A 53,352-nucleotide genomic window follows, 5' to 3' on the forward strand; every position below is an offset into this window, starting at 1 on the left:
AGGAACACCACTGGCCACACACCTGGGTTTCTGATGGCCACCAGCCTGGACACCCAACGGCCACCCGCCTGGGCATCTCAATGACCGTTGACATGCACAGATCCACCTTTCGGGGAGGGCGGCGTCAACCGCCCTCCCCGAGGGATGTGACCGCAGCGTCAACCTGACGTCACCCGGCGGTCCGAGGCCGCGCCGCTGCAGACGGGCGAGGCCGTGCAACAGGCTGCCCCCTCCCCATGCAGCCGGCACACCGGATGCAGCCGGCACACCGGCCTGAGGAGTGGACCAGCACGCCGATGTCGAAGTCGGTCAGCAACAGTGCGGGATCGGTCCGCCGAGGGGACGGCCGCTCACTGGGCACCGTACGTGCCGAAGACCTCACTGACCTGCTCGACCTTCACCTGTGGATCGGCCTGCCAACAGACCACCAGGACAAGGCCGGCCGGATCGTCCTTGTCGAACCCCTGCAGGCGAGGGCCGGGGCGCCGCGCCCGCGCCCTCACCCTCGCCCGAGCATCGCTGCGGCATAATGCCGACTCTGCCTCTCTCATCCGCCGCGCCTTCGGCGCCGTTTTGCCCTCCCCTGACGAGAACGACCCGGCCTGGCGGGCCGCCGAACTGCCCGCCTCCAACGGCATTGCCACCGCACGTGGCCTCGCCGGGTTCTACGCCGCACTGAACGAGGGACGGATCCTGACCCGGCGCATTCGCCCAGGCCCGCACAGACGACCGGACCGGACCGGGTGCTGTGCACCAGGACTCGCTTCGGCCTGGGATTCATGCTCCACGGCCCCGCCTCCCCCACGACTTCACCTGCGGCCTTCGGGCACCCAGGACGCGGCGGCTCGCAACCGTAGAAGTCGGCAAGCCATGGGTGCGGCGGTAGGTCGTCGGCAGCCGGTCGGGATGTTTCTGCTTCGCCCGGCACGATGCGGCGGTCGGGCGGATGCCGAGGGGACCGAGCTCGTCGAAAGCGAAGCTGCGGTCCGGGCGCTCGTTGATGGCGTACTCGATCCGCTCCGTTTCGGCCTCGGAGTCCGATTCCGAGTCCGTGGGACTCTTCCGGACATCCGGTGGGGAAGAACCGTCGAGCGGCTTCAGCGGGTTGATCGTCTGGTGGGAGGAGGGGGCGGCGACGGTTCCGCGTGCACCAGAGGAGCGATCACCAGAGCCGTGCTGTCGTCGGCCGGGGCCAGCTGCATCATCGCGCGGCGGAACCGCACGGAATCGGTGCCACTCGACGCACGATCCGCTGCAGCTTCCGCCCTCCCGCCCGGGCGCGAACCCGGACTGGTTGAGCTCGCCTCCCTGCAGACGCCAGACACGAACACCAACCGGCGAACGTTCCCGGTCACAGCACCGGCTGGTCCGATGCTCCATGGTCGTGCGCGCACACCAACGCGCGGCGGGGCCCCCCAAAGAGGGGCCCCGGCCAACGCCTGCAGACCATGCCCTGCGCCGGTCCCGCGGCGAACCGATCACACCGGCCGAAAGGCAGCGGCCCGACGAGAACTACCGCTTCTCGCGGCACGGCTCGCACCCTCACCCACGACGTCGAGCGCGAGCGGCTCCGGCCACTGGCGGCGATCTGCCCGTCTTCCGCCAGGCGTCGTCCGACCCCTGAGATGGACCGCAAGCAACTGGCGCGACATCTGATCGAGAAGGTCCACGTGACGGTCATCGGCGACAGCGAACGCCACAGCCCGGATCATCAGGGGCCGGTGAACACCGCACGAGAGGCGAACTCGTCCGCCCCGTCACCTCTTTGGTCAACTGCCCAGCCGGGCCTGGATGCGCTCACGGCTGCGTTCATGCTCCTTCCGAGCCGACACAGGCGGCCAGGTACCTCGTCGGACACTCGGCTCAGGACGCCGAGTCGAAGACGACCCGACCGGTGACCATCTCGTGAACGCGAGGCCCGGAGCCGGACGGCGAGCAGCGCTCAGCCCTGGTCGTACAGCCTCGGCAGTTCGGCATCGACGTTGATCCACACCGCTTTGGCCTCGGTGTACTCGTGCATGGCCTCGAAACCCATCTCGCGGCCGTACCCGGACCGGCCGACGCCGCCGAACGGCGAGCCGGGGTTCACCCGCTTGTAGGAGTTGACCCACACCATGCCGGAACGCAGCTCACGGGCGACCTTGTGGGCGCGGGAGAGGTCACGGGTCCACAGCCCGCCGCCGAGGCCGTACTCGATCGCGTTGGCCAGGTGCAGTGCCTCCTCGTCGGTGCGGAACCGGTGCACTGCCACGACGGGTCCGAAGACCTCTTCCCGGGCCACGCGGTGCGCCGGATCGGCCGCGATCACCGTGGGCTCCAGGTAGCAGCCGTCGGCGAACTCCGGGCCTTCGGGCGCCTTGCCGCCGGTGAGGATCTCGTCACCGTCGGCGCGCGCCGCGTCCATGTACGTAAGGACGCGGTCGCGGTGCATGGCAGAGGTGAGCGGACCCATCTGCGTCGTCGGCTCCTTGGGGTCGCCGAGGCGCACGGAGCGGGCCAGCCTGGTGAACCGGTCCAGGAATTCGTCGGCGATCGACTCGTGCAGGATCAGCCTGCTGCCGGCGATGCACGCCTGACCCTGGTTGTGGAAGATGGCGAACGCCGAGCCCTGCACCGCGGCGTCGAGGTCCGCGTCGCTGTACACGATGTTGGCGCCCTTGCCGCCCAGCTCCAGGTGCACCCGCTTGAGCGTGTCAGCCGCCCCCCGGGCAATGCCCTGGCCGACGGCCGTGGACCCGGTGAAGGAGACCTTCCCGATCCCGGGATGTTCGACGATGCGCGCGCCGGAGGTCGCCCCGTACCCGGTGACGATGTTCACCACACCCGGGGGGAAACCGACCTCGGCCATCAGCTCGGCCACCCGCAGGGTGGACAGCGGAGTGAGTTCGGACGGCTTGAGCACCACCGTGTTGCCGGCGGCCAGCGCCGGGCCCATCTTCCAACTGGTGAACATGAGCGGGAAGTTCCACGGCACGATCTGCCCGACCACGCCGATGGGTTCGCGAACGACGTAGTCGAGGAAGCCGCGCTCGACCGGGATCACCGAGCCCTGCATCTTGTCCGCCATGCCGCCGAAATAGCGGAACGTGGCCGCCGTGCGCGGAACGTCCAGGACCCGGGTGTCGCGGATCGGGTGCCCGGTGTCACGGGTCTCCAGCAGCGCCAACTCCTCGGCGTGTTCCTCGATCGCGTCGGCGAGCTTGAGCAGCAGCCGCCCGCGCTGCTCGCCCGACCAGTGCCGCCAGGTCTCGAACGCCTTGGTGGCGGCGTCCACCGCCCGGTCCACGTCGACGGCACGGGCCTCGGCCACCTGAGCCAGCAGGCTGCCGTCATGCGGGTCATACACATCGATGGTGGTGCCGTCGGCGCCGTCGACGAACTCGCCGCCGATGAAGAGCTTGGTCTGCACAGTGTTCTCTCTCCGCTGTGGATCGGGGCGCGCCACGCGTCGCCGTGGGCGCGTGGCGCGGCCCGGGAACGGGGGGTCAGAAGTCGATCGGGTACGTCGGCGTCTTGCCGCTGGCGATCAGGTCGGGCAGGTCGGGGCTGGCGTTCTCCCAGACCAGCAGCATCGACCTCTTGGGCGAGTAGCCCTGGTGGCGGATGTCGGCCGGCATCGCGGACACGTCGCCGGCCTTCATCACCACGCGCGACCGCACCGCACCGGTGTCCCGGTCCTCGACCTCCCAGGTGATCTCGTCGGACAGCTGGACGAACCACTCGACCCGATCGTTGCCGTGGATGATCGGCAGGATGTACTCCTCGGTGGTCGGGCAGAACAGCGAGTCCTTGCACGCGCTGGCCACCGACGGGTTCCACGTGACGTCCGACCGGGAGAGGTAGGCGAAGAGGTTGAAGGAGGACACCTCGCCCTCGAAGCCCTCTTCCGCCTCCACCAGCGGCTCGTCCTGCACCACGTCGGCGAGCATCCGGTTCACCGGGTAGCCGTTGTCGTCGCTGCGCAGCGGTGCGTCACCGGGCAGGCCGACCATGCGCTGCGCGGTGACCCGCTCCCGGCGGACCGCCTTAGTGTTGTCGCCGTTCTTGATCCCGAACGCAGAGCCGGTCTCGTGGGGGGAGGCGAACGGGTCGAACGTCTCGTTGGTCCAGTCGTCCAGGACGGACGTGAACGTCTCCCGGATCAGCGGGGTCTCGACGGTCTCGCTGTAGTCCAGCTCGGCCTTGCGGTAGGCGTCGTTGTAGCGGCCCGCGAAGATGTCGACCTTGCCGTAGTGGTTGACGGTGCCGAAGACTCCGTCGAAGTTGACGGTGCCGTAGAAGAAGTCCCACGCGATGTCACGCTGCATCGCGCGCAGAAAGGAGTCCACGCTCATCATGTGGCTGCCGGTGGGCCAGGTGATGTAGGCGAAGTACTCGTCCCGGCGGAAGTGGAACTGACCGAGGGTGTACTCGCGGTAGCCCACCTCGTTGGGCTGGGACGCGATGACGGCGGGTTCAGCGGTCGTGGTCATGGTCGGTCTCTCCCTGCGTGTGGAAAGGCTGTTGGCTCAGAGTGACTGGGCGATCTCGGCCCAGCGGTACTGGGTGTCCGGACTTGCGATGGTCTGCTGAAGGATCACGCTCGCCCGCTCGGCCGAGAAGCGGTACGCCGCGCCGGCCGGCAGCAGCGTCATGTGGCCGCGGCGCGCCACGATGCGTCCCATGCGGCGGCCGACCGGCTCCCCGGCCAGCGCCACCGAGCCCCCGGCGTCGGCCGGCAGGGGACTCTGGTCCAGCTTGACCAGAGTGATCTCCACTTCGCCGTCCATCACCAGGGCGAACTCGTCATGGGCTGCCGTGCGCCACTCGCTGGTGCCCTCGGCGCGGATCGCCTCCAGGACGTACTGCATGTTCTTGCCGACAGCGACCTTCTCGTACGGCTTCGCATTGCTCGCCACCTCGAACACGTTCGAGAAGGCGTAGTGCCGCGGGTCGTCGTTGACGATTTCGACGCCGCCCTTCTCGTAATGGTCGAGCGAGCCGAACCGCGTGACGTATGACGACTTTTCCTTGCCTTTGAGGGCTGACAAAGCCATGCCTCACTCCACTTCTTTCAGCGATTCTTTCGTCAACGAATGACCATTAAAGAGAGCAGTAACTTTGCTACTGCACATAACATTTCTCGCCGTTCCCAATGCGCCGAGAGCGCATCGCGGCGGCAGGCAAGTCGGAGACATGCCGCACCGAATCCGCCGGATCGGCCGGCTCAGGGGCGTTCTCGAACGGCGTGCGACTGCGGCTCAGGCACACGACCTGTGGGGTGATTGCGGGGTCCCGCACCGAACGCGGTCCTCGCCCGTGGGGCGGAGAAGACGGGTTCCTGCATTTGGCTCTCCGTGATGCGCGGCTCTGGGGTGCGTGTCGTGCACCACTCCGACGAGTATGCGCAGCGCCGTATGCGGGGTCCTGCACGTTCCTGCCGCCCCGTCTGCACGAAAAACGCGTGTGCTGGTGCCGGAACGCGGCGGCAACGGGACGCCGGTCCAGGGGGCTAGCGCACGCGGGCGTGGAGCAGGGGCGTCGGCCCGACCGCGACCGCGCGCAGCTGGGCGAGCAGGTCTGCGGCGTCCTGCTCGTCGGCAAGTGTCGCCCGCAGGGTGTCGGCGCCCGCGCGGGCCAGCTCGAGCGCCTGCTCCTGGGCGTGCTCGAGAGTGCCGAAAAGACCGGTGGTCTTCGGGTGGCGCGTTCCGGAGAGCGCAGGGTCGCGCTGCGCGCGCGCCTCAGCCTCGCTCATGGTGCGGCCGATGGACACCGTCAGGGCGACGGAGAGTACCGGGGAGCGCCTTTGGCCGCCGCGCCGCTCAGACGCGGCGGCCAGCGCCTTCAGCATCGCACCCCGGTCCGCCGCCTGGTCGGCGACGACCACGTGGCCGGCGGCCTCCTCGTCGTACCAGGGCACGAAGACCCTCTGACTCCACTGTTCGGGCCCGCCGACAGCAACGACCAGCCGGTCCCGGAGCCCTGCCGGTGCATGGATCTCCAGCAGCAGGTCGTGGGGCAGCTCGCCGTCGCACAGTGCCGTGACGCGCTGTACCAGGGACTCCGCCCTGCCGCCGACGACGAGTCCCACCCGACCTGGTCGCGCGCTCTCCACCAGGGCGGCCACATCCGGCACCGCAGTGCCCTCTGGGGCGGGCAGCCACACGTACCGGAAGCCGAGGCGGGCCGCGAGCAGCGCGGCGTGCCGCAACCGCTCGCTGTCGTGCTCTGCCCGGAGTGTGAGCCCGAGATCCAGGAGGGTGTTCGGCACTATCATAAATAACTCCCATCAATTACCATTTCTGGCATGTCCCTTAACGATCGTAAATCGTACAGCCACCCGGTGTCACCGTCCACGGCTGCGGGAATTGTGGTCGCTTTCTGTGGGGGCCTGCGCGCTGCAGGTGTTTCCGTGTCAACGGGAGAGACGATCGATGCCCTTGCCGCGCTGGCGGCGGTGGATTCCTCACGGCGCGACCTTGTGCGGGCTGCGCTGCGGGCGGCACTGCTCAAGGGGGACGCGCAGGGCCATGTCTTCGACCGACTCTTCGACCTGTTTTTCCCCGCGTCGCGCGCCGAGCGGCGAGGACCCGAGCCGGACACAGCCGGTGGCAGCCGTCCATCCGGCGTGGGGGACCTGCGGGACCAACTGGCCGAGGCATTGCGCCGGGGCGACGACGACTCCGTCGCCGTCGCGCTCGATGACGCGGTGGAGCGCTGGGCGGGCATCGACGACCAGACAGCGGGCAGCGAGCGGCACCACCTGCAGCGCGTGCTGCGTCGCCTGGATCTCGGCCGTGTCCTCCACCAGCTCATGCGCGGTGCGCCGGACCGGACGGAGCTGGAGCGGCAACTCGACAATGCGCAGGCGCAGGCGCAGCTGGAAGAAGTGCTGCGCATTCTGGAGCAGCTCGTCCGTGAACGGCTGCATGACGCGGGAGGCCACGACGCGGTGCACCGGCCTCCCCCGGAGGAGTTGCAGGATGTGCCCGTCATGTACGCGTCTGCGGATGAGTTGGCCGCGCTGCGCGCCGTCGTACGGCCGCTCGCCCGGCGTATCGCCACGCGGCTGGGACGCCGGCGGAGCCGTGGCCGCGGGCATCTCGACATGCGGCGCACCATCCGTGACAGCATGAGTTATGGCGGTGTTCTGCTGACGCCGCGGATGCAGCGGCGCCATCCGTCCAAGCCTGATCTAGTGGTGCTGTGCGACGTGTCCGGATCTGTCGCGCGGTTCGCACCCTTCACGCTGTCGCTCCTGCACGCGCTGCACGAGGAGTTCCGCCGGGTACGGTCGTGGGTCTTCATCGACGGAATCGTCGAGGTCACCGACTTCCTTCAGGCATCGCCCGGCGTTGTCGACGTTCATCACCTGCTGGGGCGCCGCGGCCTGGTCGCCGCCGACGGCCGCAGCGACTACGAACGCGCGTTCGGCGAGTATCTGCGGCGCTGGCCGGAGGCCGTCACGGGGAAGACCACCGTGCTGGTGATCGGGGATGCCCGTACCCACGACCGCGTGCCCGCGCTCGCGGAGGCCAAGGAGTTGCACCGGCTCAGTCGGCGACTGTACTGGTTCAATCCCGAACCGCGCCTCGAATGGGACACCGGCGACTCCGCGCTGTCCCTGTACGCCGCGCACACCACCCGGGTCTTCGAGGTGTCGACGCTGCGCCAACTCGGCGACGCCGTCACCCACATCGCCGTCTGACACGTGATGCCGGATCCTGCCGTCACCGCTGCGGCGCCCTCGCACCCGTCCGGTTGTCCAGGCCCTGCTACGCCCCCGACCGCCGGGTTTGCCGGCCCGCGAACGCCGTTCCCCACGACCCCTTCCTGGATTTCCCGGCACCTACGGCCGTCGATCAGGAAGTGCTGTGATCACGCCAACGCACACCGCACGAACAGGACATCATTCATGACAGGGTTCTTGACCATAGGCGACGTACACAAGGAGCTCGCGGCGACGGGCTATCTCGCAGACGACTCCATCGCGACCACCGCTTTCCTCGCCGACCGGCTGGGAAAGCCGCTGCTGGTCGAGGGGCCGGCCGGCGTCGGGAAGACCGAGCTGGCCAAGGCAGTGGCGCAGGCCACCGGCGCCGAACTGGTGCGGTTGCAGTGCTACGAAGGCCTGGACGAGGCGCGGGCACTGTACGAGTGGAACTACAAGAAGCAGTTGCTGCGTATCCAGGCATCACGCGACGGCTCCGCCTGGGAACAGGTCCACGACGACGTGTTCGGCGAGGAGTTCCTGCTCGACCGTCCCTTGTTGACGGCCATCCGCCGCCCTGAGCCCACCGTGCTGCTCATCGACGAGGTGGACAAGGCGGACCTCGAGATGGAGGGCCTGCTTCTCGAGTTGTTGTCGGATTTCCAGGTGACCATCCCGGAATTGGGGACGATCGCCGCCGTACGGCGTCCGTTCGTCGTGCTCACCTCCAACGCCAGTCGTGAGCTTTCCGAGGCGCTCAAGCGCCGATGCCTGTACCTGCACATGGACTATCCGACGCCGCAGCGGGAGCGGGAAATCGTGCTCGCCCGCGTGCCGGAGGCCGCCGAGCAACTGGTGGAGCAGATCGTCAGGACCGTGGCCGCGCTGCGCGCTCTCGACCTACGCAAGGCACCATCGATCGCAGAAACCATCGACTGGGCGCGGACCCTGCTCGCCCTCGACCGTGAAGAGCTGGACAGTGAAACGGCCCGCGGGACGCTGGGCGTCGTACTCAAGAACGTCGCCGACCAGGAGCGGGCCGTCGAGGCGTTGTCCTTGGGCTGATGGTTGCCGAAGCTCGGCCTGTTGGGCAGCCGCATGCTGCCCAACAGGCCCGCGGCTGCTGTGGCGACATGCGCAAAGCCCGGTGGCGGCAAGGATTTCCTTGCCGCCACCGGGCTTCTGCGAAGAGGTCTACGAAGCGGAGGCGAGCCGGAACGTGTAGTCCAACCGCTGCCAGGGGCCGTCGAGGAGGCGGCCGTCGGGGGTGGGGCCCTTGTGTTCGTGGAAGTCGGCGATCAGGGTGTCCTTGACGCCGAAGACCGTGTCGCCGTCGATGTAGTCACCGCCCGCGACGAAGAGCTGGGTGATGAGGGCCTTGTGGCCGGGAGCGCTGATCATGAAGTGGATGTGCGGGGCGCGGTAGGGGTGGCGGCCGCTGTTCCTGAGCATCTGCCCCACCGGACCGTCGTCGGGGATGGGGTATGCCACCGGCACGATCGACCAGAAGGTGAGCCGGCCGTCGTTGTCGGTGTGGAAGCGGGCGCGCAGCACGGGGCCGTCCAGGTCGGGCAGTTGCACGTCGTAGAAGCCGTCTTCGTTGGTCTGCCAGACGTCGACGACCGCGTCGGCCAGTGGTGTGCCCTCCGTGTCGGTGACCCGCACATCTGCGTACAGGGGCGTTCCCGGCAGGCCGTCGGCGATGTCGTCGCCGTGCTCACGCGGCGGCGGGCCCTCGACGTAGAACGGGCCGAGGACCGCGGAGGCTGTGGCCTGCGCGGTACGGGAGTTGGTAAGGGCGTCCACCGCGCTGGAGATGCCGAGGGTGTCGGAGAGCAGGATGAACTCCTGCCGGGTGGGGCTGCACATCTGGCCGGTGCTGGTGAGGAAGTCGATGGCATGGTGCCATTCGGCCTGGGTCAGGTCGTTGTCCGCGGCAAAGCTGTGCAGGCGGCGTACCAGGTCGGTGAGCAGCTGCCGGGTTCGGAGCCCGGGAGAGCGGTCGAAGCTCGCCGTGACCTGGCCGAGCAGCGTGTGCAGCTGCGCGGCGAGCGGGTCGGCCGGCGGCGGGCGGTCGCCGGACCAGGCGTTGTCCAGCAGGGCGGTGATGCCCTCGCGGGTCACGGGACGGGGGTTGGGATAGGGCTTGGCAGTGGCCAGTTCCACAGCGCGGGGAAGGTCGTCGGCGGCCAGGCCCAGCTCGCGCAGGGACAGCGGGCCGCCGAGCCGGGCGATCAGGTCGTACACGGCGGTGGGCGCGTCCGGGAGGACTCCGGCAGCCGGCCCGGCCAGCGCACCGGCGATCCGGCGCATCGCCTCCACGGCGCCGGGTGCGTTGTACGCCATGGCATGGGGCAGTACGGCCGTGTGCGTGGGCGCGTGCGGCAGGTTGAAGGAACCGCCGAGGGTGTGACACAGCTTGTGGTGCAGTCCCATGCCGACCGTGCCGAGGCAGGTACCCGCCAGCCAGGCGGCCTGCAGCGCGTCGGCGCGGGCGTCGCGGTCGGCGGGATCGGCGACGATCCGCGGCAGGGCGCCGCCCAGCAGCGAGATCGCCCGGAGTGCCAGCTCGTCGGTGACGGGGTTGGCCTGTGGCGCGTACAGCGCCTCGACGGCATGTGCCATGGCGTTGATGCCACTGGTCACCGACAGGGGTACCGGCAGTCCGAGCGTGAGCTCAACGTCGTAAATAACCGTCTTGGGCAGAATCTCCGGGGAGGAGCGGGTGGTCTTGACGCCGTTTTCGGTCTCGCCCAGGACAGGAGTGACCTCGGAGCCGGCGTAGGTGGTGGGGACGATGATCTGGGGCAGCCCGGTGCGCACGGCCAAGGCCTTGGACAAGCCGGTGGTCGAGCCTCCGCCGACCGCGACCAGACAGTCCGCGTCCAGGTCGTCGGCGATCTGGCGGGCGTGTTCGGTGACGTCGACCGGGGTGTGCATCGTGGCACCGGTGAACGTACCGGCTGCCAGGGGTCCCAGCGTCTCGCGCGCCCGCTCGGCCAGGTCGGCCTGGCCAGGAGTGGCCAGGACCAGTGCCCGGGCCCGGCCCAGATGCTGGACCTCCTGGCGAAGACGGTCCAGGGTCCCCTCGCCGAACACAATTCGTGCGGTGGTACTGGAGTAGAGGAATTCCCGCATGCGGCTCTCCGTACTGCGTGGCATGGCGATGCCCGGCTTGTTCGGGATCGCTGCTGAGGAAGTATGGAGGCGATCGCCGCCGGATTTCCTGCACAATCCTGCCGCCGCCGCTGCACGAAATGCGCGACGGTGTTATCCGCGCCGGCGCAGCTCGGCCGGGGTGCTGCCCAGCTGGGCACGCAGCACACGCGTGAGGTGCTCCTGGTGGGAAAAACCGCAACAGGCGGCGACGTCGGCAATGGGCAGCACGCTCGTGCGCAGCAGCCGCGCGGCCTGCTCCACCCGCAGCCGCATCAGGTAACGGTGAGGGGGCTGCCCGGTACGGGCCTTGAAGGCATGGGCGAACCGGCTGACGCTCAGCCCCGCCGCAGCCGCCAGCTCCTCCAGCGGAAGCGGATCCGACAGCCGCGCGTCCATCAGCTCCCGCGCCACGGTGAATTGCCGGTCGGTGAGGCCGACAGGCTGGGCAGGGGCGGCGGGAGCGCGACGGCGGTCGCTGTGGCACCAGGCCAGCTGGATGGCGATAGTGAGGCCGAGCTGGTCGGCGTACGTGCGGCTGGCCGGCTCCCGGTCGCGCACCACACCGTCCAGGGCCAGGACCAACTGCTCCAGCAGAGGATCGGTGACGCCGAACTCCTCGGTCAGCCGCACCGTCCCGTCCGACTCGCCGGCGGCCTGCTGCAGTGTCTCTTCCGAGAGGTAGACGTGGACGGTCCGCAGCTGGTCGCCCAGCTCCACATCCAGCGCGGTCCCCGCCGGGTGCAGGAACAGCCCGCCCGGCGGTACCCGACGGGTGTCGGTCAGTCCCCGCCGTCCGCGGCGTACCGTGACCGGGCCGTCCAGGTGCAGGATCAGCAGGTGGCTCGGCGCACCGTCGAATGCGTTCCGGTACGGCTGCTCGGCCTGAGTGGACAGGTAAAGCCCATTCCAGCCAAGGCCGGCACTCGTACGCGACGGACGTACCCACGGTTGTCTGAGGATGCCAAGGGTGTCGTGGACGCTCAGCTCTTGCATCGGATCCGGCTCCCTGCCCGACAACACTGGCGGACTCTCCCACTGCGGGTAGGCTAGTCAGCCCAGAATACGGGACAAACCACCTGCGGTGAAGCCCCTGGGGCGCAGGAGGCTCCCCTGCCGGTCACCCGCCGGTCGTGTGATACAGGCCGACGGCTCGAGGCCCGGTGGCGACACGCCCCCTCCCGCCGCGCAGCAGCAGGGCCACGCCGCCGGTTGGCGTTGCGGAAGATGAGCGCGAGGCGGGAGAGGCCTCACGCGGCAGCACCGCAGGAGCGCCGGCCACGTCGGGACTGCAGCCCGGGACAACCCCGTCGGCAGCGTCGCCATGTGCGCGTCTTCAGCGAGGAGAAGCTGTGTACGCGCGGGTGTCGTGCTTGGCAGGAAGCCGCCGACGGGGTTTAGAGGCACTATGGCGATAGACGAAGCACGACATCGTCAAGGGCGAGATGAGCGGTGATCATGCGATATCGGACCACGCCTGGCGATCGGCCGGACGACATCCTGGGCGCCGCGTTCGCAGCCACGGCCACCACCGATGAGTGGGGCATCGTGACGGGGTGGAGCGAGGGCGCCCGGCAGATGCTTGGCTACAGCTCTGAGGACATCGTGGGCAAGCCGGCGGCCGACATACTCGCCGAGTACGTGACGGAGCTGGCCCGGCAGCCCCGGGACGGACAGATGGAGAGATGGAGCGGAAGGGCAACGCTCCGGCACCGGGACGGCCATCGCGTGGAGGCACTGCTGCTCGCGAACCGCCGGGTGGCACCGGACGGAACCGCCGAATGGTTCGTGGTGTCGGCCGTGCCGCGTCCGCCCGCTGCCCGCCACAGCCAAAGGCTGGTGGAGTGGGCATTCGCCCAGTCGCCGTACGCCCTGGCCATCTACGACACGGATCTGCGGCTGGAGCGGGCGAACACCGACATGGAACGCATACTCGCCCTTCCCGAAGACCAGATGCGCGGGCTGCGCATATCCGAGATGGCAACGGGCCCCGAGGCCGACAGGACCGAGGCGGCCATGCGGCTGGCACTGACCAGCGGCGAACCGCAGCAGCTGGAGAGCTACTTCCGCGCACCCGGCGAAAGCCGTAAGCACGCCTGGTCGGTCTCGGTCGCACCGCTGAACGACCGCGACGGCCGGCTGCGCGGTGTGTGCCACGTGGCGCGGGACATCACCGCGCAGTATGAGGCCCGGCAGCGACTGATGCTGCTCAACGAGTCCGGTACCCGCATCGGCACCACCCTGGACATCACACAAACAGCACAGGAACTGGCAGAAGTGGCCGTCCCCCGGCTCGCGGACTACACATCCGTCGACCTGCTCACGTTCCTGCATCGTGGCGACGAGCCGCCCGCCGGACTGCCGACCGGCCTGCTCACCCTGCGCCGCACCGCCCAGCAGTCCGTCCTCGAGGACTGCCCCGAGGCCCTGGTCAAGGCGGGAGCCGTCATCACCTATCCGGCGTTCTCCGCGCCGGTCGAGTGCCTGGCCACAGGCCGCCCTGCAACGTACGACATGACCGACTCCGCCATCACCCGCTGGGCGGCCCACGACCCTGCCGTGGCCGCCTGGATCAGCGAGTACCGGATGCACTCGGTGATGACAGTGCCGCTGCGTGCCCGCGGCGTCACTCTCGGCATAGCATTCTTCGCCCGCCACCGGCGCTCGGCGCCCTTCGAAGAAGACGACCTGCTGCTGGCCGAGGAGCTCACCGCCAGAGCGGCCGTCTGCATCGACAACGCCCGCCGCTACACCCGTGAGCGCACCACTGCCGAAACCCTGCAGCGCAGCCTGCTTCCCCGGACACTCCCGCAGCAAGCGGCGGTTGAGACCGCTCACCGCTACCTGCCCGCCGGTGCCCGGGCCGGCGTAGGCGGTGACTGGTTCGACGTGATCCCGCTCTCCGGTGAGCGGATCGGCTTGGTCGTCGGCGACGTGGTCGGCTATGGCCTGCAGGCCTCCGCCACGATGGGCCGGTTGCGCACCGCTGTACGCACCCTGGCCGACATCGACCTCCCGCCCGACGAGCTCCTCACCCACCTCGACGACGTCGTCGTTCGCCTGTCCGCCGAAACGTGCACCACCGAGGACGCCGAGATCGCCGGAGAGGTCGGCGCCAGCTGCCTGTACGCCGTCTACGACCCGGTCTCCCGCCGCTGCACCCTGGCCCGGGCAGGCCATCCACCGCCGATTGTGGTCGCCTCGGACGGGACTGCCCACACCCTCGACCTGCCTGCCGGCCCGCCACTCGGCCTAGGGGGCCTGCCCTTCGAAGCGAGCGAGATCGAACTGCCCGAGGGCAGCCTCCTTGCCCTGTACACCGACGGCCTGATCAAGAGCCGCGGCCGCGACGTCGATGAAGCGCTCGACACCCTGCGCAGCTCCCTGGCCAGGCCTGCCCCCTCCCTGGACGCCCTCTGCGACGCCGTGCTCGAAGCCCTGCTCCCTGCACGCCCTGAAGACGACATCGCGCTGCTCCTCGCCCGTACCCGCGCACTCCACGCCGACCAGGTCGCCACCTGGGACGTCGCCTGCGATCCCGCCGTCGTTGCCCAAGCTCGCCGAAATGCCTCCAGCCAGCTGACCGCGTGGGGGCTGGACGAGGCCATCTTCATCACCGAACTGGTGGTCAGCGAACTGGTCACCAACGCCATCCGCTACGGCCAACCCCCCATCCAATTGCGGCTCATCCGCGGCGGCAGCTTGATCTGCGAAGTCTCCGACGCCAGCAACACCGCACCGCACATGCGCCGGGCCCGCGTCTTCGACGAGGGCGGCCGCGGCCTGCTCCTGGTCGCCCAACTCACCACACACTGGGGAACCCGCCACACCCGCACCGGCAAGACCATCTGGGCCGAGCAAGTCCTCCCAGCTCACTGACACAGCGGCGACGGGCGTCTCGCTGTGCGATCGCCCGCCGCCGCCCAGCCACATGCCTGCGCCGTCATCTACTCGTCGACCGGCTTCTCCGCCGCGATCGCGCAGGAGATCACCGAAGCCGCCGACAGGGCCGACGCCGAGGTACGCCTGCTGAAGGCGGCCGAACCGGCCCCCGAGGCGGCCATCGCCTCCAATGAGACCTGGGCCGCGCACGCCGCCGCCGACGCCGGTATCCCCGTGGCCACCTCGGCTGACGTCGAGTGGGCCAATGTGGTGATCTTCGGCACCCCCACCCGCTTCGGCAACATCTCTTCCCAGCTCAAACAGTTCATGGACACGCTCGGCGGCCTGTGTGCCCAGGGCAAACTCGCCGACAAGGTCTACAGCGGCTTCGTCACCACCGCCACCAAGCACGGCGGCCCTGTTCAGCTGGGTGGACGCGTTCGCCCAGCTGAGCCTCGTCAGCCGTATGCAGGCATTGCGCATCGCGGCCTTCGTCCGTCCTGACGCCGTCAACCCTCGGCCCGGCATACGCTTCGGTGCCCATGTGACGGCGGAGGTGACGACCCGTGTCCAGATCACCACCGGGGCTGTCCGCCGAGCGGCTGCGCCGGATGACGCTCACGCACTACGTCGATGGCGTTCTGCCCCAGCCGCCCTCTCTTCCGCGCAGGCGGAACGCCGCCCCCTGGCTGGCCCCCCACGGTCTATGGCCCGCACTGCCTTCCCGGTCACGCGCGTGCCCGGCCTGTCTGCGTGAGAACGGCGGACGCTGGCCGCTGCGATGGCGTCTGGTCTGGTCCTTCGCCTGCGCGCGCCACAGGGTGTACTTGCTCGGCGCCTGCCGAGGCTGCGGCAAGGGCCTGCACCAGTTCGTTCCCGGGCCGACGGATGCCGTGGTGTGCGGGCAGTACCTCACGCACCAGGTGGGGCATCCCTGTCCGCGCGTCGTTGCCCACATGCGTCCTGCTCGGTTGTCTGACGAGCATCTGCTGGGGTGTCAGCGCCGCCTCAACAGAATCGTCGAGCAGCCGCACCACCCAGGCGCTCAGGACATCCTGCAGTCCCTACACCTGGCGCTGGAGGACATCCGCGTCGGCTGACGATGCCCCGTCGCTGCCGAACACCGATCCCGTGCTCCACCGGCGGTGGCACGGCCATGGTGGTGCTCTGTGGTACCCGGGCGATCCGCTGCTGACTGCGGCCCTCGTCAAGATCGCGACGATGGGGGGTCTTGCCGCTTCCCAAGATGCCCGTATCCAGGCGGATAGGGCCTCGTGGTCGGCCGAGTGCTTCCCGCCGCTGCTGGCCGACGCACCGCCGGTCAACCGCTTCGGCGGCAAGTGCTGCGCCATCGCCTGCGCGGCCTGGGTGCCACCCGGACGGGGCGGCGGCATCGTGAACGCGAAGGACGGACCGCGTGCTCTGTGCCGGGGGCACGTCGGCCAAGCCTACCAAGCTGGGCGCCGCCAGGTTCTGAGGCAAGACCAATGACACGCTGAACGTCGTCGCTCTCGCGGGTGCTCCGTCGCTCAAGGGGGCCAGAGCGTGGGTTGTCCGACAGTACGGTCCGGGCAGCGATCCGTACCAGTGCGGAGACCGCGGCGGGCGAACCGCGTTCCAGCGTCCACCCCAGCATTGGCTGCCAGGGCAACTCTTGGGTCTCGTAGACAGAGCGGACGACCGTGTTCTCCATACGGCCGAGCAAGCCGACCGCACTCTTCCGGGTCGCGGCGTCGTGGACGACCCGAGACATGTGCTGCAGCAGGCGGCGCGAGGTGTCATTGTGCGGCGCGTCGGCCGGCGTCAAGAGCGTCGAGACGCGCCGTTGGAGATGGATGGCCTCCTCGGCCTCCACGGGGATCACCGGGATCTCGGCCACCGGGAACCCGCACACTCCGGCGCCCAAGCGTCTCCGACCGGGAACCGTCGGCCTGATGCAGTGCAGGCGCTGCCCGGTGCCGGTCGCCTCGATTCGCCAGTAGAGCCGCAAATCGCAGCGCGGGCAGCGGTCCACCAAGTAGACCAGATGATCCGCGCACAGGAAGGTCCACTTCAGCCGCCAGCTGAGCAGCCACCGGCCGCCCGACACCTGGACGCACAGCGGGCACGCGGCCGAATGATCGCGCCGCAGCCACGGATTGTTCACGCGGAGCCGCCCCGCCCCGTTCTCCGGGGCGAGCTGCGGCAGAGCCGTGGGGGCGTAATGGCTGAACAGCATCCGCTCAACCTGTGCAGGACGCAGCCCGGTCCGCAGTCGTACGCCTTCCAACTCCTCTACGGTCGGGTGGAATTGATAGGTGCTGAAGCTAGCTCCGTACTTCGCGGGTGGCTGGGTCGGGTGGAGTTGCTGCCTGGCCGTGTCCGGTCCGGGGGTGGTCGTGTTGACTGGGTGTGACGAAGTCGTGCCGGTCCTCGCGGCTGCGGACGGTGCGTCCGCGCATGGAATGCGTGGTCACCTCCGTGGTGGAGAGGCGTCTGGGCGCTCTGCCTGTCGCTGCCGAGTTTCTGCGCCGGCTTGATGTGGCCGGGACCGTCGACCGTCTGTGTCCGGGCCGCGACATTGCCCACCTCACGCATGGCCAGGTCATCGAGGCGCTGGTGGCCAACAGGCTGACCGCGCCAGCGCCGTTGTGGCGGGTTGATCGCTGGGCCGGGGAGTGGGCGGTGGAGGAAGTCTTCGGGATCGAGCCGGAGCTGCTCAACGACGGCCGTCTGGGACGGGCCCTGGACGCCATCGCCCCGCACCTGACGGAGATCACCGACAGCATCGGTGCCCGGGCGATCGGCGAATTCGGCATTGACGTGTCCACGTTCCACTGGGACATGACATCCATGTCGCTGTATGGCGCCTACCCGGCAGATGACCAGGACGAGGAGTATCCCCGCATCAATCACGGCCATCCCAAGGACCGCCGCTACGACCTCAAGCAGATCCAGACCGGCCTGGCAGTAACCGGCGACGGCGGTATCCCGTTGCTGTCTCGCGTCATCGACGGCGGAGCCGCGGAGATCTCCCAGATCACCGGCACGATGAACAGTCTGCGGGCGATGGCCGGGCCGAAGGAGTTCTTGCTGATCGCGGACTCCAAGCTGATCTCGTACGGCAACGTCACTGCCCTGATCAAGGCGGGGACCGATTTCATCGCCCCGGTCCCCGCTTCCAAGGTCGACGACGCCGTTTACGCAGCCCTCGATGTCGAGGCGGCCACCGTAGTGGACTACACCCCGGCCCGCGACGAGGAGACCCCCGCCGGCCAGTGTGAGACCTACCGGGTCCTGGAAGACACCCACCGGTTGGCCGGGCCCCGCAAGAGCGATCCCCCGCTTGAGGTGCGCCGGATCCTGGTGCACTCCACCGGCAACGCCAAAGGCCAGCGGCGGGCCCGCGACAAACGCCTGGCCAAAGCCCGCGAGGAGCTCAACAAGCTTCAGCACGCGGCCGGCGGCCGCTACTACAACACTCCTGAGAAAATCGCCGCACGCATCGGTGTGATTACCAAGACCCGCCGGGTCTCCGGCTGCCTGCACACCGACATCACCACAGACGAAGCCGGACGCCCCGCCCTGTCCTGGCACTTCGATCAGGACGCGCTCCAGGCCGAGGCTGCCGTCGACGGCTGGTACGCGCTGTTGACCACTCTCACCCCTGAGCAGGCCGATCCCAGCGAAGTGCTACGCCGCCACAAAGGCCAGGGTGCGGTCGAGCGCAGATACGGCGACTTCAAAGGCCCCCTGGCCGTCACCCCCATCTTTGTGCAGGACAACAGGCGCGTCGCCGCACTGATCGCGGTGATCTGCCTGTCCCTGCTGCTGTTCTGCCTGATCGAACGCCAGGTCCGGCAAGCCCTCGGAGGTGACCAGAAGATGCCGGGCCTCTACCCCGGCAACCAGAAGGTGCGACCCACCGGCAGAATGATCCTCTACCACCTCTCCGACCTGCGACTACGGGTCGGCAGCGCCACCGACCCACCCGTCATCGCCATCACCCGCGGCATTCAACTCCACCTGCTCGACCTCCTCGGCTTGGAACCCACACACCCCCGCTGGCCAGAGACCTGAGCTGCTTTCACCCTCCGTCACCGGTGAAAGACGGGGTGACTGAGACGATGCCCCGGTGAACTACTCCTCGCATTTCAGCATCGGTCCTGGTCATGACCGGCAGCATCTCCCGGAGCCCAGGCCGGCCGAGCCTGGTCAGTGGCCGAAGCTGGAGGCCGCACTCGCTGTGGTCAATCGCGACCTGATGGCGACCCTGCCGGATCAAGAAGCACTGATACTGATGGTTGACCCGCCTCGGCAGCCTTTGCCCCCGAGCGGAATCGACAGGGGTCAGGTCTACGTGGCGATGCCCGACGGCCGTTGGCACGGCAATTCGGTGAATGCGTGCGACCTGGAGGAGGGCGACCCGCCAGAGCCGGACGATGCGACGACGGTCCTGACTGTGGTCGCAGATGCGGCGCAGTCGACCATCATGGAGTTGCTCTGGCGGGTCTGGCCGATCTGCTCGGAACACAAGATTGGAATGCACCCTCGTCCCGCAGGGACCACTGACGACTGGGACCAGGGCGAAACGGACGCGGCCGGCCCACCGGTGTGGTGGTGCCGGGGCAGCCAAGACGGCGATTGCCACGACGTCTCCCTGGTGGGCGAGTTGGCCGCCACCCTGCCAGGAAAGCAACGTCGCGCACTGCGGCGCAGCGAGCGTAAACGAGATGGCCGCCGATAGCCGCGAGGCCAGACAACTGCGCATTGCCGCCGGAATTCACCTTTCGCTGCCACCCGCGAAGTACGGAGCTAGCCTTCCCCGACAGCCCCAGTGCTCGCAGAGCTGCCGCCCGCGGCAGCCGCAGGGCGACCGCGACCGTGTCGACCCAACTGACGAACGACTCTCCGGGAAACGGAACCGGGGCGACTCCGATCTGCCGGACCCGTTCCTCCTCAGCCACGGCCCACCGCGCCGCGGTTCGTCTCCTCAGTCGTGCTCTGCATGATGGACCGTACCGGGTCCTCGCCCTCGCGGGGCAGCCACGCCATACGGAAGTCATACCGGCCCGGACGCCCCCTGTCAGCCGCGTCCGGCAGCCACAGCAGGACCGACGTCGACGAGTCCCTCCCGAATTTCGTCGAGCAAGTCCCGCAGAAGGACGTAAGGACATACGGTGTGTGCGCAGTCGGCAGGGCGGCCTCCCGGAACATGACCGCCCGCTACCTATAAAACTATGCACTTAGGGTGAAAGTGCCCACCGGAGGGTTTACGGAGGCCCAGCGCCGACACCGTCCCGCCGCTCCGCCCGTAGCAACGGCCACCGAGAGAACCCGAAGGCGCCCGCGGCCTGCTCGCCCGTCAGCCCCGCCCAGTGCCGGAGATCCGCCAGTCGCACCACCTCAGGCCCGGCGATCTGGGCCGGCTCCACACCCAGAGCCCTGACCATCCTGACGAAGGACGCCGGATCCGGGCTGCGCCGACCGTGCTCATACTCCCGCACCTGCTGCCGTGTCACCGCACCTCCGACTTCGCGCGCCAGCCGCCCGGCGCTCGAGCAGCGCCCCAGGTGGGCCTGCCGCAGCAACCGAATCAGCTCGACCAGTGACTACACCACTCGGCGGGACACGATCTCACCGGCCGCGGGCAGCATTGTGCCTCCGGATGAGAGAGAGTTCTGATCTCGCTCTCATCCGGACTTCGCGGGGTTGCCGGAAGGAGAGCCGCCGGACTCGATGTGTTCCCGCAACCACCGTTCCGTGCTGCTGACGTGCAGCAGTGCGGCCGCCTGGCTGAGTGGGGCGTCGCGGCCGGCCAGCGCCTCGAAGATCGCCTCGTGCTCCGTGACGGTCCTGGCCGCGACACGGGCGTCGCCCCGACCGCGCAGGATCCGGGCAGGGAGCGTGCGACCCGAGACGCCTTCGAGCAGTGCCAGCAGGGACTCGTTCCCCGTGGCCGCGACAACGGCGCGATGGAACGCCGCGTCGTGCGCGTTGAACAGCTCGACGTCGTCGCGGGCCTGCCGCATCGCGTCGAGGTGGTGCTTGACCTCGGCCAGCTGCTCATCGGTGATACGGGTGGCGGCGAGCCCGGTAGCGACCGGTTCGAGCAGCCGCCGCACCTCGATCAGGTCCAGCAGCGCGCCCGCGTCGGCCTGGAGCAGTTCCACGGCACCGCCGAGGCCCTCCAGCAATACGCTCGCCTGCAGGCTGGTGACATACGTGCCGTCGCCCCGCTTGACCTCCAGCACGCGCGCGACCGCCAGCGCCTTGACCGCCTCGCGCGCCAGATTGCGGGACAGTCCCAGCTGAGCCGCCAGCTCCGATTCCGGAGGCAGCTTCGAACCGGGAGGCAGCGCGCCGGTCCGGATCAGCTCACGAATCCGCTCGATGGCCTTGTCCGTCAGGGACACCGTGCTCCCTCTTCGTGCGTGTGCGTTTCGGGCACGTCCGGTCTGATGAGCCCCCGGGCACGCAGATCGGCCCAGAGACCACCGGGGACGGGGCGGCTGTGAAGTCCGGCGTTCCGCGTGACCTGGTCCCGGTCGCGCATGCCGAGGGTGACGTTGATGATACTGGGATGCGTGAAGGGGAACGCGATCGCTGCCGCGGGCAGGGTCGTACCGTGTTCCTCGCACACGTCCGCGATGGACCGTGCCCGCGCGACAAGCTCGACCGGAGCGTCCTGGTAGTCGTATTTCATGCCCTCCGCCGGTCGGTCGCGGGAGAGCAGGCCCGAGTTGAACACGCCGACCGCCACGATGCTCTTGCCATGCTCCGCCGCCGCGGGCAGGACGTCGTCCAGTGACGACTGGTCGAGAAGGCTGTACCTCCCCGCCAGCATGACCACGTCGGCGGCGGTCTCGCGCAGGAACCGGGCCGACATGGCCGACTGGTTCATGCCGGCCCCGATGGCCCCGACGACACCCTGGTCACGCAGGTCCGCCAGGGCGGGCATGGCCTCCTCGGCCGCCTGCTTCCAGTGGTCGTCGGGATCGTGCACGTACACGACGTCCAGCCGGTCCAGCCCCGTGCGTTCGAGAGTGTCCTCGATGGACCGGAGTACTCCGTCTCGGCTGAAGTCCCACTCCCGCCGCAGATCGTCCCGTACGACGAAGCCCTCGCTGTCGACGCCCCGGGGCCGCTCGTTGGGGACCAGCAGCCGCCCCACCTTCGAGGAGATGACGTACTCGTCGCGCGGACGGTCCCGCAGGGCCGCCCCCAGCCGGCGCTCGGAGAGACCGAGGCCGTAGTGGGGGGCGGTGTCGAAGTACCGGATGCCAGAGTCCCAGGCGGCTTCGACGGCGGCCGCCGCGTCGTGGGCCGGGGTGACCCGGTAGAGGTTGCCCACGACGGCAGCCCCGAAGCCGAGCTCGGTGAGCTCGACGGGCGTGTTGGTGATCTTTCCGCGGCGCAAGGCGCCCTCCTCGGGACGTTGGTGGTGTGTTGCCGGTCGCGGACAGGCCCTCAGCGCCGGACGTGGGCGGAGCCGCCGCCCACAAGTGCCTCGACCTCGGCGAGGGACGCCATGGAGACGTCGCCGGGGGTGGTCATGGTGAGCGCGCCATGGGCGGTGCCGTACGCGAGGGCACGCTCGAGGCCGGTCCCGGTGTGCAGGCCGTAGATCAGGCCGGCGGCGAACCCGTCACCGGATCCGATGCGGTCCAGCACGTGCAGGCCGGGCATCTCGGGGCCCGCGACGAACCCTGTCTGCGCCGACCAGGCGGCCGAGGTCCAGTCGTTGACCCCGGCCGAGGGCACGCCCCGCAGGGTCGTCGCCAGCACCCTCACTCCGGGCAGCCGGTCCGCCACCTCGGACAGTGCCTGTGACACCTCGTCGGCACCGACGCGTACCGCTCCGGGATGTACGCCCGCCAGGCCCAGGGCACCCACCACGACGTCGGCGTGCCGGGCCAGCCGGAGGTCGACCTCGCGTGCCCGTTCCGGGCCGCCCCGGCCGGCCCAGAGGCTCGGGCGGTAGTTGGGGTCGTAGGAGACGGTCGCACCGTGCCGGCGGGCGGCGGTCATCGCCTCCTCGGCGACCTGGACCGTGGTGTCCGACAACCCCGCGAAGATACCGCCGGTGTGGAACCAGCGAGCGCCCGTGGAGAAGACGAAGTCCCAGTCGATGTCGCCCGGCCGCAGCTGGGACACCGCGGTGTTCGCGCGGTCGCTGACCCCGAGGGCTCCCCGGATGCCGAAGCCGCGTTCCACGAAGTTGAGGCCGTTGCGAGCGGTGCGGCCGATGCCGTCGGCGGGAACCCAGCGGATGAGTGAGTTGTCGACCCCGCCCTGCAGGATGAGGTCCTCGGTGAGGCGGCCCACCTCGTTGTCCACGAGAGCCGTGGCGACGGCCGTCCGCAGACCGAAGCAGCGGCGCAGGCCGCGGACGACGTTGTACTCGCCGCCGCCCTCCCAGACCTGGAAGGTGCGGGCGGTGCGGATCCGGCCCTCGCCCGGGTCGAAGCGCAGCATCACCTCGCCGAGGGCGACCACCTCGGGGCCCCGCCCGGTCACGCCGCGCTCCTCTCCACTGCCTCGGCCGTCAGCCTCTGGATCTCCGCGTAGTCCCCGCGCTCCAGGTGACCGGCGGCGGCCATCCAGCTGCCGCCGACCGCGAGGACCGCCGGATGAGAGAGGTACGCGGACAGGTGCGCGGGCCCGATGCCACCCGTCGGCACGAACCGGGCCTGGGGGAACGGCGCCGCGAGAGCCTGGAGCAGCCAGGTGCCTCCCAGAGGTTCGGCCGGGAACAGCTTCACGGTGGTGAGTCCGGCTCGCAGAGCCTGCATCAGTTCCGTGGCGGTGGCGATGCCCGGCACGACCGGGACACCCAGCTCCCGGCATGTCTCCACGACCTCCGCGTCGAAGCCGGGCGAGAGCACGAAGCGGGCACCGGCCTCGACCGCCCGCTTCGCCTGCTCGGGGGTGAGGACCGTGCCGGCGCCCACGGTGAGGCCACCGTGGGCTGCCATCGCCCGCAGCGCCTGTTCGGCGTCCGGGGTGCGAAAGGTGACCTCGGCGCACCGGGCACCGCCCGCGGCGAGCGCCTCGGCCAGTGGCGCCGCCGTGGCGACGTCCGGCAGGGTCAGCACGGGCAGGATCCGGGCCCCGGACAGGGCGGCGGTCAGGTCGGTGCTCATCTGCCGAGCCATCCGCCGTCGACGGGCAGGACGGTGCCGTGGATGTAGGCGGCGGCGTCCGAGGCGAGGAAGACGGTGGCGCCCGCCAGGTCGTCCGCGTCGCCCCAGCGGCCGGCCGGGATGCGGTCCAGGATCGCCTTGCCGCGTACCGGATCCTCCCGCAGGGCCTGGGTGTTGTCGGTGGCGATGTAGCCCGGCGCGATGGCGTTGACGTTGACCCCGTGCGGGGCCCACTCGTTGGCCAGCGCCTTGGCCAGCCCGGCGATCCCGTGCTTGGCGGCGGTGTAGCCGGGCACGGTGATCCCGCCCTGGAAGCTGAGCAGCGACGCCGTGAAGATGACCTTGCCCTGGCCGCGGGCCACCATCGCCGCGCCCACCGCCCGGGTCAGCGCGAACTGCGCGTTCAGGTTGACCTGGAGAACCAACTCCCAGTCGGCATCGGAGTGTTGGGCAGCCGGGGCCCGGCGGATCGTGCCGGCGTTGTTGACGAGGATGTCCACCGGGCGTTCCCGTCCGGCCAGGTCCGCGCCCAGGGCGCGGACGGCGTCGGGGTCGGCGAAGTCGGTGCGGATCGCCTCGAAGCCGCGGCCCGTGGCGACGACGTCCTTCTCGACGTCGCTGCCGGACTCCTCCAGTGAGGCGCTGACGCCGATGACGTCCGCGCCGGCCTCGGCGAGCGCGCGGGCCATGGCCCGGCCGATGCCACGCCGGGCACCGGTGACGACGGCGAGCCTGCCGGTGAGGTCGAAGGCGGTCATACGAGGTTCTCCTCGGCCTTGTCGGTGCAGTCCACGAGGATCTTCATCACGTCGCCGCCCGCTTCCAGGGCCTCGAACGCCGAGGGCGCCTCGGCGAGCGGCACCACCTTGCTGATGAGCTGGTCGGCGGGGATCGTGCCGTCCGCGACCAGGGTCACGGCTCGCTCGAAGTCGGACCGGTCGTACAACCGGGCGCCGACCAGGGTGAGTTCGCGCCAGAAGAAGCGGTGCAGGTTCACCTCGCGGGGCTGGGGGTGAATGGCGACCAGGCACAGCCGGCCCCGGACGCCGAGGACGTCGACGGCCGTGTCCATCCCGGCGGCGGCACCCGACACCTCGAAGGCGACGTCCGCCCCCGCGTCGCCGGTCCATTCGCGCACCAGCTCGGGCACGTTCGCGGCGGCGGGGTTCCAGGTCGCCAGGCCCAGCTTCTCGGCGAGCAGGCGGCGGTGGGCGCTGAGCTCCACGACCCGGACCTCGGCACCCGCGGCGCGCGCGACCAGCGCGATGAGGACACCCACCGGTCCGCCGCCGACGACGACGACCCGTTCGCCGTCGCGCACTTCGGCCCGGCCCACGTCGTGCACGGCGACCGCCGTCGGCTCGACGAGTGCGGCGCGGTCGAGGGACAGGGAGTCCGGTAGCCGCAGGAGGGTGACGGCGGGTACGGTCCAGCGCTGTTGCATCGCTCCTGGGGAGTCGATGCCGATGAAGTCGAGGTGCTGGCAGATGTGCTGATGACCGGCCCGGCAGGCGGGGCAGGTGTCGTCCCAGCGCAGCGGCATCACGGTCACCGCGTCGCCGGGCTGCCAGCCCTCCACCTCGGGTCCCACCCGTACGATCCGGCCGGACATCTCGTGTCCGAGGACGGCCGGCGCGTGGACCCGTGTGTCCATGTCGCCGTGGAAGATGTGCAGGTCGGTGCCGCAGATGCCGACGTAGGCGGGGGCCACTTCGACCTCGCCGGGGCCGGGCGGGGAACTTTCCGCGGGGGCGGTGTCCAGGGTGCGGGCCGCGATGTAGCGGACTGCGCGTGTCATCGTCGTGGAGTCCTTTCGGTGCGGGTGCGGGTGCGGGTGCGGGTGGTGGAAGGGGTACGGCTGCGAGGCGGGCGCTTCCGGTTCGTTCCCGGACGGCGTGCTCAGCCGGGCCGCAGCCGGTAGAAGTCGGTCGCGGTGCCGGCGAGGATCGCCTGGGTCTCGCTCGCGGAACAGCCGGCGAGAAGTTCCTCCACGGTGGCGGCCCAGAGGTTCCAGCCGCCGGCGAGTACGCAGACCGGCCAGTCGGAGCCGAACATGAGCCGGTACGGGCCGAAGGCCGAGAGCAGCACGTCCCACACCGGCCGGATGTCGGCGACGGTCCACTTCTCGTGGTCGGCCTCGGTGACGAGGCCTGACGTCTTGCAGCGCACCTGTGGGTGTCTGGCCAGAAGACGGATCTGTCGTTCCCAGTCGGCCAGGTCGCCGCCGGCGATGGGCGGCTTCCCGGCGTGGTCGAGGACGATCGGCAGGTCGGGGATGCTTTCGGCGAGCCGGATCGCCTGGGGCAGCTGGTGGCTTCGGATCAGGACGTCGTAGCCGAGCCCGTGGTCGCGCACCGCGCGCAGCCCGGATTCCACGACGGGGCGATGCAGCCAGTCGGGGTCCGGCTCCGCCTGCACGATGTGCCGGACGGCGCGAAGGTGGGTGCCGCCGGGACTGGTGCGCAGCCCGTCCAGGATGTCGTTGATGGCGAGGGAGGTCAGATCCACCCACCCGACGACCGCGCCGATGAGCGGATCGGCGTCGGCCAGGGCCAGCAGCTCACGGGTCTCGGGCAGGGAGGCCAGGCACTGGACCACCACGGTCCGCTCCAGACGGCGTCCCGTGATCGTCCGGGTGGCGGTCGTGCGCAGGTGTCCGGTGCCGAAGGAGCAGCGGATCGGTTCGTGACCCGGGGCGTCCAGCCAGGGCTGGCGGCGTCGATCGAGGTTCCACACGTGGTGGTGGGCGTCGACGAGACCGGGGCGCGCGGTGTCAGACACGAGCCGCCCAGACGGGGCCGTCGGGGTAGGTGTACTCCTTGAGTGACTCGGGGTGCATCTGCGCGCCCAGCCCCGGCAGGGTCGGCGCGAGGTAGTGGCCGTCGGCGATGCGCACCGGGTCGACGAAGTGCTCGTGCAGGTGGTCGACGTACTCGATGACCCGGTCCTCGGTGGTGCCGGAGACGGCGACGTAGTCGAACATCGACAGGTGCTGCACCATTTCGCACAGGCCGACACCGCCGGCGTGCGGGCAGACCGGCACCCCGAACTTCGCGGCGAGCAGCAGGATCGCGAGGTTCTCGTTGACGCCGCCGACCCGGGCGGAGTCGATCTGCACGATGTCCACCGCGCCCGCCTGCAACAGCTGCTTGAAGACGACCCGGTTGGCCACGTGCTCACCCGTGGCGACCTTGATCGGGGCCACGGCCCTGCGGACGGCCGCGTGGCCGAGGATGTCGTCGGGGGAGGTGGGCTCCTCGATCCAGTACGGATCGTAGGGCGCCAGGGCCGTCATCCAGTCGATCGCGGGCTGGACGTCCCATCGCTGGTTGGCGTCCACGGCCACCCGGATGTCCGGGCCGACCGCCGCACGGGCGGCGCGCATCCGCCGTACGTCGTCCTCCAGCGAGGCGCCCACCTTCAGCTTGATCTGGGTGAAGCCGTCCGCGACTGCCTCCCGGGCGAGGCGGGCCAGCTTCTCGTCCGAGTAGCCGAGCCAGCCGGGAGTGGTGGTGTAGGCGGGGTAACCGCGCTCCAGCAGCCGGGCGATGCGCTCCCCGCGGCCCGGCTCGGCGCGCTTGAGGATCTCCAGAGCCTCGTCCGGGGTCAGGGCATCGCTCAGCCAACGGAAGTCGACCTGGGCCACGAGCTCCTCGGGCGACATGTCGGCCAGGAAGTGCCAGACGGGCTTGCCCGCCCGCTTCGCGGCGAGGTCCCAGGCGGCGTTGACGACCGCGCCGGTCGCCATGTGGATGGCGCCCTTCTCCGGGCCGAGCCAGCGCAGCTGGGGGTCATGGACCAGGGTGCGTGCGAACGTTCCGAGGTCCGCGCAGATCTCGTCGACGGACAGGCCGACCACATGCGGGGCGAGCGTCGAGATGGCGGCGGCCTGCGCGTCGTTGCCCCGCCCGGTGGTGAAGGCCAGGGCGTGGCCCTCCAGCCCGTCTCCGGCGTTGGTGCGCAGGACGACATAGGCCGCCGAGTAGTCGGGCTCGGGGTTCATGGCATCCGAGCCGTCCAGGTGCTCGGACGTCGGGAAACGGACGTCCAGGACGTCCAGGGCCGTGATGCGGGGGGATGAGGATGCGGCGGACGACATGACATAACTCCTGTGAAGAGGCCGGCGGGAACGAAGGCCGCCTGCGGGACGAGCGGCGGCGTCGGGGACACCGCGTCAACCAGTCGATGCGACCTTAGATCGACATACATCCCATGTCTAGATACATCAGAGAGGAACTTTGGCGAAAAAGGTCGAAATTCTCACGCCATAGATGGGATGTATATGAGAGCGCTGCGAGCTGGTCATCGATCACGACGACGTCGAGGACGCGTGGTCCGTGTACTCCCTCCACACGGTCAGGGAAGCGCCTGGCGGCCCACCTCGTCGGCGAGGGGTCCCCGGGCTCACAGCTGCCAGACCACGGGGAGCGAGGCGTCGGTGCCGTCCGCCGAGTAGTCGTGCGCGACGGCCAGCAACTGGCCCATCCGTGCCTGCCAGGCGATGTTGACCGGCAGCTTCTCCAGCTCGGCGATCATCGCCCCGTAGTCGGGAACCTCCAGCAGGTGGAAGAGGTCGGTACCGCTGCGCCAGATCGTCCACTCGCTCACCCCTGCGGCCCGGATGGCGTCGGTCAGTTCCTCGGGGACCTCGCGGTGCGCGGCCTCGTACTCCTCGATGCGGTCGGCGCGCACCTTGGTGTGCAGGGCGATTCTCATGACGGCCCTACCTTTCGAGAGAGGGTTTGAACTGGTCATTTGCAGGATCGGTGGCCCCAGGGGGCGCCGGCTGCGCCGCATGACGGGCGCCGTGCACCCGCGAGAGGCACGGACGTCACGGCCCGGCCGCCGGACGCACCCGAAGCCCCTGCATGCCGCCGTCGACGGCGAGTGAGGTGCCGGTCACGGAGGCGGCGGCCGGGCTCGCCAGGTACACGATGGCCGCCGCGACCTCGTCCGGTGTCACCAGCCGGCCCATGGGCTGACGGGAGTTGAGCGCGGCACGCTCGGCGGCCGGGTCGTCGGACGCGTCCAGCAGACGGCCGACCCAGGGCGTGTCCGCCGTACCCGGGTTGACGCAGTTCACCCGGACGCCTTCCCGGACATGGTCGGCTGCCATGGCCAGCGTCAGGGAGAGCACGGCCCCTTTGCTGGCGCAGTACGCGGCGCGCTGCGGCAGACCGGCCGTTGCGCCGATCGAGCAGGTGTTCACCACGGCCGCGTGCGACGAGCGACGCAGATGCGGGAGCGCGGCTCGCGTGGTGCGGACGATCCCGAGGACGTTGACGTCCAGGACGCGATGCCACGCGTCGTCGGAGGTGTCCTCGATCGTGCCGATGGCTCCGACGCCCGCGTTGTTGACCAGGATGTCGATGCCGCCGAGATCCCGGGCGGCCGCCGCGACGGCCGCCCGCACCGAGGTGTCGTCGGCGACGTCGGCGGTGACACCGAGCAGCGGCCGCGTCACACCGGACGGGTCGAGGTCGAGGACGGCGACGTCCGCGCCCTGGGCGCTCAGCATCCGGGCCGTTGCCAGCCCGATGCCGGACGCGCCGCCCGTGACCAAGGCTTTCAGACCTGTCAGCGCACTCATGCCGAGTCCTTGCGTCCGTCACCCGCGTCGGTGCGCGGCACCACGTAGGCGGCCGAGTGGTCGGGGTCCGGGTTCATCGCGTCCGAGCCGTCCAGGTCACGGGAGGTGGGGAACCGGATGTCGTAGGTGTCGACCGCGGTGATCCGGTGTGCGTTCGCTGTCACGGGGCTGCCTTTCAGGCTTGCGCGAAGGTCTGGCGCTGTCCGCCCAGTCCGTCGATGGAGAGTTCGGCCGTGTCGCCGGGCCGCAGGAACGGCGTGCCCGGAAGGCCCAGGGCGACGCCCGCGGGGGTTCCGGTGTTGATCACGTCACCCGGCTCCAGGACCATGTACTGGCTCAGGTAGGCGACGATCCGCGCCACCGGGAAGATCATGTCCGTCGTGTTGCCCTGCTGACGCTTCACACCGTTGACGCTCAGATGCAGTCCGAGGCTCTGCGGGTCCGCGACCTCGTCGGCGGTGACCAGCCACGGGCCGAGCGGGTTGAAGGTCTCGCAGGACTTGCCGAGGTCCCACTGGGACGAGAATTCGAGCTGGAACTCGCGTTCGGAGACGTCGTGGCTGATCGCATAGCCGGCGATGACGTCCGCGGCCTCCTCAGGACCGGTCAGGTAGCGTGCCCGTCGGCCGATGACGACGGCGAGTTCCACCTCCCAGTCGGTCCTGGTCGAGCCACGGGGGATCAGGACGTCGTCGTACGGGCCGACGACCGTGCCGGGGTCCTTCATGAAGACCACCGGACGGGACGGAATAGCCGCCCCGGTCTCGGCGGCGTGGTCGAGGTAGTTCAGGCCGATGCAGACGACCTTGCCAGGACGGGCCACGGGGGCGCCCACCCTGAGGCCCTCGGCGTCGAACTCCGCGAGCGCGCCGGCCACGAGCCCCGCCCGGAGCCGGTCGAGGCCACCGGAGGCGAGGAAGACACCATCGAAGTCCGTGGTGATCGCGGACGCGTCGAGGAACCGGCCGTCATCGGTACGGACAACCGGTACCTCTTCGCCACGGGCGCCGAGGCGGAGGAGTTTCAACGGGAGCAGCTCCCTCATGAGGTGGTGCGGATGCGGTGCAGTCGCCAGTGATCGACATACATGGGATGACTGACGCCAGGCACGACTGTAGGCAGCCGGCAGGCCACCTGGCAATGCAGTGATGGGATGTATGAACTCTCACTTCTCGTCCAGATGCCAGACTTTGGGTGAATACAGTCGATATAGCGAGACGTCTTGGTGGCCAGAGCATCTACTTTCTCGATCAATTCCTGGGATGGATCTGGTGTTTCCCGTCCGAGGCGTTGCCAAATCGTAAGGTGCTCCCGCTGGCGCCCTCTCGGCTGAAGATCCAGGTAAATGGCCAGCTCAGAAGTGTGCCGTGGCGCCCCCCGACAGCCCCTGCGGGCGTTCACGCGGCATTCCGTGGCCCGATATCGCGTGAATCATTGTGAACCGGCTCTTGTCATCGTCGGCAACGTCGCCGTAACGTCCTCACCGCTCAGGAGACATGGGAGCAATCCACCGAGACCTCGTCTCTTTCATGACGCCGTCGTGGCACCTGCACGGCGTTCCGTCCGGAAGGCGAGGGCCGTCTCCCGTCACCCTCCCCGCCCCTCCCCTCCCCACGGCTCGCACTCCGGCCAAGAAGAGAGATCCAGGCCATGAAGCTTCCCCGCACCCGTTCCACCGCCACCGCCGCCACCGCCGTTCTCGCGGTGCTGGCCCTCACCACCGCCTGCAACCGGGAGAGCGGCGACTCCACCTCGGCGGGCGGCAGCGACAAGCCCGCCATCGGTATCGACCTGCCCCGGTCGGACACCGACTTCTGGAACTCCTACGCGCAGTACCTGAAGAAGGGCATCAAGACCGACGGCATCAACGCGCTGCCGCTCAGCAACTCGCAGAACGACGTCACCAAGCTGGTCGCCAACGTCCAGGTGTTCCAGAACACCGGCGCCAAGGCTGTCGTCATGGCACCCCAGGACACCGGCGCGATCGTCTCCACCCTCGACACCCTCGCGTCGAAGAAGATCCCCGTGGTCAGCGTCGACACGAGACCCGACAAGGGTGACGTCTACATGGTCGTGCGCGCCGACAACCGGGCCTACGGCACCAAGGCCTGCGAGTTCCTCGGCAAGCAACTCGGTGGCAAGGGCAAGGTCGCGGAGTTCCAGGGCGCCCTGGACTCGATCAACGGCCGCGACCGTTCCGAGGCCTTCGCCGAGTGCATGAAGGAGAAGTTCCCCAAGATCAAGTTCTTCGAGCTGCCCACCGACTGGAAGGGCGACGTGGCCTCCGCCAAGCTGCAGAGCCTGCTCGCCCAGCACCCCGACCTGAACGGCATCTACATGCAGGCCGGCGGCGCGTTCCTGCAGCCCACCCTGGCCCTGCTGGAGCAGAAGGGCCTGCTCAAGCCGGCCGGCCAGAAGGGCCACATCTCGATCGTCTCCAACGACGGCATCCCGCAGGAGTTCGACGCCATCCGCAAGGGCCAGATCGACGCCACCGTCTCCCAGCCCGCCGACCTCTACGCCAAGTACGCGCTCTACTACGCGCAGGCCGCTGCCGAGGGCAAGACCTTCCAGCCGGGCCCGACCGACCACGATTCGACGATCATCAAGCTCGCCAACGGCCTGGAGGACCAGCTGGCGGCGCCGCTGGTGACCAAGGACAACGTGGACGACAAGACCCTGTGGGGCAACAACGTCGGCCAGTGACCGACCGGTCGCACGGCGCGCGGCGGACGGGGGTGGCCCCGTCCCCCCGCCACGCTCTCTCCCCTCCGCAACGAAGGACGGTACCCCCATGGCGGACACCGCGGCCGCCCCGGCGAACAGCGCCGGGGACAGGGCCCCCGTGGCCGAGGCGATCGGCGTCTCCAAACGATTCGGCGCCACCGTGGCACTGCGCGACGCCCGCATCGCGATCACCGCGGGCGAGTCGCACGCCCTGGTCGGACGCAACGGCGCCGGCAAGTCCACTCTCGTCTCGATCCTGACCGGGCTGCAGCAGCCCGACACCGGAACGCTCAGGTTCTCCGGGGAGGCGGCTCCCGCGTTCGGGGACACCGACGCCTGGCGTTCCCGGGTCGCCTGCGTCTACCAGCGGTCCACCATCATCGGTGAGCTCACCGTCGCCGAGAACCTCTTCCTGAACCGGCAGAGCCCCGCGGCCCTGGCCCCCATCCGCTGGAAGGGCCTGCGCCGCAGGGCGGAGGAACTGCTCGGCGAGTACGGCGTCGACGTCGATGCCGCGGCCGCCGCGAAGGACCTGACCGTGGAACAGCGGCAGTTCGTCGAGATCGCGCGGGCACTGTCGTTCGGCGCGCGCTTCATCATCCTGGACGAACCGACCGCCAAACTCGACGCACGCGGCATCGGCAGACTCTTCGACAAGCTGCGTGACCTCCGGAGCCAGGGCGTCGCCTTCCTGTTCATCTCGCACCACCTCCAGGAGGTCTACGACCTCTGCAGCACCGTCACCGTCTACCGCGACGCCACCCACATCCTCACCGCGCCCGTCGCCCAGCTCGGTCACCAGGCCCTGGTAGAGGCCATGACCGGCGAGTCCGCGAAGCTCACGTCCGTCACCGGACCCGGCCCGGCCGTCGCGACCGGCGCGGGCGAGGAACTGCTGGCCGTGGACGCGCTCACAGTGCCGGGCACCATTGAGAACCTCTCCCTGTCGGTCCGCTCGGGCGAGGTCGTCGGCCTCGCGGGCGCCACCGCCAGCGGCAACGTCCAGGTCGGCGAGACACTGGCCGGTCTGCACCGCGCGGAGAGCGGCACAGTCAAGATCGTCGGGCGCCCCCTGCGCACCGGCGACATTCCCGCCGCACTCGCCGCGGGCGTCGGCTTCGTGCCGGAGGACCGTCACCTCCAGGGGCTGGTGGCCGACCGCAGCGTCGCCGAGAACGCGACGCTCACTGTCACCGACCAGCTGGGGCCCTACGGGACCGTCCTTCCCTCCCGCACGCGGACCTTCGCCGGACGCATGATCCACAAGCTCGACATCAAGACCCCCGGAGGCGGCACGCCCGTCTCCGCGCTGTCAGGCGGCAACCAGCAGAAGGTCGTCATCGCCCGCGCGATGGCCACCGACCCCCATGTACTGGTCGCGATCCGCCCCACGAACGGTGTCGACGTCAAGTCCAAGGAGTTCCTGCTCGGCACGATCCGGCAGGTCGCCGACGGGGGCAAGGCCGCCGTGATCGTCTCCGACGAACTCGACGACCTCAAGGTGTGCGACCGCGTCGTCGTCATGTTCCACGGACGAGCCGTAGCGGAGTTCGACCGGGACTGGAGCGATCGCGACCTGGTCGCCGCCATGGAAGGCGTCGCACAGTCGTCGCCGGCATCCCCCGCCGAACAGACCGAACAGACCGAACAGCACGGAAGGTAGTCATGTCCGCCACCACAGATGTCACCGAACCCCACGTGACCGCGGCGGAGGCACCGGCCCGCGCAGCCCGCCGCGGCCTCGGTCTCGGCCGCTTCCGTGACCTGTCACTGGTCCCGGCCATCCTCGTCCTCGGCGTGATCGGCTTCATCGTCTCGCCGGCCTTCCTCACCTCCGACAACCTCATCGGAGTGGCACAGCAGTCCACCGAGCTGAGCCTGCTCGTCCTCGCGACGACCCTGATCCTCGTCGCCGGACGCATGGACCTGTCGCTGGAGTCCACCATCGGCGTGGCCCCGGTCATCGCCGTGTGGCTCGTCCTGCCCGCCGACGGCGGCCGGTTCAACGGCCTCGGCCTGTTCCCCGAGTGGATGGCCGTCCCCCTCTGCCTGGCCGTCGGCGCGGTGATCGGCGCCGTCAACGGCTTCCTCATCCTCAAGCTGCGGCTCAACGGCTTCATCGTCACCCTCGGCGCCCTCACCATGCTGCGCGGTCTGCAGGTCGCCCTCTCCGAGGGCCAGTCCATCGTCGAACTCCCCTCCTCCTTCACCTACCTCGGCCGGGCGTCCTGGCTGGGCATGCCGGCGGCCATCTGGATCTGCGCGGCGCTGTTCGCACTCGGCGCGGGGGCGCTGTCCTGGCTGCGCCACGGACGCGCGCTGTACGCGATCGGCGGCAACGCGGAGGCCGCCCGCACCGCCGGTATACGTGTCGACCGCATCGTCTGGATCGTCCTCATCGTCGGCAGCCTGCTCGCCGCGTTCGCCGGGATCCTCTACAGCGGCCACTACGGCTCCATCTCCGCCACCCAGGGCAGCGGATGGATCTTCCAGGTGTTCGCCGCGACCGTCATCGGCGGCGTCAGCCTCAACGGCGGCAGGGGCTCGGTCCTCGGCGCACTCACCGGCGTACTGACGCTTCAGCTGGTCGTCAACGTGATGACCCTGGCGGGTGTGCCCCCGCTGTGGAACCAGTTCCTCAACGGCGCGATCATCATCGTCGCCCTGATCATCTCCCGCTTCGCCTCCGGCGAGAAGCAGGAGTAGGCGCGCAGAGAGGCGATCCCGTGTCCCTGACGGACGAGGCCATCGAAAGGATCAAAGCGATGATCCTCAACGGCGAGCTCGCCCCGGGCTCCCGCCTGCCGACCGAGGAAGTGCTCGCAGGGCAGTTCGGTCTCTCGCGCAGCACCCTTCGTGAGGCGGTGCGAGCCCTTACCGCCATGCGGATCCTCGTGGTCCGTCGGGGTTCCGGGATGTACGTCTCCAGTCTCGAACCCCACCTTCTGCTGGAGACGCTGTCCTTCGCCGCGGACGTCTCCCAGGGCCGTACCGCGCTGCAACTGCTCCAGGTTCGCCGGATGCTGGAGCCGGCGGCCACCGGGGCGGCGGCCGCGGTACTCGGCGCCAGGGACCTCAGGGCGCTCAGGAGAATCCTGGACCGCGGCCGCACCGCCGCCACGGTCGAGGAGTTCGTGGTCCACGACACGGCCTTCCATCTCCGGATCGTCGAAGCGGTCGGCAACCCCGTGCTGTCGATGCTGCTCCAGGTGCTCTCCAGCCGGACCCAGCGGGTCCGGATCCTGCGCGGCAGCCATGTCGAACGCTCCTTGGACAGGGCACACCAGGACCACGAGGAGATCCTTCACGCGCTGCAGGCCCGCGACGCCCTTCTCGCCGCATCGGCCGCCGCCGTCCACATCTGCACGGTCGAGCGGTGGCTGGCGGAGAGCCTGACCGAAGCCGACCGTCCGCCGGTGGACGGTCGGCTGACCGGGTACCGGGACTCGAACCCGGCCATGACCACCACGTCCCAGTGACGTCGCCATCCAGCAGACCCCGCCCCGCCCGGGCGCCGAACACCCGCGCCTGAGCCCCCTCCCGCGTTTCTCACTGTCAACCATCGGAACACTCAGTTGCCTTGGAGGCCTCTCAATGTCGAGAGCGATCAACAGACGGCAGTTCCTCGCCGGTACGACGGCCGTCGCGGCGGCCGCGGTCACGGGCGGACTGTTCGGCGCCGGCCCCGCCCTGGCCGCACCGTCCACGTACACGCCCACGTGGGACTCGGTGAACCAGCACCCGGCGTCTCCCGAGTGGTTCCAGGACGCCAAGTTCGGCGTCTACTTCCACTGGGGCGTGTTCAGCGTCCCCGCCTACGACAGTGAGTGGTATCCGCGGAACATGTACTTCGGCGGCAGTGGCGTGAACAACCACCACACCGCCACGTACGGCGCCCCCTCGGTGTGGCCGTACCACAACTTCATCAACGGAGCGAACGACAAGGCGGGCAACTTCACCCAGTTCGCGCCGAAGCTGAAGTCGGCCGGCGGCAACTTCGATCCCGACGAGTGGGCGCAGCTGTTCGTGGACGCGGGTGCGAAGTTCGCCGGGCCGGTCGCCGAGCACCACGACGGCTTCTCGATGTGGGACAGCCAGGTCAACGAGTGGAACTCGGTCGCCAAGGGGCCGAAGCTGAACCTGCTGAAGCTGTTCACCGACGCCGTCCGGGCGAAGAACCTCAAGCTGCTGGTGTCGATGCACCACGCCTACAACTACCTCGGCTACTTCGAGGCCGCCCCGGCGCAGTCCGACACCAGCCTGAAAAAGCTCTACGGGCAGCTGGACAGGACCACGGAGGACCAGCTCTGGTACGACAAGCTCAAGGAGGTCGTCGACCTGGCCAAGCCGGACATCGTCTACCAGGACGTCCACCTGGACGAGATCGCCGAGACGCAGTTGCTGAACTTCCTCTCCTACTACTACAACCAGGCCAACTCGTGGGGCCGGGAGGTCGTCGCCACCTACAAGGACGGCTTCAACAGCCACGGCGAGGTCTTCGACTACGAGCGGGGCGGCCCGGCCGACGTCACCTCGCCCTACTGGCTCACCGACGACAGCGTCTCCAGCACCAGCTGGTGCTACACGGAGGGCATCGGCTACTACACGGCACAGCTGCTGCTGCACGCGATGATCGACCGGATCAGCAAGAACGGCACCGTCCTGCTCAACATCGCGCCCAAGGCCGACGGCACCATCCCGCAGGGCCAGCGCGACATCCTGCTGGGCATCGGCGACTACCTGGGGCGCTTCGGCGAGTCCGTCTACTCGACCCGGGCCTGGACCGCCTACGGCGAGGGCCCGACGAAGATGGGCGGCGGCACCTTCATGAACCCGAGCGCCGGCACCGCCCAGGACATCCGCTTCACCCGGAACAAGGCGAACACCACCCTCTACGCCACGGTCCTCGGCTGGCCCGGCAGCTCGCTGACCGTCAAGACGCTCGGCTCCAGCCGCGTCAACCTGGGCTCGCTGACCTCGGTGAAGCTGCTCGACAGCACGGCCGGCGCCTACATCGACCTCCCGAACCGGACCCAGGACGCGTCCGGGCTCACGGTGACCCTGCCGTCGTCGGCACCGTTCTCCGCCCCCATGTACGTGCTGAAGCTGACCTTCTCCGGCCAGATCCCCACGCTGCAGCCGGTCGACGGTGCCCTGGTGTACACAGACGTCAACTACGCCGGTACCTCCGCCGCGCTCGGCCTGGGCGACTACACCGCCGACCAGCTCGACCTGCACGGGATACCCGCGCTCAGCATCTCCTCGCTGAAGCTCGCCCCGGGCCAGCAGGTCGTCGCCTACTCCGGCGACGACTTCACCGGCACCCAGTGGACCTTCACCGCCGACAACGCCGACCTGCGGGTCACCGGCCAGAACGACAGGATCACCTCGCTGAAGGTGCAGTTCAACCCGTCGGCCTACCTCAAGATCATCAACTACACCGACGGCCTGGCCCTGGACAGCGGCGGCAACGTCGCCGGCGGATCCGACCTCAAGCAGTGGCACTACTTCGACAGCGCCAACCTCCAGTGGCAGGCGGTCGAGGTCGGCAACGGCTACTACAAGCTGGTCAACCGCACCAACGGCATGGTCGCCGACAGCTGGGGCGCCACCAACAACGGCGCCGCCTGCAAGCAGCTGGCCTGGAACGGCCATACCAACCAGCAGTGGAAGATCACGCACCGCGGAGGCGGTCAGTACAACATCGTCAACCGCACCACGGGCAAGCTCCTGGACGGCGGCGGCAACGTCTCCGAGGGCTCCGTCACCAAGCAGTGGGAGTGGGGCAACAGCACCAATCTGCAGTGGACCATCAGCCCCGTCTGACCCGTTCCCCAGAGCCCATGGCCCGGTGCGGTGCCGAACCCCGGCCCGCACCAGGCCATGCGAACAGGCAAGACCCCTCGCCGCGGCCACGCACCGCGGTCGCGGCTGGGTTGCGCGGGCCGACCGCCCCGAAGAGCGGCTCCGGACCGGCCCGCGCCCAAGGCAGACGACCCTGACCACCAAGTGAAGAGGGACGCTTCCATGCAGACGAGACAACCGTTCCGCAGGTTGGGCGCGCAGGTTGCCGCGCTGACGCTGGCCATCGCAGGCGGGGTGGCGGCTCTGGCCCCGTCGCCCGCGCAGGCCGCGAGCGACACGATCGGCGTGACTCTGACCACGTCGGACCTGAGTCAGGCCCTGACCCCGCAGCCGGGCATCGCTCTAGGCGCGGTGTCCTCGGGCAGCGTGAACCTGACGGTGGACGACACGCAGTCCTACCAGACCATCGACGGATTCGGCGCCGCCTTCAGCGACACCTCGGCCTACCTCCTGCAGAACAAGCTCGACGCCACCACCCGCGACCGGGTGATGCGTGACCTGTTCACCCGCGGCTCCGGCATCGGCCTGTCGCTGATGCGGGTACCCATGGGCTCCTCCGACTACACGGCGACCCCGGCGAGCAACCCCTCCACCTACTCCTACGACGACAACGGCGGCACCGCCGACCCGACCCTGGCCAACTTCTCCACCTCCCACGACGACGCCTACATCACCCCGATCATCAAGCAGGCCCAGGCGCTCAACCCGTCGATGAAGCTCTTCGCCAACAACTGGAGCCCGCCGGCCTGGATGAAGACCACCAACACGATGCTGGGCCAGGGCAACGGCACGCTCAGGTCCGACATGTACGGCCCGCTCGCGCAGTACTACGTCAAGTTCCTCCAGGAGTACAAGGCCAAGGGCGTCGACGTCTGGGGCATCACCCCGCAGAACGAGCCGACGATCTCACCGGCCACGTACTCGGCCATGCTGTGGGCCGCGGGCGACGAGGCGAGATTCATCGCGGACGACCTCGCCCCCGCACTGCAGCAGGCAGGTCTGAGCGACACGAAGATCCTCGGCGGGGACGCCGACCACGTGGACGTCAACTACGCCAACACGCTGATGGGCAACCAGGCGGCACGCGACGCGCTGTACGGCACGGCGTGGCACTGCTACCAGAACGACCTCGGCAGGATGACCACGATCCACAACTCCTACCCGGACAAGCGGCTCTACGAGAGCGAGTGCTCCACCGGCCCGGGGATCGCCCCGATGAACGCCGCCCAGCTCGTCCTGGAGTCCACCTTCAACTGGGCGAGCGGCGCCCTGCTGTGGAACCTGGCGCTCGACACCGACGGCGGCCCGAAGATGGGCGTCGGCTGCGACAACTGCACCGGCCTGGTCACCATCGACCAGGCGACCGGCAAGGCCACGTACACCGACAACTACTACCAGCTGGGTCAGTTCTCGAAGTTCGTCGTTCCCGGCGCCACGCGCATCGGCTACAGCGACGGCGGCAACGTCTGGGCCCAGGCCTACAAGAACCCCGACGGCGGTGAGGTTCTGGTCGCACACAACAACAACACCAGCAGTACCGCTTTCACGCTCACCTGGAACAACGCCGGATCCTTCCAGTACACCCTGCCCGCCGGCGCCACGGTGACCTTCACCCGGGGCGCGCAGACGGCCGCCACGCAGATCGTCGGCCAGGGCTCGAACCGGTGCCTGGACGACACCGGCAACCCGGCCAACGGTGTCCAGCAGTACATCTGGGACTGCACGTCCGGGAACGCCAACCAGTCCTACCTCTACTCGGCGGGCCGTGAACTCCAGGTCGCGGGCAAGTGTCTTGGCGCGTCCGGGAACGGCACCACCAACGGAACCAAGGTCATCACCTGGGACTGCAACGGCGGCTCCAGCCAGAAATGGACCTTCCACGCGGACGGCAGCGTCACCAACGACCTGTCCGGACTCTGTCTCGACGTGACCGGCACGGCCACGGCGAACGGGTCCAAGGTCCAGCTGTGGAGCTGCACCGGCGCGTCCAACCAGAAGTGGTCCGTCTCCAGCGGAGGCTGACGGGTAGGACGACACCCGGCCGGGCCGCGAGTGTGCCACGGATCGGCCGGGCCCTGCGTCACGCTCTGCTGCGGCTCTATCCGAACGCGAAGCCGCGAAGCTCACCGCGCAGCGTGATCCAGCGGAGTTCGCCGAACTCCTTGGTCGTGCCCGCGCCGGTCGTGACGCTCGCTCTCGCACCGTGATTCCCACCGTGGTTCGAGTTCGTCGAGCAACTCGCCGAAGTGTTGGCGCGTCACGCCGCAGAAGGCAGGATGAGACAGGGCCGCGCGGGCCCACTTCTTGATCACACTTGAAGAACCCGCGCGGCCATCGTCATGTCACGGCCCCACCCCGCACATGCACACCTGTCCCTGGTGCACGAACGCGCCGTAGACGGCGGCATCGACCGCATAGGGCAGGTCGGCGTCGGCGAGGATGAGAAGCGGGCTCTGGCCGCTGAGCTGGAGGACGACGCGCTTGAGGTGGCGGCCGGTGGGCGTCGAGCCGGTGAAGTTGACGCGGCGCACGGCGGGATAGGAGATGAGCGCGTCCGCTATGGCGCTGGCGTCGCCCGGGGCGGTTCAAAGAGTGCGCCCTCGTCCTTTCCGAGGCGTTCCTTGATCAGAGCACGGCGCTCCTCCAGGACACGGGCGAGGTTGAAGATCGCCGGCCTCTTGCTCTCGGGTGACGTTTCGCGTCCCCGGAAGATTGCAATGGCGTGGCGCACGCCGGCGGTGATGTCGGGCGGGCTGTCGTGGAGGGCGCGGTGCACCAGCTCGGAGCAGGCATCGTCGGTGACTGCGACGAGGCGTCCTAGGTCCTCTCCCTCTGCGGCCGCGAGAAGCACTGCGCCAGCCGGGGCGCCGGCCGGAGGCCCAACGCAAAGATCGCCGCTACGCCTCTGGGTAAGCGCAGGCCAGAGGCGCTCTCATTTCCAATGTCCCGAACTCGCACTACTTCGACGTCCATCGAAATGACAGTGTGCAGGTCAGAGGCCTCGTCAACTCTCGTTTTCAGCGGTAGCCCTCCTTCACCACCATCGCTCGTCACGAGCGTTCATCACGAGAATCGAGAGCTCACCATGGAGCGTCGTTCCATGCTCAGGGGTGGAGCCGCCGCCGCGTTCGGCGCGCTCGCCATCACCGCTGTCACTACCGGTAGCCCGTTAAACCCGGCGGTAGTGGGGCTTGACGCCTGCTCGGGGTGTTCGTAGAGCGGGAGGGAGGACCCGTTGCCTCAGGGAGGAGCGATGACCGAGCGACGTGCCTGCCCGCCCGCCCCGGGCCCGCTGGAGGAGTACGCGGCCCGCTTTGATGACCTGCTGGTCTCGCTCGCGCAGCGACGCGGCCTGCGCGAATACCTGACGGCCCTGCTGGCGCCGCGGGACCGAAACAAGACGCTGACCTGCCTGGCCGGCGCCGAGCCGGTGACCGGCTCGAAGGACGCGGCCGTGCAGCGACTGCAGTTCTTCCTGGACCTCGCCGCCCTGTTCATGTGGGCGCCCGACACGCGGATCCTGTCGCATCCGCTGCGGGTGGCGAAGAACGAGCTGACCGCGGTCACCGGCGTGATGCAGGGCACCTTCACCCGCCCCATGCCGGTCGGCAAGGGCGGTTTCATCCAGCCGACCGGCAAGAAGTACGCCATCAACATGGCCACGGTCGGCATCTGGAACCGGCGGGGCACCATGGACGAGGAGTTCCTGTTCCGGGACAACCAGACCTTCTACTCGCAGATCGGCCTCGGCTGAATCGGTGAGCGTGGACCGGCCGGGGAAACGCCACCCGGGCCAGCTCCGCCCTCGCGGCCCGGCCGTCCGAGGACATGGGGTCGCTCCCAGTGATGGGCGCAGTCCATGCACCAGCCTTGTCACCGGGCCTTTCGTCCTGTTGGCTGGCGGCGGAATTTCGAGTGGCAGCTCAAAGGCGAGGCGCACGAGTGACAGGTCGGGGCAGGGCGCGCGGGGATGCGCAGTACGGATTGCTGACCAGCATCGCCTGTGAGGCGGGAGTGTCGCTGAGCACCGTGTCGAAGGTGGTGCACCGGCGCCCCGACGTCGGTGCGGCGACGCGAGCACGGGTCGAGGAACTGCTGGCGCGGCACGGGTACGTCCGCGCGGGGGAGCGTGATCCCGTGGCGCCGCGGCAGATCATCGCGGTGTTCCGGGACCTGTCGGGGCCGTACACGCTGGAAGTGGTCCGCGGGATCGTGGACGCGGCGGACGAGATGGGCGTGGACGTCGTGACCGGGACGACCAGCCATCGTTCGATCTCCCAGTGGCTGGAGGAGTGCGTGGCACTCGACGCGGCGGGCCTGATCATCGTCATCTCCATGCTGGCCGAGGAAGACCAGCGCCGGATCGTCGAGCAGCGGCTGCCGGTGGTGCTGATCGACCCGCTCAGCGCGCCCAGCCACGACATACCGAGCATCGGGGTCACGAACTGGAGCGGGGCCAGGGAAGCGGTGCAGCACCTGCTGGGGCTCGGGCACACCCGGATCGGCATGGTCGCGGGCCGTTCGCACTCGCTGGCCGGGGCGGCGCGGCTGCACGGCTACCGGGCCGCTCTGGAAGAGGCGGGGATCGCGTACGATCCGGCGATCGTGCGCTCGACCGACTTCGACTTCGAGGAAGGGCTGCTCGCCAGCCTCCAGATCCTCCGGTGCGCTGACTGTCCGACCGCCGTCTTCGCGGCGAGTGACGCGCAGGCGCTGGGAGTCCTGGAAGCCGCCCGTCAGCGCGGGCTCAGCGTCCCCGAGGACCTGGCGGTCATGTCCTTCGACGACACCCTCGTCGCGGCCATGGCCTGCCCGCCGCTGAGCGCGGTGCGTCAGCCGTTCGAGGAACTGGGCGCCGAGGCCACCCGGGTGCTCGTGCAGCTCGCAGAAGGCCGGCCCCCCGCGTCGTCCCGGATGGAGCTGGCGACGGAACTCGTGCTGCGCACCTCGACGTCGGTGCGCAGCACGGTCGGGACGGAGTGAGCGCCCTCGACACGAACACCTCGGGCTGCCGGGACGGCGGGCCTCCGGCGGATGCCCGCCCCGCAGGTGTCAGACAAGCCGGACAGTCACCGTGGTGGGGGTGTGTGGCTGCAGGTGCACGGTCTGTCGTCGTTCCGTGCCGGCACGGCACACGAGGGTGACATCCCGCTCCAGCGGCGACGTGAGGACCACGCGGGCGAAGCCCTCCGTCACGTCCCACGTCAGCTCGTCGACGCACACCCCGGCACGCGTGGCGATGCCGCGCAGGCTGCCGGACCGCCACTCCGGGGGCCGGGCGGGCAGGAGTTCCACGGTCCCGGGCCGGGAGTCGAGCAGCATCTCCACGACCACGGCCGGGAGACAGTGGGCGGCGTCCGCGTTGTAGATCTCCAGATCGGGGTTGTGCGAGGTCATCAGCGACCGGAAGACCATGTTGCGGCCCACGATCTTGAGGACGTTCTCCTTCGCCGTCTCGCTGTCCTTGAGGCGTGCGGCGACCAGGGCGCGGTGCAGGCTGCCGTGCGCGGACATGTTCTCGTCACCTCGCCGCAGCAGGGCTTCGCGGGCGGCGGCAGCCAACTCGGGGGTGTCGTCCGGGGTGATGTCGTGCAGCGGCCACACCGGGTGGAGGTGGCTGATGTGCCGGTGGTCGTCGGCGGTCTCCAGTCCCGGCCATGCCCACTCGGCGAGCGCCCCCCGGTCGTCGACGCGGTAGGGCGGCAGCCGCTCCGCCAGCGCGCGCCAGCGGCCGACTGCGGCCTGCTCGATGCCGAGGCGGGTACAGATGTCGGCGGCGGTGGTGAGGGCGTGGCGGGCCGCGGCCAGGTCCATGGTGGCGTTCACCCCGGACATGCCCCGCCCGTTGCGAGGGCCGACCTCGGGGGAGTAGGAGGGGACCAGGACGACGTGCCCGTCGCCGTCCTCGCGGGTGAGGAAGTCCTCGAAGAAGACGGCGGCCTCGATGAGCCAGGGGGTGAGGGTACGGGCGAGGAAGTCGTCGTCGCCGGTCGCCTGCCAGTACTCGTAGAGCGGGTAGAGCAGCCAGTCCGCGCCCGCCAGCCACATCGTCCAGGGCCAGTCGTCGTCGAGGTGGAAGAGCAGCCCGTGTTCGCCGTCGGTCCGGCTGGGGGCGAGGATGCCGCGGGTGCCGTAGATCGTGCGGGCGTTGGTGCGCCAGTCGTCGATCTGCCCGCCGATCAGTGTGGCGTACGGCGCGATGAGTTCGGGCATGCCGGTGAGGATCGCCCCGGCCATCTGGAGGTTGATGTTGGCGTCGGTGGTGTAGTCGCCGGACCAGGCGGCGCCCCATTCCCCCAGCCACAGCCCGGTCAGCCGGGGCGGAAGCACCCCGCTGGAACTGAGCAGCAGGTAGCGGCCGGCGTGGAACAACGCCTCGGTCAGCGTGCCGTCCAGCGTCTTGGCGTCGGCGCGGGCGATCAGCTCGCCGACGGGAAGGGCGCGTTCGCTGCCGGACCCGCCCAGGTCGAGTTCGGCGCGGCCGTACAGCTCGCCATGGACGGGCGCGTGGCGGGAGAGCAACTCGTCGTAGTCCGCAGGCAGTTCAGTGAGGCCCGCATGGAGCGCGTTGACGCGGGGGAGGGGTACCGACCGGTCCATCCGGGTCAGCAGGACCACACGCGTCGCACCCTCGACACGGACCGTGTCTCCGTCCGCCACGACCTGGCCGCCGGTGACCACGGCCCGGGTCGCGCCGACGAATCCTGCCGCGCCGGGACCGGGCGGGTACATTCCCACAGCGGTGAGCGACGCCTCGCCGTCGGCGCCGGCCTCGGCGGACGTGGTGAAGGTGACCTCGGCGGGGCGGCCCGGCAGTTCGCCGGAGAGCCGTATGGCAAGGTCGATCCGTGGGCCGGTGATCTCAACGGCGGCGACCGCATCGGTGCGCGACACGAACGCACGCCGTGCCCACTCCCGGTCCCCATCGGACCAGGTGACCCGCACCTCACCTGTGGTGAAGTCGGTGACCCTGCGGTAGCGCTCCACCGGCCCTTCCCCGGCCACCGCGTCCATATGAAGCACATGCCCGGGATGGAAGGGCTGCGTCCAGGCCATCGCTCTGCCGTCCGAGAACTCGTGCTGCGCACGCTCGCGTTCCCCGGCCAACGCCAGGTCGCGGACCTGCTCAAGGCGGTCGGCGACGGCCGGTGGCCGCATCCCGAGGGACTCGTTGGGGAGCACGTAGCGGTGGTGGTTGTGAACGATCCGCTCCCGGTGGGGATGCCCGAACACCATGATTCCGTACTCGCCGTTGCCGGAGAGGAAGGCGTCCTCCCAGCGGTCGGCGGGTCGTGTGTCGTGGATGCTGTGCACCGGCATTCCCGGCCTCCCGGAAGTAGCGTGCCTGAGCGGCTCGAACAGGCTGCGGGGAGCGTACAAGAGGTGGCCGCTCGGAGCGCGAAAGACTTTCGTGGCCCTTGAGTTCTGGCGTTTCCGCAGGTGTCCGGGTTTTCGGCGCTCTGGCTCGGCCTGTCGTGATCGAACCGGCGTGTACGTTCACTGAGCACATACTCAGCGCAGGTCGACGGAGACCGATGGGGAGGTCCACGCCGCTGTGACGGGCCCAGCCAGGTCGCGCCGGAACGCCCAGTACGGGCTTCTCGCCTCCATAGCCGACGAGGCCGGGGTCTCGCCCGCGACCGTGTCGAAGGTCGTCCACAGACGACGCGACGTGTCCGAGGCGACACGGGCCCGTATCGAAGCGCTGCTGACCGAGCGCGGCTTTGTCCGCACCTGGGAGACCGAGGCCCGCCGGCCACGGCAGATCCTGGCGGTGTTCCGGGACCTGGCCGGCCCGTACACCCTGGAAGTGGTCCGCGGCATCGTGGAGTCGGCGGCCGGGATCGGTGTCCACACGACCGTCGGGACGACGGGTCGCCGCTCGATCGCACAGTGGCTGGAGGAGTGCCCGAGACTGGGCGCTCTCGGGGTCGTCATCGTCATTTCCACTCTCGCCGAGCGGGAGGAGCGCCGGATCCTGGACCAGCGGCTGCCCGTGGTGCTGGTCGATCCCCTGAACGCGCCGGCCGGGGACATCCCGAGCATCGGGGTGACCAACTGGCACGGCGCGACGACCGCCGTCCAGCATCTGATCGACCTCGGACACCGCCGGATCGGCATGCTGGCCGGACGGTCCCACTCGCTGGCCGGGTCCGCGCGCCTGCACGGCTACCGGGCCGCCCTGGCAGAGGCCGGGATCGCTTACGACCCCACGCTCGTGCGGTCGACGGACTTCGACTACGGCGAGGCCCTGCGCGCCGCGCGCAGTGTGCTGGAGCGGGACGAGAGGCCGACCGCCTTCTTCGCCGCGAGCGATGTGCAGGCGCTCGGCGCCCTGGAGGCCGCCCGCCAGCTAGGCATTTCCGTCCCACGCGAGTTGTCGGTGATGGCGTTCGACGACACCCTCGTGGCCGCCATGGCCTCGCCACCGCTGAGCGCCGTACGACAGCCGTTCAGGGAGCTGGGCCAGGAGGCCACGCGGGTCCTGCTGCATCTGGCCGAAGGCAGGCCTCCCGCGTCGACGCGCAGGGAACTCACCACCGAGCTGGTCGTCCGCATGTCGACGGCGCCGCCCGAATCCGGGAATTACGGGCGAACATGAACCCGGTTCCGCAAGCCCTCGGGGCGCGAAAGTCTTTCGGAACTGATTTCGCTCCGATATTGCCGCGGCCGAATTGCGCCGCTTAACGTGACCGACGCCAGCTCAACCGCAGGGGCAACGGGACCGCAACACTTGCGCAACAGCACCTGACGGTCATGGCCATCGACTCAGATCCCTCAGCGCGGGCAGGCCCGGGACGGCCTGCCGGGTGCAGTGCACCCGCTCAGAGGATCCTGCCGACTCGAAAGGTGTTCAACGATGAACAGAGTGTCCCGGAGATGGTTCCTCACCGCGACGGCGGCGACCACGCTGAGCGTCACCGTGGCCGGCTGCGGTTCCTCCGGCAGCTCCACGTCCTCGCCCACGGGCAACGTGGACTTCTGGACGCTGCAGGACCCCACCAACTCGGTCCAGAAGTCGGCGGTGGACACCTTCAACTCCGCCGGCAAGGGCAAGGTCAGCATGACCGTGATCGCCACCGACGGGTACAAGGACAAGCTGCGGACCGCGATGGGCTCCGCCAAGATGCCCGGGGTGTTCTTCAGCTGGGGTGGCGGCAGCCTGAACGACTACGTCAAGGCCGGCAAGCTGGTCACCCTGGACTCGGCCCTGGAGTCGCACTTCCTGCCCTCCGCCCTGGCCGCGGGCAAGGTCGACGGCAAGCTGGTCGCCATCCCCTGCCGCGGTACCCAGCCGGTGTTCCTCTTCTACAACAAGGAGCTCTTCGCCGACGCCGGCGTCGAGCCGCCGAAGACCTACGCCGATCTGCAGGACCTGGTCAAGGTCTTCAAGGGCAAGGGGATCACGCCCTTCGCGCTCGCCGGCAACGCCAGCTCCTCGTGGACCGAGCTGATGTGGGTCGAGTACCTCGTCGACCGCCTCGCGGGGCCGGAGCTGTTCGACAAGATCCAGGGCGGCGACTGGACGCAGTGGAACGATCCCGCCATCCTCAAGACCGCGGAGATGATCAAGGATCTGGTGGACAGCGGCGCCTTCGGCAAGAAGTTCGGATCGGTCGCCTACGGCCCCGGCGGCACCACCACCCTGCTCAACAAGGGCAAGGCGGCCATGGTGCTGATGGGTTCGTGGGAGTACGCCCAGCAGCAGAGTGAGGCCCCCGACTTCGCGAAGAACGGCCTGGGATACGTGGCCTTTCCCTCCGTGGAGGGAGGCAAGGGCGATGCCGGCAACGTGGTCGGCAACCCCACGAACTACCTCTCGGTGACCACCTCCGCCGCCGAGGAGACCGCGACGGAGTTCCTGAAGACCACCTACAGCGACAGCTACGTACAGGGACTGGTCGAGAAGGGTGAGGTGCCGATCACGTCGAACGCCGCGAAGTACCTCACCAAGGCGGCCGACCCGGCGTACGCCCAGTTCCAGTACGACCTGGTGCAGAAGGCCCCCTCCTTCACCCAGTCCTGGGACCAGGCGCTCGGCCTCACCCTCGGCACGCCGCTGCTGACCGAGATCCAGAAGCTGTTCAACGGGCAGAGCTCGCCGGAGCAGTTCGTCAGCGCGGTCCTCGCGATCAAGAAGTAGGAAGGCACGTCCACGTGGTCTCCGCAACGACTTCGCGGCCCGTGCGCAAGCAGCGGGTCCGTGACCGGGCCGCTCCACCCACCCTGGAGCGGCCCGGCGTGGCCTGGGCGATTCCCGGGCTGCTGTTCTTCCTAGTCTTCGCCGTCGCGCCGATGGTGGGAGTGCTCTACCTCTCCTTCACTCACTGGGACGGCCTGAACGCGCCGCAGTTCACCGGTGCGGAGAACTGGTCGCGGTTCTTCGGCGACGCCCAGGTCTGGCAGTCCACCCTGGTCACCGGATTCCTGCTGATCGGGAACATCGCGGTACAGGCGCCGGTCAGCATCCTGCTGGGCGTCTGGGCGGCCGGCCACCAGCGCAACCGGGCGGTCCTGTCGGCGGTGTTCTTCCTGCCGCTGCTGCTGTCCACGGCGGCCACGGCCATCATGTGGCGCCAGCTGCTGGACCCGAACTTCGGCCTTCCGGCCAAGTTCGACTGGCTGTTCGGCAGCAACCCGATGGGCACTCAGCAGGGCGCGATCGCCTGCCTGGTCCTCGTGACCACCTGGCAGTTCGTCCCCTTCCACAGCCTGCTCTACCAGGGCGCCGCCCGGGCCATCCCGCACACGCTCTACCAGGCGGCCGCGATCGACGGTGCGGGGCGGGTCAGACAGTTCTTCCACATCACGCTGCCGCAATTGCGCAACACCATGATCACCTCGACCATCTTCATGGTCGTCGGCGGTCTCACGGCCTTCGACATCGTCCTGCTGCTGACCAACGGCGGCCCCGGCACCGACACGGCGATCCTGCCGTTCTCCATGTACCAGACGGCCTTCCGGACCTACGACTACGGCTATGCGAGCGCCATCGCCAGCTTCCTGCTGCTGCTCGCCACCGCCACCTCCGTCCTCCTGACCAAGCTCAGCGGGTACGACAAGATGACGAGCATGATGGAGGGGCTGTGAGGACGCGCCCGAACTACCTTGCCGGCGCCGCCGCCCTCGTCTGGCTGCTGATCATCGGCATCCCGCTGTACGCGCTGGTGAACACGGCGGTGCAGCCGCAGACGACGTACACCGACAAGGGCCCCGTCGCGATCCCGGACACCGTGACTCTGGAGAACTTCCGCACGGTCCTGGACAGCGGCTTCCTGCAGTACATCTGGAACACCATCGTCGTCGCGGTGGCCACGGTCGCCATCGTGCTGGCCCTCGCGATCCCGATCAGCTATGCCGTGGTGCGCGGACGGGGCTGGCTGACCAGGGGTACGTTCCGCCTGTTCCTGCTGGGCCTGGCGATCCCCTCGCAGGCGGTGATCATCCCGCTCTTCCTGATCATCAACGATCTCGGCTTCTACGACAGCCTGTGGGGCATCATCCTGCCCACCGCCGCGTTCGCGCTGCCGGTGAGTGTGCTGGTCCTCAGCGGCGGCATGCGGGACATCTCCAATGAGCTGTACGAGGCCATGGCCCTGGACGGCGCGAGCCCGGCCCGGACCCTGCTGACGCTGGTCGTCCCGATGTCGAGGTCGGCCATCGCGACCACGTGCGTCTTCACGGCCCTGCAGGCGTGGAACGGTTTCCTGTTCCCGCTGATCATGACCCAGTCGAACGACAAGAAGCTGGTCACGCTGGGGCTGTACAACTTCGTCTCCGAGTACGGGGCGAATGTGCCGGCCCTGATGGCCGCGGTGCTGCTGTCCGCGGTCCCCATCCTCGTCGTCTACCTCTTCGCCCGCCGGGCCCTCGTAGCGGGCCTCATGGGAGCCGGCGGCAAGTGACGGTGCTGCGTCCCGCCGGGTTCGCCGGGGGACGCCACTCGATCCGGGGCCCGGGCGCCGGCAGGCGCCGATCCACACCTCCCCATGACGCTGTCCGGCGCGTCCTCCTCCCCTGACCGCCGGACCGGCGTCCGGGCCCCCTTTTCCGTACCGGTCGGCAGTGCCTCTTCGACCTCTTCGACACCCGCGCGGTTCTCGCGCACCCGCAACAGAACGGATGAGACCTTGACGATCAGCGACGAGCGCCCGACGACCGGGCTGTGGAACGATCCCGCCCTGCCGGCGTCCGTTCGCGCGCGGGCCCTACTCGACGCCATGACCAAGGCTGAGAAGGTCGCACAGCTCGGCAGCACCTGGCCCGGCCACGACGACTCCGGGGACGTGGCCCCGATGCAGGACACCTTCCGCGGCGCCGAGAGCTTCGAAGAGGCGATCGTCGACGGACTCGGGCACCTGACCCGGGTGTTTGGCACGGCGCCGGTCGACCCCGACGAGGGCCGCAAACACCTGGCGGAGTTCCAGGAGCGAGTCACCGCAGCGAACCGCTTCGGCATCCCGGCCATCGCCCACGAGGAGTGCCTGACCGGGTTCACCGCCTGGCAGGCCACGGTCTACCCCACGCCGCTCGCCTGGGGCGCCACCTTCGACCCCGCTCTCGTCCACCGCATGGCGGCGGCGATCGGCTCGGACATGGCGGCCGTCGGGATCCACCAGGGCCTGTCCCCGGTCGTGGACGTCGTACGCGACTACCGCTGGGGCCGGGTCGAGGAGACCCTCGGCGAGGACCCCTACCTCGTGTCGGAACTCGGCCTGGCCTATGTGCAGGGCCTGCAGTCGGCCGGAGTCGTCGCCACGCTGAAGCACTTTGCCGGCTACTCCGCCTCGCGGGCCGCCCGCAATCACGCACCCGCCGCAGTCGGCCCGCGCGAACTCACCGACCTGATCCTCGTGCCGTTCGAGAAGGCCGTGGTCAAGGGCCGGGTCGGCTCGGTCATGAACGCCTACAACGACATCGACGGCGTGCCCTGTGGCGCCAGCGAAGAGCTCCTGACCCGGCTGCTGCGCGACAGCTGGGGCTTTGAGGGCACGGTGGTGTCCGACTACTGGGCGATCGCGTTCCTCGCCTCCCTGCACCACGTGGCGGCCGACATCCCGGACGCGGCACGTGCCGCGCTCCGGGCCGGGATCGACGTCGAACTGCCTCACACCACCGCGTTCCGGGAGGCGTTCCTGGACGACGGCGCCCTCGCCGAACTCGTCGACCGCGCCGTGCTGCGGGTCCTGACCCAGAAGGCCGTACTCGGCCTTCTCGACCCCGACTGGCATCCCGGCCAGTACAGCGCACCCGCGGACTTCGACTCGCCCCGGAACCGTTCCATCGCCCGCGCGCTGGCCGAGGAGTCCGTCGTTCTGCTCGACAACCCCACGGACCTGCTGCCGCTGACGGGTGCGCGTTCGGTCGCCGTCATCGGCCCGGCGGCCGACGACGCCCAGTGCCTGTTCGGCTGCTACTCGTTCCCCAACCACGTACTGCCCCATCACCCGGACATCCCCCTGGGCATCGAGGCGCCCACGGTGCTCGACGCCGTCCGGCGGGAGTTCCCCGACGCTGAGGTGCGTCACGAGACTGGCTGCCAGGTCACCGGGGACGACCGCAGCGGCCTCGCCGCCGCCGTGGCCGCGGCCACCGCCGCTGATGTGACGGTCCTCGTCGTCGGCGACCGCTCCGGCATGTTCGGACACGGAACCTCCGGCGAGGGCTGCGACGTCGGCGTACTCACACTCCCCGGAGTCCAGGACGAACTGGTGGAGGCCGTCCTCGCCGCGGCGAAGCGAGCCGTCCTCGTCGTGATCTCGGGCCGCCCGTACGCGATCGGGCGCCACGCCTCGGCGGCGGGCGCCACCGTGCAGGCGTTCTTCCCCGGCGAGGAAGGGGCGGCCGCGGTCGCCGGCGTCCTCTCCGGCCGGATCAACCCCTCCGGGCGCCTGCCCGTCCAGATCCCCGGAGACGAGGCGGGCCAGCCCGGCACGTACCTGGCGCCACCGCTCGCGCTCAAGAGCGACGGCGTGAGCAACATCGACCCCACACCCGCGTTCCCGTTCGGGCACGGTCTGTCCTACACGACCTTCGAGATCGGGGACGTGTCCGTCGACGCATCCGCCGTGCCCGTCGACGCCACGATCACGCTACGGGCCAGGATCTCCAACACCGGTGAACGCGCCGGTACTTGTGTGCCCCAGCTCTACCTCACCGACCCGGTCGCGTCGGTCACCCGCCCCGTCCGTCAGCTCATCGCGTTCACCCGCGTCGACCTCGACGCCGGTGCGACCCGTGTCGTCGAGTTCCAGGTCCACACGGACATGGCCGCCTTCAGCGGGACGGACCTTCGCCGACGCGTCGAGCCCGGTGACCTCACACTCACCGTCGCCCGGTCGGCGGGCGACCCCGGCCTCCCCGTCCAGGTGACCCTGCAGGGAGACGAGCGCATCGTCGACCACACCCGCACCATGACCACACCCGTCACGGTGCTGCCGGTCTGACCTCGGGTACACCGCGGGCCAGGAGGCTCCCTGCGACAGCAGCGGGGGAGCCTCCTGGCCCTGTTTCGTCTCCGGCGAACCGCAGCGGACTGCGGGGAAACACCTGGTTCGGATCGTGCCTCAGTCGGACACGTGTACGGACTGTGGGCATCCTGCTCTCACCCTTCGGCCGAGACCGGACGGCGTGCGGCTCGGACAGGGCGGCCTGAGTTCTTGCGGGCGGCTGGGCCCATGAGCGGGCGCCGTCGAGCGGCTTCTGGCCGATTGCGCCACGAGCGCCCACACCGTCAGGCGCGTCGACGTCCACTCACACCCAAGGGAGCCGGGCGCACAGGTCCCGACGAGGTGGAGATTGCCTTGCCCCTGTCCGGGACCCTCGTTCTCCTCTTTGCCCAGGCCTCCCCGGACCGAGCCACGCCCGTGCAACTCATTGCGGTCGCCGTACAGGATCCCGACCGGGGCATGGTGCGGAGCCGAACGGCCCCCGGCGACTGATTGCGGATGAACCTTGCTGGGAGCGATGAGTCCGCCTGGCCGAGAGCGATACGGTGGGACCCTTGGCCTGAGCGCGTTGGGCCCGATCGGTCTCGCTGGACGGCCAGGTGTCGTCACCGGCTCCCGGAGCGGTGCAGAAGAACTCATGCACCGTGGATCGTGACTTCGACGTGTTCCGGACGGACTTCGCCGCCACCCCGGACCGTAGGGAGCTCGGGCGGGGAGCCGGCAGCGAGCGAGCGGCGGACACCACATCATCCGGGCATGGCAGAGCGGGGTGCGGCCACGTTCCGTGGCTCATCCCGATCCAGTTCGCGCCGCAGATCCCGGTGGAGCGCCACAACAACGTCGTGGACTGCGCGCTCGGTGCGGTGG

40 protein-coding genes and 4 pseudogenes are annotated in these 53,352 nt (G+C 69.4%); 21 read left to right on the plus strand and 23 right to left on the minus strand.

Annotated features, from left to right (window positions below):
- Positions 1-1,942: 1,942 nt before the first annotated feature.
- From ACWD3I_RS44995 to ACWD3I_RS45010, 4 genes are all read right to left on the minus strand, one after another.
- A complete protein-coding gene (locus tag ACWD3I_RS44995; RefSeq protein ID WP_365414021.1) occupies positions 1,943-3,409 on the minus strand; it encodes an aldehyde dehydrogenase family protein in 1,467 nt (488 codons plus the stop codon).
- 76 nt (positions 3,410-3,485) lie between these two features.
- Positions 3,486-4,472 (minus strand): hypothetical protein, encoded by a 987-nt coding sequence (locus tag ACWD3I_RS45000; protein WP_365414023.1) that lies wholly within the window; start codon positions 4,470-4,472, stop codon positions 3,486-3,488.
- A gap of 36 nt (positions 4,473-4,508) precedes the next feature.
- Entirely contained in the window at positions 4,509-5,036 is a 528-nt protein-coding gene (locus ACWD3I_RS45005) for a hypothetical protein (protein ID WP_451084373.1), read from the minus strand.
- Positions 5,037-5,491: 455 nt separating this feature from the next.
- A complete protein-coding gene (locus tag ACWD3I_RS45010; protein WP_365406052.1) occupies positions 5,492-6,256 on the minus strand; it encodes a hypothetical protein in 765 nt (254 codons plus the stop codon).
- Between the two features lie 135 nt (positions 6,257-6,391).
- Between ACWD3I_RS45010 and ACWD3I_RS45015 the strand changes: the two genes are divergently transcribed.
- Together ACWD3I_RS45015 and ACWD3I_RS45020 are read left to right on the plus strand one after the other, a co-directional pair.
- Positions 6,392-7,687 (plus strand): VWA domain-containing protein, encoded by a 1,296-nt coding sequence (locus ACWD3I_RS45015; RefSeq protein WP_365406055.1) that lies wholly within the window; start codon positions 6,392-6,394, stop codon positions 7,685-7,687.
- A gap of 207 nt (positions 7,688-7,894) precedes the next feature.
- Positions 7,895-8,755, plus strand: coding sequence for an AAA family ATPase (locus ACWD3I_RS45020; RefSeq protein WP_365406058.1), 861 nt, complete (start codon positions 7,895-7,897; stop codon positions 8,753-8,755).
- A 129-nt stretch (positions 8,756-8,884) separates the two neighbouring features.
- On the opposite strand, the gene ACWD3I_RS45025 is transcribed toward ACWD3I_RS45020, so the two are convergent.
- Together ACWD3I_RS45025 and ACWD3I_RS45030 are read right to left on the minus strand one after the other, a co-directional pair.
- The gene (locus ACWD3I_RS45025; RefSeq protein WP_365406061.1) at positions 8,885-10,828 is read right to left on the minus strand and encodes a maleylacetate reductase and hydroxyquinol 1,2-dioxygenase domain-containing protein; all 1,944 of its coding nucleotides are present in this window, start codon (positions 10,826-10,828) and stop codon (positions 8,885-8,887) included.
- A gap of 132 nt (positions 10,829-10,960) precedes the next feature.
- Positions 10,961-11,842 (minus strand): AraC family transcriptional regulator, encoded by an 882-nt coding sequence (locus tag ACWD3I_RS45030; protein ID WP_365406064.1) that lies wholly within the window; start codon positions 11,840-11,842, stop codon positions 10,961-10,963.
- A gap of 462 nt (positions 11,843-12,304) precedes the next feature.
- Here ACWD3I_RS45030 and ACWD3I_RS45035 point away from each other — a divergent pair, with 462 nt between their 5' ends.
- From ACWD3I_RS45035 to ACWD3I_RS45045, 3 genes and pseudogenes are all read left to right on the plus strand, one after another.
- Positions 12,305-14,725, plus strand: coding sequence for a SpoIIE family protein phosphatase (locus ACWD3I_RS45035; RefSeq protein WP_365406066.1), 2,421 nt, complete (start codon positions 12,305-12,307; stop codon positions 14,723-14,725).
- Positions 14,726-14,749: 24 nt separating this feature from the next.
- Positions 14,750-15,145 (plus strand): annotated as a pseudogene (locus ACWD3I_RS45040) (NAD(P)H-dependent oxidoreductase); the annotation flags it as partial.
- 149 nt (positions 15,146-15,294) lie between these two features.
- Complete coding sequence (locus tag ACWD3I_RS45045) at positions 15,295-15,828, plus strand: TniQ family protein (RefSeq protein ID WP_365406069.1); 534 nt, start codon at positions 15,295-15,297, stop codon at positions 15,826-15,828.
- A 221-nt stretch (positions 15,829-16,049) separates the two neighbouring features.
- Here ACWD3I_RS45045 and ACWD3I_RS45050 read toward each other — a convergent pair whose 3' ends face one another.
- A complete protein-coding gene (locus tag ACWD3I_RS45050; RefSeq protein ID WP_365406153.1) occupies positions 16,050-17,174 on the minus strand; it encodes a TniQ family protein in 1,125 nt (374 codons plus the stop codon).
- On the opposite strand from ACWD3I_RS45050, the gene ACWD3I_RS45055 reads away from it, so the two are divergent.
- Both ACWD3I_RS45055 and ACWD3I_RS45060 read left to right on the plus strand, forming a co-directional pair.
- The gene (locus ACWD3I_RS45055) at positions 17,168-18,787 is read left to right on the plus strand and encodes an IS1634 family transposase (RefSeq protein WP_365406072.1); all 1,620 of its coding nucleotides are present in this window, start codon (positions 17,168-17,170) and stop codon (positions 18,785-18,787) included. The two genes, ACWD3I_RS45050 and ACWD3I_RS45055, sit on opposite strands and share 7 nt — an antisense overlap.
- A gap of 55 nt (positions 18,788-18,842) precedes the next feature.
- Positions 18,843-19,454 (plus strand): hypothetical protein, encoded by a 612-nt coding sequence (locus ACWD3I_RS45060; protein WP_365406075.1) that lies wholly within the window; start codon positions 18,843-18,845, stop codon positions 19,452-19,454.
- Between the two features lie 526 nt (positions 19,455-19,980).
- Here ACWD3I_RS45060 and ACWD3I_RS45065 read toward each other — a convergent pair.
- The 13 genes and pseudogenes from ACWD3I_RS45065 to ACWD3I_RS45125 all read right to left on the minus strand — a co-directional run bounded on the left by ACWD3I_RS45065 (position 19,981) and on the right by ACWD3I_RS45125 (position 30,470).
- A complete protein-coding gene (locus ACWD3I_RS45065; RefSeq protein WP_365406078.1) occupies positions 19,981-20,298 on the minus strand; it encodes a helix-turn-helix domain-containing protein in 318 nt (105 codons plus the stop codon).
- 102 nt (positions 20,299-20,400) lie between these two features.
- Complete coding sequence (locus tag ACWD3I_RS45070) at positions 20,401-21,123, minus strand: FadR/GntR family transcriptional regulator (protein ID WP_365406081.1); 723 nt, start codon at positions 21,121-21,123, stop codon at positions 20,401-20,403.
- Positions 21,114-22,127 (minus strand): aldo/keto reductase, encoded by a 1,014-nt coding sequence (locus ACWD3I_RS45075; RefSeq protein ID WP_365406083.1) that lies wholly within the window; start codon positions 22,125-22,127, stop codon positions 21,114-21,116. The genes ACWD3I_RS45070 and ACWD3I_RS45075 overlap by 10 nt, the downstream gene beginning before the upstream one ends.
- Positions 22,128-22,177: 50 nt before the next feature.
- On the minus strand, positions 22,178-23,227 hold the full coding sequence (locus ACWD3I_RS45080; protein WP_365406086.1) for a sugar kinase: 1,050 nt from the start codon (positions 23,225-23,227) through the stop codon (positions 22,178-22,180).
- The gene (locus ACWD3I_RS45085; RefSeq protein WP_365406090.1) at positions 23,224-23,853 is read right to left on the minus strand and encodes a bifunctional 4-hydroxy-2-oxoglutarate aldolase/2-dehydro-3-deoxy-phosphogluconate aldolase; all 630 of its coding nucleotides are present in this window, start codon (positions 23,851-23,853) and stop codon (positions 23,224-23,226) included. The genes ACWD3I_RS45080 and ACWD3I_RS45085 overlap by 4 nt, the downstream gene beginning before the upstream one ends.
- A complete protein-coding gene (locus tag ACWD3I_RS45090) occupies positions 23,850-24,611 on the minus strand; it encodes an SDR family oxidoreductase (protein ID WP_365406093.1) in 762 nt (253 codons plus the stop codon). The genes ACWD3I_RS45085 and ACWD3I_RS45090 overlap by 4 nt, the downstream gene beginning before the upstream one ends.
- The gene (locus ACWD3I_RS45095; protein WP_365406096.1) at positions 24,608-25,651 is read right to left on the minus strand and encodes a zinc-dependent alcohol dehydrogenase; all 1,044 of its coding nucleotides are present in this window, start codon (positions 25,649-25,651) and stop codon (positions 24,608-24,610) included. The genes ACWD3I_RS45090 and ACWD3I_RS45095 overlap by 4 nt, the downstream gene beginning before the upstream one ends.
- 101 nt (positions 25,652-25,752) lie before the next feature.
- On the minus strand, positions 25,753-26,634 hold the full coding sequence (locus ACWD3I_RS45100) for an amidohydrolase family protein (RefSeq protein ID WP_365406099.1): 882 nt from the start codon (positions 26,632-26,634) through the stop codon (positions 25,753-25,755).
- Positions 26,627-27,952, minus strand: a complete 1,326-nt coding sequence (locus ACWD3I_RS45105; RefSeq protein ID WP_365406102.1) for an L-fuconate dehydratase — start codon at positions 27,950-27,952, stop codon at positions 26,627-26,629. The genes ACWD3I_RS45100 and ACWD3I_RS45105 overlap by 8 nt, the downstream gene beginning before the upstream one ends.
- 305 nt (positions 27,953-28,257) lie before the next feature.
- Positions 28,258-28,569: an L-rhamnose mutarotase gene (locus ACWD3I_RS45110; RefSeq protein WP_365406105.1), complete on the minus strand. Its 312-nt coding sequence runs from the start codon at positions 28,567-28,569 to the stop codon at positions 28,258-28,260.
- Between the two features lie 115 nt (positions 28,570-28,684).
- Complete coding sequence (locus tag ACWD3I_RS45115) at positions 28,685-29,443, minus strand: SDR family NAD(P)-dependent oxidoreductase (RefSeq protein ID WP_365406108.1); 759 nt, start codon at positions 29,441-29,443, stop codon at positions 28,685-28,687.
- Positions 29,444-29,448: 5 nt separating this feature from the next.
- A pseudogene (locus tag ACWD3I_RS45120) lies at positions 29,449-29,607 on the minus strand (fuconate dehydratase); the annotation flags it as partial.
- 11 nt (positions 29,608-29,618) lie between these two features.
- Positions 29,619-30,470, minus strand: a complete 852-nt coding sequence (locus tag ACWD3I_RS45125; protein ID WP_365406156.1) for a fumarylacetoacetate hydrolase family protein — start codon at positions 30,468-30,470, stop codon at positions 29,619-29,621.
- Positions 30,471-31,093: 623 nt separating this feature from the next.
- Between ACWD3I_RS45125 and ACWD3I_RS45130 the strand changes: the two genes are divergently transcribed.
- The 6 genes from ACWD3I_RS45130 to ACWD3I_RS45155 all read left to right on the plus strand — a co-directional run bounded on the left by ACWD3I_RS45130 (position 31,094) and on the right by ACWD3I_RS45155 (position 40,057).
- On the plus strand, positions 31,094-32,149 hold the full coding sequence (locus tag ACWD3I_RS45130) for a sugar ABC transporter substrate-binding protein (protein WP_365406111.1): 1,056 nt from the start codon (positions 31,094-31,096) through the stop codon (positions 32,147-32,149).
- A gap of 88 nt (positions 32,150-32,237) precedes the next feature.
- The gene (locus tag ACWD3I_RS45135) at positions 32,238-33,833 is read left to right on the plus strand and encodes a sugar ABC transporter ATP-binding protein (RefSeq protein WP_365406114.1); all 1,596 of its coding nucleotides are present in this window, start codon (positions 32,238-32,240) and stop codon (positions 33,831-33,833) included.
- 2 nt (positions 33,834-33,835) lie between these two features.
- Positions 33,836-34,876, plus strand: a complete 1,041-nt coding sequence (locus tag ACWD3I_RS45140) for an ABC transporter permease (protein ID WP_365406117.1) — start codon at positions 33,836-33,838, stop codon at positions 34,874-34,876.
- 20 nt (positions 34,877-34,896) lie between these two features.
- On the plus strand, positions 34,897-35,649 hold the full coding sequence (locus ACWD3I_RS45145) for a FadR/GntR family transcriptional regulator (protein WP_365406120.1): 753 nt from the start codon (positions 34,897-34,899) through the stop codon (positions 35,647-35,649).
- A gap of 115 nt (positions 35,650-35,764) precedes the next feature.
- Positions 35,765-37,996 (plus strand): alpha-L-fucosidase, encoded by a 2,232-nt coding sequence (locus ACWD3I_RS45150; RefSeq protein WP_365406123.1) that lies wholly within the window; start codon positions 35,765-35,767, stop codon positions 37,994-37,996.
- Between the two features lie 201 nt (positions 37,997-38,197).
- Positions 38,198-40,057, plus strand: coding sequence for a ricin-type beta-trefoil lectin domain protein (locus tag ACWD3I_RS45155; RefSeq protein ID WP_365406126.1), 1,860 nt, complete (start codon positions 38,198-38,200; stop codon positions 40,055-40,057).
- Positions 40,058-40,377: 320 nt separating this feature from the next.
- Here the strand turns inward: ACWD3I_RS45155 and ACWD3I_RS45160 are convergent, their stop codons facing one another.
- Together ACWD3I_RS45160 and ACWD3I_RS45165 are read right to left on the minus strand one after the other, a co-directional pair.
- Positions 40,378-40,566, minus strand: a complete 189-nt coding sequence (locus tag ACWD3I_RS45160; protein WP_365406129.1) for an aldehyde dehydrogenase family protein — start codon at positions 40,564-40,566, stop codon at positions 40,378-40,380.
- Positions 40,567-40,619: 53 nt separating this feature from the next.
- Positions 40,620-40,877, minus strand: a pseudogene (locus ACWD3I_RS45165) (hypothetical protein); the annotation flags it as partial.
- A gap of 411 nt (positions 40,878-41,288) precedes the next feature.
- Between ACWD3I_RS45165 and ACWD3I_RS45170 the strand changes: the two are divergent.
- Positions 41,289-41,513: pseudogene (locus tag ACWD3I_RS45170) on the plus strand (IS701 family transposase); the annotation flags it as partial.
- A gap of 506 nt (positions 41,514-42,019) precedes the next feature.
- Positions 42,020-43,018 carry a LacI family DNA-binding transcriptional regulator gene (locus ACWD3I_RS45175; RefSeq protein WP_365406135.1) on the plus strand — a complete coding sequence of 333 codons (999 nt, stop codon included), beginning with the start codon at positions 42,020-42,022 and terminating at the stop codon, positions 43,016-43,018.
- A gap of 69 nt (positions 43,019-43,087) precedes the next feature.
- On the opposite strand, the gene ACWD3I_RS45180 is transcribed toward ACWD3I_RS45175, so the two are convergent.
- On the minus strand, positions 43,088-45,355 hold the full coding sequence (locus tag ACWD3I_RS45180; RefSeq protein ID WP_365406138.1) for a glycosyl hydrolase family 95 catalytic domain-containing protein: 2,268 nt from the start codon (positions 45,353-45,355) through the stop codon (positions 43,088-43,090).
- 235 nt (positions 45,356-45,590) lie between these two features.
- Between ACWD3I_RS45180 and ACWD3I_RS45185 the strand changes: the two genes are divergently transcribed.
- The 6 genes from ACWD3I_RS45185 to ACWD3I_RS45210 form a co-directional block, all read left to right on the plus strand.
- The gene (locus ACWD3I_RS45185; protein WP_365406141.1) at positions 45,591-46,637 is read left to right on the plus strand and encodes a LacI family DNA-binding transcriptional regulator; all 1,047 of its coding nucleotides are present in this window, start codon (positions 45,591-45,593) and stop codon (positions 46,635-46,637) included.
- Between the two features lie 258 nt (positions 46,638-46,895).
- The gene (locus ACWD3I_RS45190; protein ID WP_365406144.1) at positions 46,896-48,179 is read left to right on the plus strand and encodes an ABC transporter substrate-binding protein; all 1,284 of its coding nucleotides are present in this window, start codon (positions 46,896-46,898) and stop codon (positions 48,177-48,179) included.
- Between the two features lie 14 nt (positions 48,180-48,193).
- Positions 48,194-49,126 carry a carbohydrate ABC transporter permease gene (locus ACWD3I_RS45195; RefSeq protein ID WP_451084374.1) on the plus strand — a complete coding sequence of 311 codons (933 nt, stop codon included), beginning with the start codon at positions 48,194-48,196 and terminating at the stop codon, positions 49,124-49,126.
- Positions 49,123-49,941, plus strand: coding sequence for a carbohydrate ABC transporter permease (locus ACWD3I_RS45200; protein ID WP_365406147.1), 819 nt, complete (start codon positions 49,123-49,125; stop codon positions 49,939-49,941). The genes ACWD3I_RS45195 and ACWD3I_RS45200 overlap by 4 nt, the downstream gene beginning before the upstream one ends.
- A gap of 225 nt (positions 49,942-50,166) precedes the next feature.
- Complete coding sequence (locus ACWD3I_RS45205) at positions 50,167-52,482, plus strand: beta-xylosidase/alpha-l-arabinosidase (protein ID WP_365406150.1); 2,316 nt, start codon at positions 50,167-50,169, stop codon at positions 52,480-52,482.
- 647 nt (positions 52,483-53,129) lie between these two features.
- A partial coding sequence (locus ACWD3I_RS45210) for a hypothetical protein (RefSeq protein ID WP_451084375.1) occupies positions 53,130-53,352 on the plus strand: 223 nt, incomplete at its 3' end.

The organism is Streptomyces sp. NPDC002817 (assembly GCF_053592055.1).

Coding starts and splice junctions, on each gene's coding strand:
- ACWD3I_RS45000 (WP_365414023.1), bottom strand. CDS start 4,472: ATGACCACGACCGCTGAACCCGCCGTCATCGCGTCCCAGCCCAACGAG.
- ACWD3I_RS45005 (WP_451084373.1), bottom strand. CDS start 5,036: ATGGCTTTGTCAGCCCTCAAAGGCAAGGAAAAGTCGTCATACGTCACG.
- ACWD3I_RS45010 (WP_365406052.1), bottom strand. CDS start 6,256: ATGATAGTGCCGAACACCCTCCTGGATCTCGGGCTCACACTCCGGGCA.
- ACWD3I_RS45020 (WP_365406058.1), top strand. CDS start 7,895: ATGACAGGGTTCTTGACCATAGGCGACGTACACAAGGAGCTCGCGGCG.
- ACWD3I_RS45025 (WP_365406061.1), bottom strand. CDS start 10,828: ATGCGGGAATTCCTCTACTCCAGTACCACCGCACGAATTGTGTTCGGC.
- ACWD3I_RS45030 (WP_365406064.1), bottom strand. CDS start 11,842: ATGCAAGAGCTGAGCGTCCACGACACCCTTGGCATCCTCAGACAACCG.
- ACWD3I_RS45035 (WP_365406066.1), top strand. CDS start 12,305: ATGCGATATCGGACCACGCCTGGCGATCGGCCGGACGACATCCTGGGC.
- ACWD3I_RS45055 (WP_365406072.1), top strand. CDS start 17,168: ATGGAATGCGTGGTCACCTCCGTGGTGGAGAGGCGTCTGGGCGCTCTG.
- ACWD3I_RS45085 (WP_365406090.1), bottom strand. CDS start 23,853: ATGAGCACCGACCTGACCGCCGCCCTGTCCGGGGCCCGGATCCTGCCC.
- ACWD3I_RS45090 (WP_365406093.1), bottom strand. CDS start 24,611: ATGACCGCCTTCGACCTCACCGGCAGGCTCGCCGTCGTCACCGGTGCC.
- ACWD3I_RS45095 (WP_365406096.1), bottom strand. CDS start 25,651: ATGACACGCGCAGTCCGCTACATCGCGGCCCGCACCCTGGACACCGCC.
- ACWD3I_RS45105 (WP_365406102.1), bottom strand. CDS start 27,952: ATGTCGTCCGCCGCATCCTCATCCCCCCGCATCACGGCCCTGGACGTC.
- ACWD3I_RS45110 (WP_365406105.1), bottom strand. CDS start 28,569: ATGAGAATCGCCCTGCACACCAAGGTGCGCGCCGACCGCATCGAGGAG.
- ACWD3I_RS45115 (WP_365406108.1), bottom strand. CDS start 29,443: ATGAGTGCGCTGACAGGTCTGAAAGCCTTGGTCACGGGCGGCGCGTCC.
- ACWD3I_RS45130 (WP_365406111.1), top strand. CDS start 31,094: ATGAAGCTTCCCCGCACCCGTTCCACCGCCACCGCCGCCACCGCCGTT.
- ACWD3I_RS45135 (WP_365406114.1), top strand. CDS start 32,238: ATGGCGGACACCGCGGCCGCCCCGGCGAACAGCGCCGGGGACAGGGCC.
- ACWD3I_RS45140 (WP_365406117.1), top strand. CDS start 33,836: ATGTCCGCCACCACAGATGTCACCGAACCCCACGTGACCGCGGCGGAG.
- ACWD3I_RS45150 (WP_365406123.1), top strand. CDS start 35,765: ATGTCGAGAGCGATCAACAGACGGCAGTTCCTCGCCGGTACGACGGCC.
- ACWD3I_RS45155 (WP_365406126.1), top strand. CDS start 38,198: ATGCAGACGAGACAACCGTTCCGCAGGTTGGGCGCGCAGGTTGCCGCG.
- ACWD3I_RS45180 (WP_365406138.1), bottom strand. CDS start 45,355: ATGCCGGTGCACAGCATCCACGACACACGACCCGCCGACCGCTGGGAG.
- ACWD3I_RS45190 (WP_365406144.1), top strand. CDS start 46,896: ATGAACAGAGTGTCCCGGAGATGGTTCCTCACCGCGACGGCGGCGACC.